Below are 57,671 nucleotides of genomic sequence, written 5' to 3'. Positions count from 1 at the left end.
ACTTCCCGGACCTCGACCGCACCGCTGTCGCCGAGGGGTGGGAGCGGGTGCGGGTCCGGCACTGCCTGTCGATGACGGTGGGCCACGAGCAGGACGCGTGGGGGCAGGTCTTCGACCGGATGAGCGGCAGCGACTTCGGCGACGAGGGCGACTGGGTGCCGAAGGTCTTCGCGACCCGGCCCACCCGTGAGCCGGGGACCGTCTTCGCCTACAACCAGGTCGCCACCTACCTGCTGTCCGTCATCGTGCGCCGGGTCGCCGGGGAGGGCGTGGCCGACTTCCTGCGCCCGCGCCTGCTCGACCCGCTGGGGCTGCCAGACATCCCGTGGCACCGCGACCCGCTGGGCCGCGAGCTCGGCTTCACTGGCTCGCACCTGACCACCGAGGGCATCGCCTCGATCGCCCAGCTCTACCTCGACGGCGGCCGGTGGCAGGGTGAGCAGCTGCTGTCGCAGGAGTGGGTGCAGGAGGCGACGCGCGCCTTCGGGCCACTCAACGAGGACCCGGGCGCCGAGGAGGACTGGCGCCGCGGCTACGGCTACTCCTTCTGGATGCAGCGCCACGGCTTCCGCGGCGACGGCGCCTTCGGCCAGTTCCTCATCGTGCTGCCCGAGCAGGACACCGTCGTGGCCGTCACCGCGGAGCAGGAGCGGATGCAGTCCACGCTCGACCTGCTCTGGGAGCACGTGCTCCCGGCCGTCGACGCTCCGGGCTCTGCCGAGGCGGACGACCGGCTCGCGGAGCGGTTCACCGCCCTCGAGCTCCCGGCCCTGTCGGGTGACGCCCTCGGACCCGAGCACGTCGAGCTGTCGAGATCGGCGGACTCCGACCTCGCCGAAGGCTTCACCGCCGTCTCCGTCACCCGAGACGGGAACGACCACGTGCTGGGTCTCGAGCGCCGGGGCGAGTGGTTGCGCATCCCGGTGGGGCGCGGGGTCTGGCGCGAGGGCGAGCTGGTCGGCGGGGGAGCGACGCTGCCCGTGGTGGCCAGCGGCGGCTGGGTCGACGAGGACCTCTTCCGTGCCGAGGTCATCGCCATCGAGTCGCCCCACCGCTTCCGGGTCGAGGCGCGACTGCGCAGCGGGGACGCCGACCTCCGCTGGCGGATGGTGCCGCTCACCGGCCCCGACCCGCTCTGGCTCGCGACGCGCTGGAGCACCGCCTGACCGCACCCCCGTCCCACAGCACCTCCCGGTCGACCCGTGACGGCTGTCGGTGGGCGGGTGGACAATCGGGGGTGCTGCGCGAGGCGGCGGAAGGGGGCCACCATGGCCGCGGAGGAGACCAGCTCCGGTGTGAGCGAGCAGACCGCAGTGACGGGTGCGGGGCAGGCAGCCCCGGCACGGCACCACGCCGGGGTGCCAGAGGGGCACAACCCGTGGCCCGCGCTGTGGGCCATGGTCATCGGCTTCTTCATGATCCTGGTCGACTCGACCATCGTGTCGGTGGCGACCCCGGCGATCCTGCGGGGCCTGCACACCGACGTCAACAGCGTCATCTGGGTCACCAGCGCCTACCTGCTCGCCTACGCCACGCCACTGCTCATCACCGGTCGTCTGGGTGACCGCTACGGTCCGAAGCGCCTCTACCTCGTCGGCCTCACGGTCTTCACGATCGCCTCGTTGTGGTGCGGCCTCACCGGCACCATCACCGGTCTCATCCTGGCCCGCGTCGTGCAGGGCCTCGGCGCCTCGATGCTGACCCCGCAGACGATGGCGGTGATCACCCGCACCTTCCCCGCCGCCTCCCGCGGCCAGGCGATGGCGCTCTGGGGTGCGACCGCCGGGGTCGCGATCCTCGTCGGTCCGGTGCTCGGCGGTCTGCTCGTCGACGGGCCCGGGTGGGAGTGGATCTTCTTCATCAACGTGCCGGTCGGGGTCGTCGCGTTCGTGCTCGCCGCGCGGCTCGTCCCCCGGCTCGAGACCCACAGCCACCGCTTCGACTGGCTCGGCGTCGCGCTCTCGGCGGTCGGGATGTTCCTGGTCGTGTTCGGCATCCAGGAGGGGGAGACCTACGACTGGGGCACCATCAGCGGCATCGTCTCGGTGCCACTGCTCATCGGCGTCGGCCTGCTCGTGCTGGGCGCCTTCGTCTGGTGGCAGGCCCACAACACCCACGAGCCGCTGCTGCCACTCGGGCTCTTCGGCGACCGCAACTTCACGCTGGCCAACATCGCCATCACGACCATCGGCTTCTCGATCACCGCCATGGCCTTCCCCTTCATGCTCTACGCGCAGGCGGTGCGGGGACTCTCGCCCACGTCCGCGGCGCTGCTCCTCGCGCCGATGGCCGTCATCTCGGGAGGGCTCGCGCCGGTGGCGGGGCGCCTGGCGGACCGGGTGCACCCGCGCGGCATCACGGCGGTCGGCATCGGTCTGACATCGGCCTCGCTGCTGTGGCTCGCCCTCGTCATGCACCCGGCCACGCAGACCTGGGTGCTGCTGCTCCCGATGGCCCTCATGGGTGTGGGCAACGCGTTCATGTGGGGCCCGCTCGGCGCCACGGCCACCCGTAACCTGCCGCTGTCGTCGGCGGGGGCCGGTTCCGGCGTCTACAACACCACCCGCCAGGTCGGGGCGGTCCTGGGCAGCGCGGCGATCGCCGCCGTCATCCAGGCCCGCCTGGCCGCCGACCTGCCGGGCATCCCCGGCGACCTCGGCGGACTGCAGGCCTCCGGTGGCTCGATGCCGGCCAGGATCGCCGACGGCTTCGCCTCGGCGATGTCGGAGTCGATGCTGCTGCCCGCCGCCGTGCTGCTCATCGGTGTCCTCGCGGTGCTCTTCTTCGAGCGTCCGGCCAGCCATCCGCGCTGACACGTCTCTCTCGGGGGCACGCCGGCGGCCGGGGAAGCGGGTCTTGGGGGATGGCCGACGGTGCGGGCTAGCGGCCGAGCGTGCCGGCGCGACCGCCGACGTGCACGACCAGGCGCTCGGCGACGACGCGGGCGTTGGCCTGCAGCACGTCCAGGGGCACGCGGGGGAGGTTGTCCTCCCAGTCGATGAGCGGCGAGCCGCGGAACTGGAGCATCCGGGCCGGCCGGCCCAGGAAGACCAGGTGCAGGTGCGCGCCGCCGTCGCCCCACTTGGCGAGCTGGACGCGCCCCACGCTGGGCACGTGCTCGACCGCGTCGGCGATGGCGACGACGAGCTGTCCCATCTCGGCCGCCAGCTCGATGGGCAGGGTGGTGAGGTCGTGGTGTTCGAGCGGCTGCAGCACCAGCATGACCGGCAGGCCGGTGTCGGAGGACAGGCCCAGCCGCCACCGCTCGTTGGACCAGACGACCTCGGGCCCGCCGACGGTGTCCGGGTCGGCCGCGCACCAGCACTCGGCCGGGTCCTCCCCGCGGCGCGGCGGCTCCTCGTCGACCGGCGGCCGGACCGCCTTGAGCCGCAGGCCCTCGATCTCGTAGGGGTAGATGTCCCAGCCGGGCATCTCCTCGACCGCCACGGGCAGCCGCCCGTCCGCTCCGGCCGCCGCCGCGATCCGCGCGTAGTAGGCCTCGACCTCCTCCGCCTCGGTCGGCGGGGCGCTCACCACGTCGGTGTGGTCCTCCGGAGCCTCGGCAGACTGGGGAGTCGGCGTGGTGGGCGGTTGGGTGGCGTCGGCACCTGGCTGGGTCATCACGTCAGTATGCCGTCGCGCACCAGCCAAAAGCCCGCGCGGGCAACCGGGGGTTCGCGGGCCACGGCATACGGCATACGCCTGCCTGCCGACCTCCTCCGGTGGGACCCTCGAGGCATGGGCACCGTCACGGACTACCTCGCCGGACTTCCCGGCGAGCAGCGCGAGGCGCTGCAGCGGGTCGTCGACGTTGCGACGCGCGTCGCGCCTGACACAGTCGAGGGCACGAGCTACGGGATGCCGGCCCTGATGCTCGACGGCCAACCGCTCCTGAGCGTGCGGGCCGCGGCGAGGCACCTGTCGCTGTTCCCCTTCAGCTCGGCCGTCGTCGAGGCGGTCTCCGACGAGCTCGACGGCTTCTCGCTCAGCAAGGGGACGATCCGCTTCCGGCCCGCGCAACCGCTGCCGACCGGTGTGGTCGAGCAGGTCGTGCGGCTGAGGCGAGCCGAGCTCGAGCGACGCACGCGGTGAGCCTTCGCCGATTTCAGGAACGGCCGCTTCTGGCGTAACCTTGACCGTTGGGTGTCGTGTGCCGCGACGCTCGAATGCCGGCCGTGCCTCCAGCGCGGCCACCAGGCACGTCACAAGGCCGGCTCAGTCCGGGTCGGCCACCAACAGTTAGACGGAGGATATGGCCAAGAAGGACGGTGTCATCGAGATCGAGGGCACGATAGTCGAGGCTCTCCCGAACGCGATGTTCCGGGTGGAGCTCTCCAACGGTCACAAGGTGCTCGCACACATCTCGGGCAAGATGCGACAGCACTACATCCGGATCCTCCCCGAGGACCGGGTCGTGGTCGAGCTCTCGCCCTATGACCTGACCCGCGGTCGGATCGTCTTCCGCTACCGCTGAGCACCAGGTCCGGCCCTGGCCACCCGCGCGAGCGGGCCCAGCAGCCGGGACGAGTGCAAGGCACGAACACCCGATTACCCACCCAAGCACCTGGTCGTCACACGCCCTCCAAGGGCGTGCGGGGAACGGGCGCGCGATCCGAAGACAGCAGGCAGATGAAGGTTCAGCCGAGCGTCAAGAAGATCTGCGACAAGTGCAAGGTGATCCGCCGCAACGGTCGGGTCATGGTGATCTGCGAGAACCTGCGCCACAAGCAGCGCCAGGGCTGAGCAGAGCCACCACCCTCGCCGTCGACAGCCTTCGACAGCACGCGAAAAAGTGAAGAAAAGCAGCACCCGGCCCCTGATGACCGACCGTCGTGTCGGCGCAGGACGTCACCCCCGGCACGGAGGCCGGGGACCGGTGGCCCGTCCTTCTGAGTGGCGGGCCGTGACCCCGGATCGGTGACTGCTCCAGACCTCCGCGAAACAGAAATCAGGAGACAACCCAACATGGCTCGTCTTGTTGGAGTCGACCTTCCGCGCGAGAAGCGCGTCGAGGTCGCACTGACCTACATCTTCGGTGTCGGTCGCACCCGTTCCAAGGAGGCGCTGGTTGCCACCGGCGTCAACCCCAACACCCGCGTCAAGGACCTCGGTGAGGCCGAGCTCGTTGCGCTTCGTGACTTCCTCGAGGGCAACTACCGCCTCGAGGGTGACCTTCGCCGTGAGGTGCAGGCCGACATCCGCCGCAAGGTCGAGATCGGCTCCTACGAGGGTCTTCGTCACCGTCGTGGTCTGCCCGTGCGCGGTCAGCGCACCAAGACCAACGCGCGCACCCGCAAGGGCCCGAAGCGCACCGTGGCCGGCAAGAAGAAGGCCCGCTGACGTTGATCGCGCTGCGATCACGTCTCACCGACATTCAGTTCTGACGTAGGAGAAAAATTGCCTCCCAAGGCTCGCGTGACGAAGGTTCGTCGCAAGGAGAAGAAGAACGTCGCCCACGGGCACGCTCACATCAAGAGCACGTTCAACAACACGATCATCTCGATCACGGACCCCACCGGCGCCGTGATCTCGTGGGCGTCTGCCGGCCAGGTCGGCTTCAAGGGCTCCCGCAAGTCCACCCCGTTCGCAGCCCAGATGGCTGCCGAGGCTGCTGCCCGCCGCGCCATGGAGCACGGCATGCGCAAGGTCGACGTCTTCGTCAAGGGCCCGGGCTCGGGCCGCGAGACGGCGATCCGCTCCCTCACGGCCACCGGCCTCGAGGTCGGCGCGATCAGCGACGTCACGCCCACGCCGCACAACGGTGTCCGCCCGCCCAAGCGCCGTCGCGTCTGATCCGGCCCTGAGCGAGAGAGAGAACTAGACACATGGCTCGTTACACCGGCCCGATCACCAAGAAGTCCCGCCGCCTCAAGATGGACCTCGTCGGCGGCGACAAGAACTTCGAGCTCCGTCCCTTCCCGCCCGGCCAGCACGGCCGTCGCCGGATCCAGGAGAAGGAGTACCTCACGCAGCTTCAGGAGAAGCAGCGTGCGCGTTTCCAGTACGGCGTCATGGAGAAGCAGTTCGTCCGCTACTACAAGGAAGCGGCGAAGCGCCCCGGCAAGACCGGTGAGAACCTCCTCCAGATCCTCGAGTCGCGCCTCGACAACGTGATCTACCGCGCGGGCCTGGCCCGCACGCGCCGTCACGCCCGTCAGCTCGTCACGCACGGCCACTTCGAGGTCAACGGCGTGCGCGTCGACGTCCCGAGCTACCGCGTCGAGCAGTACGACATCATCACGGTCCGCAAGCAGTCCGTCGAGAGCTTCCCGTTCGAGCTGGCCCGCCAGACGTTCGGCGAGCGTCCCGTGCCGGCCTGGATGCAGGTCGTCGAGGGCTCGCTGCAGATCCTCATCCACCAGCTCCCGGTGCGCGCGCAGATCGACTCGCAGCTCACCGAGCAGCTGATCGTCGAGCTCTACTCGAAGAACTGATGCAAGGCGGCGTATGCCGTCTGGTCCGCCGGACGGCATACGCCCCCCTTGTGCGTGGGGCCGCGTTCGCAGACAGAGGCGGACCGGCCCGCCCGGGTCACGACCGGGCAGTGTCACGAGGCGTCATATGGCGGTCGCCCGTGGGAAGGAAATGAACAGTGCTCATCGCACAGCGTCCCGTGCTCTCCGAAGAGGTCGTCGCGGGCAACCGCAGCCGCTTCACCATCGAGCCGCTCGAGCCCGGCTTCGGCTACACGCTCGGCAACTCCATGCGTCGCACCCTGCTCTCGAGCATCCCGGGCGCGGCAGTCACCTCCATCCGCATCGACGGCGTGCTCCACGAGTTCACGACCGTTCCGGGCGTGAAGGAGGACGTCACCGAGATGATCCTCAACATCAAGGGCCTCGTCGTCTCCTCGGAGCACGACGAGCCGGTCGTCATGTACCTGCGCAAGCAGGGTCCGGGTGCGGTCACCGCCGCCGACATCACGCCGCCGGCGGGTGTCGAGGTGCACAACCCCGACCTGCACATCGCGACGCTGAACGACAAGGGCAAGCTCGAGATGGAGCTGACCGTGGAGCGTGGCCGCGGCTACGTCTCGGCGCAGCAGAACAAGTCCGGTGACCAGGAGATCGGCCGCATCCCGGTCGACTCGATCTACAGCCCGGTGCTGACCGTGACCTACAAGGTCGAGGCCACCCGTGTCGAGCAGCGCACCGACTTCGACAAGCTCATCGTCGACGTCGAGACCAAGAACTCGATGACCCCGCGCGACGCCATGGCCTCGGCCGGCAAGACGCTGGTCGAGCTCTTCGGCCTGGCCCGCGAGCTCAACGTCGAGGCCGAGGGCATCGACATGGGCCCGTCGCCGACGGACGCCGCGCTCGCTGCGGACCTCGCCCTGCCGATCGAGGACCTGGACCTCACCGTTCGTTCCTACAACTGCCTCAAGCGCGAGGGCATCCACACCGTGGGTGAGCTCGTGGGTCGCAGCGAGGCCGACCTGCTCGACATCCGCAACTTCGGTGCGAAGTCGATCGACGAGGTCAAGGCCAAGCTCGTCGGCATGGGTCTGGCCCTCAAGGACAGCCCGCCCGGATTCGACCCGTCGGCCCTGGTCGACGGCTACGGCGACGATGACTACAGCGACGACGACGACCAGTCGTTCGTCGAGGACGAGCGTCTCTGACCAACCTTTCTTGACCGAGCCCTCGGCACACCGCTCGAGAACGGCCTGGTCGGACTTCTAGGAGAAACGAAATGCCCACCCCCACCAAGGGTCCCCGCGTCGGTGGCGGCCCCGCCCACGAGCGGCTGATCCTGGCCAACCTCGCGACGTCGCTCTTCGAGAACGACCGGATCACCACGACCGAGGCCAAGGCCAAGCGCCTGCGCCCGCTCGCCGAGCGCATGATCACCTTCGCCAAGCGCGGTGACCTGCACGCCCGCCGCCGCGTCCTCACGGTCGTGCGCGACAAGGGTGTCGTCCACCGTCTCTTCGCGGAGATCGCCCCCGACATGGCGGCGCGCGAGGGCGGCTACACCCGCATCACGAAGATCGGCGCCCGCAAGGGTGACAACGCCCCCATGGTCGTCATCGAGCTCGTCCGCGAGCCGCTCTCGGCCAAGAAGGCGACGGTCAAGGAGGCCGAGGCCGCCACGAAGCGCGCTGCCAAGCAGAGCGAGGCCAAGCCTGCCGCCGAGGAGCCCGCCGAGACCCCGGCCGAGGACGCCGCCGTCGAGCCGGCCGCCGACGAGGCTGCTGTCGAGTCGACCGAGTCCACCGAGGACGCTGCTGCGTCCGACGAGGCCGGCGCCGAGAAGACCGAGGCCTGAGCCACGCCTGGCCCAGCCGAAGAGCAGCCCGTCCCCCTGGGGGCGGGCTGCTCTTCGCTTTTCCCCGGGGCCTCGTCCGCGGCCGTCGCCCGTTAGGCTCGGGCGCCATGAGCGAGCCGAAGCCGTCCGACACGGCCCTGATCCGGGTCCGGCTCGATCTCGCCTACGACGGCACCGACTTCTCCGGCTGGGCCGCCCAGCCGACCCTCCGCACCGTCCAGGGCGAGCTCACGACAGGGCTGTCCACCGTGCTGCGCAGCCCCGAGCCCGTACGCGTGACCGTGGCCGGCCGCACCGACGCCGGGGTGCACGCTCGGGGCCAGGTCGCCCACGTCGACCTCGACGCAGCCGCGTGGGCCGCCCTGCCCGGTCGGTCGGACCGTGAGCCCGGCCGCGCCCTCGTCAGCCGTCTCGTCGGCGTGCTCCCGCACGACATCGTGGTGCGCCGGGCCGAGCTCGCGTCTCCGGGCTTCGACGCGCGCTTCTCGGCGGTCGAGCGGCGCTACCTCTACCGCCTCGCCGACGCGGATGCCGTCCGGGACCCGCTTCGGCGGCACGAAACCGTCTGGTGGCGCCGGCCGCTCGACGTGGAGGCGATGGACGAGGCGTCGCGGGCGCTGGTGGGGCTGCGCGACTTCGCCGCCTTCTGCAAGCAGCGCGAGGGGGCCACGACCGTCCGCACGCTGCTCGACTTCTCGTGGACCCGGGGGCCCGACGGGGTGCTCGAGGCCACGGTGCGCGCCGACGCGTTCTGCCACTCCATGGTGCGCTCGCTCGTCGGCTCGGTCGTCCCGGTGGGGGAGGGCCGCCGCGACCGTGACTGGCCGCGCCGGCTCCAGGAGGGGGCGCAGCGCGGTTCCGGCCTGCACGTCATGCCGCCGCACGGCCTCTCGCTGGAGGAGGTCGTCTACCCCGACGACGCCGAGCTCGCGAACCGCGCCGTGATGACCCGGGCCCGTCGCGCTCCCGTCACCACGGCGGCTCCGGCGGAGGCCGAGCGCACGGAGGCATAACCCGCGTGACGCGGGCCCACGGCATACGACAGGCTTGTCTGCCGTGGGCCACGTCGATGTCAACTCCCTCTCCTTCAGCCTGCCCGACGGCAGGCCCCTGCTGAACGACGTCTCGCTGCGGGTCGGTGAGGGGGCAAAGATCGCCCTCGTCGGGCCGAACGGCACGGGCAAGACGACGCTGACGCGGATCATCGCCGGTGACCTGGCAGCCCACGAGGGCGCGGTCACCCGCTCGGGTGGCCTCGGCGTGATGCGTCAGTTCATCGGCAAGGTGCGCGACGACACCACGGTGCGCGACCTGCTGGTCTCCGTCGCCCCGGAACGGCTGCGTGCGGCCGCCGAGGAGGTCGACCGCACCGAGCTGCTGATGATGGAGCGCGACTCCGAGGCCGACCAGATGGCGTACGCGCACGCCCTCGTCGAATGGGGCGAGGCCGGCGGCTACGAGCAGGAGACGCTCTGGGACAAGTGCACGGTCGCCGCGCTGGGCGTGCCGTACGAGAAGGCCCAGTGGCGCAAGGTCACGACCCTCTCCGGTGGCGAGCAGAAGCGCCTGGTCCTCGAGGCGCTGCTGCGCGGGCCCGAGGACGTGCTGCTCCTCGACGAGCCGGACAACTACCTCGACGTGCCGACGAAGCGCTGGCTCGAGGAGGCGCTCGTCGCCTCGCCGAAGACGGTGCTCTTCATCAGCCACGACCGCGAGCTGCTCGACCGGGTGGCCACGAGGGTCGCGACGCTCGAGCCGGGGCCGGCCGGGGCCACGCTCTGGGTGCACCCCGGCCGCTTCGGCACCTATGCGCAGGCTCGCGCCGACCGCAACGCGCGACTGGAGGAGCTGCGCCGGCGCTGGGACGAGGAGCACGTCAAGCTCAAGACGCTGGTGCAGACCCTGAAGGTCAAGGCCAAGTTCAACGACGGCATGGCCTCGCGCTACCAGGCGGCGCAGACTCGCCTCGCCAAGTTCGAGGAGGCGGGGCCGCCCGAGGAGACGCCGATGACGCAGTCGGTGCGGATGCGCCTGACCGGTGGCCGCACGGCCAAGCGGGCGGTCGTGGCCACCGGCCTCGAGCTGACCGGTCTGATGAAGCCCTTCGACCTCGAGGTCTGGTACGGCGAGCGCATGGCCATCCTCGGCAGCAACGGCTCGGGCAAGTCGCACTTCCTGCGGCTGCTCGCATCGGGCGGCACCGACCCGGAGCGCGAGCACCAGCCGGTCGGCGACGTGCGCCCGGTGCCGGTGGAGCACTCCGGCACGGTGCGCCTGGGCTCGCGCGTCCGGCCGGGCTGGTTCGCCCAGACGCACGAGCACCCGTCGCTCGTGGGCCGCACGCTCCTCGAGATCCTGCACCGCGGCGACGAGCACCGCGACGGGATGCCGAGGGAGCAGGCGGCGCGGGCGCTCGACCGCTACGAGCTGGCCCGGTCGGGGGAGCAGCGGTTCGAGTCGCTCTCAGGCGGTCAGCAGGCGCGGTTCCAGATCCTGCTGCTCGAGCTGTCGGGGGCCACGATGCTGCTGCTCGACGAGCCCACCGACAACCTCGACCTCCAGTCGGCCGAGGCGCTCGAGGAGGGGCTCGAGGCGTTCGAGGGCACCGTCGTCGCGGTCACCCACGACCGGTGGTTCGCTCGCGGCTTCGACCGCTTCCTCGTCTTCGGTGCCGACGGGCGCGTCTATGAGTCGAACGAGCCGGTGTGGGACGAGGGACGGGTCGTCCGCCCCCGCTGACCGGAGTAGCGTCGGGCCATGCTGCTGCAGTCGGTGGAGACCGGTGTCGTCGGCGCCCCGATGGCCGGGGGACCGACGACCCCCGAGCTCGTCGCCGCGGTCGGGGAGGCGGGTGGCCTGGGGATCCTCGCCGGCGGCTACCTGAGCGCCCCTCAGCTGGCCGCCGCCATCGCGGACGTCTGGGACGCCTCCTCACGGCCGTTCGGCGTCAACCTCTTCGTCCCCGCCCAGGCGAACGCGTATGCCGTGGGGCCGGGCGAGCTGGACGGGACGGAGCGGGCGCAGGCGGTGGCGGCCTACCGCGACCTCCTGGCCGACGACGCCCGCTCGCTCGGGGCCGAGCCGGGGGAGCCGCGTCCGGGCGACGACGACGACTGGGAGCGCAAGCTCGACCTCGTCGTCCGCGAGCGGGTCCCGCTGGTGTCCTTCACGTTCGGGCTGCCGAGCACCGCGGTCATCGGTGAGCTGCGACGCGCGGGGATCGAGACCGTCGCCACGGTCACCGACGTGGAGGAGGCGCGGGCGGCCCTCGACGCCGGCGTCGACGCCCTGTGCGTCCAGGGGGCGGAGGCCGGTGGCCACCGCGGCACCCTGGACCCGTTGAAGCAGCCGTGCGACCTCGACCTGGTCGACCTCGTCGTGGCCGTGCGCGCGGAGACGCAGGCGCCGGTCGTGGCCGCGGGCGGGATCGCCACTCACGAGCGTGCCGCCGAGGTGCGGGCCGCCGGGGCAAACGCCGTGCAGGTGGGCACGGCCCTGCTCCTGACGCCCGAGGCGGGAACGGGCCTGGCCTACCGCCGCGCCCTGACGGACCCGGCCCACCAGCGCACCGCGGTGACGCGGGCCTACTCCGGCCGCCTCGCCCGCGGTCTCGAGACCGACTTCGTCCGCCGCCACGACGGGCACGCACCCGCCGCCTACCCGGAGGTCCACCACGTGACCGTCCCGCTGCGCCGGGCGTCGGCCGCGGCGGACCGCTCCGACCTGCTGGCCCTGTGGGCCGGCACCGGGTGGCGTGCGGCGCGGGCTGTGCCGGCGGCCACCGTCGTGGCCGAGTTTGCGGGCTGAGCGGGGCGCGGCCCGGGGTTGGAGGGGCGGCCTGATCGGCGCCCTCGGGTGGCGGGGCGCTCCGCTGGACGGCAGCGGGCGGCATACGCTCTCGGCATGCCCAGTGCCGAAGGAAACCTGACATGGGTGGCCGCCTCGGAGCGGCCCGACCTGCTCGCGCCGCCGGTGGCGGCAGCGCTCGGACACGTGCCCGGCGCCCGCGTCGCGCCGATCGACGCATCGCTCGCCGACACGGCGGCGTTCTGCGAGGCCTACGACGTGGCGCCCGAGGCCTCGGCGAACTGCGTCGTCGTGGAGGCGCGCCGCGGAGAGACGACGACACACGCCGCCGTCATGGTGCTGGCCACCGACCGCGCGGACATCAACCGTGTCGTGCGCAAGCACCTGGGGGCGCGCAAGATCTCGTTCGCGGACCAGGCCCTGGCGCAGGAGGCCACGGGGATGCAGCAGGGAGGCATCACGCCCGTTGGGCTGCCCGCGGACTGGCCCGTCCTCGTCGACGAGGCGGTCGTGGCCGCGGGGCTCGTCGTGGTGGGGGCCGGCGTACGCGGGGCGAAGCTGCTGCTCGACGGCTCGGCCCTGGCGGGCCTGCCCACCGCCGAGGTGATCGCGCTCGCCGTCCGCTGAGCGACTCGCTCAGCCGGCGACGTCCCACAGCATCTGGGCGCGCTCGGTGGGCGTCGTGCCGCCCCAGATCCCGAAGGTCTCAGGCACCCGCAGGGCGTGGTCGAGGCACTGCTGCCGCACCGGGCAGCCGCCGCAGACCATGCGCGCCGCCTCGGTCTGCTCCCGGCGCTCGCGCTGGTCGAGGTCGTGGTCGTCGGCGAAGAACTGCTCGACGGCCTTGGTCCGGCACCGGCCCTGCTCCTGCCACTCGTAGGAGGAGTACGTGGGACGCGGAAGGCGGGTGATGGTCATTGCTTCCTCCTGGAGTGGGGCGGAGCCTGCGATGCAGCCAAGTGGCGATCTGATGCAGAACTTACGCAACACCTACGCATTGCACAAGAGCCATGCATAAGTTTATGATCGGGGTGGCCGAACGGGGTCGGGGTGGTCCATGACGGGAATCTCGGACCGCCCCGCCCGCGTCGGCCCCCACATCGGACGGTGATCAACGAATGACGCAACCCCCCGCAGCCACGCCCTCGGAGTCGGAGTTCGACCCCGAGCAGGTGCCGCGGCTGGGCTGGCCCGTGGGCGTGGTCTCCGAGCGCCTTGGCATCGCCGCTCCGACGTTGCGCTCCTGGGACCGACGCCACGGCGTCGGTCCCAGCCTGCGCACCAGCGGCAACCATCGGCGCTACATCGAGATGGACATCAGCCGCGTGCGCCTGATGGCACGGCTCACCGCCCAGGGCGTGCCGGCACAGAGCGCGGCCGACTCCGTCCTGGCCATGGACTCCGTAGCCGTGGTCGAGCAGCTTGACGCATCGCCGGCCCTCGGTGGCTCGTCCGAGACGGTAGCGGGGGGTGCGTCCGGATCGACTCTGGACGATTCCGCTGCGCTCGTGGAGGCGATCGTCGCCGCCGCGCGCGCCCTCGACCCACGCACCATGGCGCAGCTCTACCGGCAGGTGATGCGCCGGTCCGACGTGGGCCGGGCCTGGGTCGACGTCTTCGCGCCGGCGCTGCGCCGGGTGGGTGACCTCTGGCAGGAGGGGCGCCTCGGGGTGCAGTCCGAGCACCTGACCAGCGAGCTGCTGCAGTCGGAGCTGCGCGCCGTCGTGCGCGCCAACCGCCTTCGCGTGGCCGGCTCGCCGGTCGTACTGGCCGGGGCCGACGACGAGCAGCACCACCTGCCGCTGCTCGCGCTCGAGGCCGAGCTGTCCCGTAACGGCGTGGCGTGCCTCTTCCTCGGTCCGCGGGTTCCGTCCGAGGCGCTGGTGTCGACCCTGCGCGAGTCCCGACCTCGTGCGGTCTTCCTCTGGGCGTCGCTGCCCCGTCAGCGCGCGGAGGCGTTGTGGCAGCAGCTCGCGGCCGTCGACTGGCCGCTCGAGGTCGTCATCGGGGGGCCCGGCTGGCCCGAGGGCATCGAGGTGCCATCCGGTCCGGTGACGCTGACGCGGGTCGCCGACTTCTCCTCGGCGGTGCGCACCCTCGTCTCGAGCCCCGGTGGCCTGAGTCGCTGAGGGGGCGCCTCCTCGACCCCGGCCACTTCTGACGGATCGAGCAAGAACCACGCAACTTTCTGAGCCATTGTGCAAAAAGTTGCAGTGCACGTCTGGCGCGGTGTCCGATATGGGCGCTACGTTCTCCTCCGGTGGTCGAGCGTCCAGACACGGGCGGGTGCGACCGAGCCCACAAAGGAGTGCGCATGCGCCGTCGCCCGGCCCTGTCCGTCGCCAGCATCTCGGCCCTCGTCCTGGCCGGACTGGCCGTCCCGCTGGCCGGGGCACCTACCGCCCGGGCGGAGGGTCCGCGCACGGCGACCCTCGTCGGCTCGCTGCAGGACGAGCTCGGCTGCGGAGCCGACTGGCAGCCGGACTGCGCGAAGACCGACCTCGCGCTCCAGCCCGGCACGAGCACGTACGCCGCCGAGTTCCGGGTGCCCGCGGGCAGCTACGAGCTGAAGGTCGCGATCAACCACTCGTGGAGCGAGAGCTACGGCCAGGACGGCGGCAACGTCCCCCTCGTCCTCGCCGGGCCGGCCACCATCCGCTTCACCTACGACGATACGACGCATGCCGTGGGCGTGGCCCCCACCGACCTGCCGGGCGCCGCCACGGCTGCCGACGCCAAGCTCGCGACCCCGTCGCTGCGCAACCTCTCGACGAGGGAGCGCTTCTACTTCGTCATGGCCGACCGCTTCGCCAACGGTGACACCACCAACGACCGTGGCGGCCTCACCGGGGGCCCGATGACGACGGGCTTCGACCCGAGCAACGAGGGCTTCTACCACGGCGGTGACCTCAAGGGCCTGACGAGCAGGCTCGACTACATCAAGGGCCTGGGCACCACGGCGATCTGGCTGACGCCGTCCTTCAAGAACCGCCCGGTCCAGGGCGCGGGCTCTGACGCCAGCGCCGGCTACCACGGCTACTGGATCACCGACTTCACGCAGATCGACCCGCACCTGGGCACGAACTCCGACATGAAGGCGCTCATCGCGGCGGCCCACGCCAAGGGGATGAAGGTCTTCTTCGACATCATCACCAACCACACCGCCGACGTCATCTCCTACGACGGCGGCAGCTACACCTACGTGCCGAAGGCGAGCAAGCCCTACAAGGACGCGCAGGGCAACGTCTTCGACGACGCGGCCGTGGCAGGCAAGCCCGCCTGCACGGGCTCGGCCACGGTCCCCGACTGCTTCCCCGCGATGTCGGCCGCGACCTCCTTCCCCTACGTGCCGAAGGTCGCCGACGCCGACAAGGACGTCAAGGTCCCGGCCTGGCTCAACGACCCGACGCTCTACCACAACCGCGGTGACTCGACGTATGCCGGCGAGTCGGCCACCTATGGCGACTTCTCCGGCCTCGACGACCTCTTCACCGAGAACCCCAAGGTCGTCTCCGGCATGGAGGACATCTACAAGTCGTGGGTCGACTTCGGCGTCGACGGCTTCCGCATCGACACCGTCAAGCACGTGAACATGCAGTTCTGGCAGTCGTTCTCGCCGGCGATCCTCCAGCACGCGGCCGCGACGGGCAAGAAGAACTTCTTCATGTTCGGTGAGGTCTACGACGCCAACCCGAGCTACATGAGCCAGTTCACGACCCAGGGCAAGCTGCCCGCGACGCTCGACTTCGGCTTCCAGGGGGCCGCGCTCGGCTTCGCGCAGGGCAAGGCGACGACCGGCATACGCGACCTGTTCGCCGGCGACGACTACTACACCGACACGGACTCCAACGCCTACGAGCTGCCGACCTTCCTCGGCAACCACGACATGGGCCGCGTCGGCGCGATGCTCCTCGCCGGCGGCGCCAAGGGCGCCGACCTGCTCGCGCGCGACGAGCTGGCCAACTCGCTGATGTTCCTCACGCGTGGCCAGCCGGTCGTCTACTACGGCGACGAGCAGGGCTTCACCGGCCCGACGAGCGACTTCGGCGACAAGCGCGCGCGCCAGGACATGTTCGGCACGAAGACGCCGATCTACCAGGACGACGTCATCGTCGGCAGCGACAAGCCGGAAGGCACCGGCGACCACTACGACACCACCGCGCCGCTCTACCGCCGGATCAAGCAGCTCTCGGCGCTGCGAGCCGCCAACCCGGCGCTCGCCGACGGCGCCCAGGTGCACCGCTACGCCTCCGACGCAGCCGGCATCTACGCCATCAGCCGCATCGACAAGGCGGCCAAGCGCGAGTACGTCGTCGTGGCCAACAACGCCACCACCGCCAAGACGGCGACCTTCTCCACCTACTCGGCCCGCTCGAAGCTCGTGCCGCTCCTCGGCGCCACCTCGGACCTGCGGGTCGCCGCCGACGGCCGGGTCACGGTGACCGTGCCCCCGCTGTCCGTGGCCGTCTACAAGGCCAACGACACCATGGCCCAGCCGAAGTCGGCGCCCGCGATCTACCCCACCTCGCCCAGTGCGGGTGGCGTGGTCGGTGGCCGGGCCGAGATCGGTGCGGCCCTGCCCGGCAGCAGCTTCGCCGAGGTGACCTTCCTCCAGCGGCCGGTCGGAACCTCCACCTGGACGCCGATCGGCACCGATGACAACGCCCCCTACCGCGTCTTCCACGACGTGTCCGGCCTCGCCAAGGGCACGCTCGTCGAGTACCGCATGGTGGCCAAGGACATCGCCGGGCACGTCTCCGCCACCTCTACCTACGGCATCGTCGGCCAGCCGACGAGCTCCGGCAGCGGCAGCAGCACGGGCGGTGTCGGTCCCGTCACGCAGCCCGACAACGTCAGCGTCCCGGGCAGCCACAACTCCGAGATGGGCTGCCCCGGCGACTGGCAGCCGGACTGCACCCAGGCGCAGCTGGCCCTCGACCCGAAGGACGAGGTCTGGAAGGGCTCCTACGACTCGATCCCGGCCGGTGACTACGAGTACAAGGCCGCGATCAACAAGTCGTGGGACGAGAACTACGGCGCCGGCGCGGTCAAGGGCGGCGGCAACATCGCCTACACCGTCCCGGCGGGCAAGCCCGTCACCTTCTACTACGACCACCGAACGCACTGGGCGACGAGCGATGCGCAGGGGCCGATCATCACGGCGCCCGGCAGCTTCCAGAGCAAGCTCGGCTGCCCGGGCGACTGGGACCCGTCGTGCATGCGGTCGTGGTTGGAGGACCCGGACGGCGACGGCACCTACACCTTCACGACCGACCAGATCCCCGCTGGGAACTACGAGTTCAAGGTCGCGCACGGTCTCGGTTGGGACGAGAACTACGGGGTCGGCGGTGCGCCCGGTGGCGCGAACGTCGCGTTCAGCGTCCCTGCCGACGGTGTGCTGACGACCATCAGCTACGTCCTGTCGACGCACGCGATCTCGGTCAAGACCAGCCGCGCGGGTGCGGCGCCCGACCTGACGAAGTCCAAGGCCTACGTCGTGGGCCCCGACCTCGTCGCCTGGCCGGCGGCCTCGCTCCCGTCGGGCACCGACCCGGCGACCCTCTCCTGGCGCCTGCACTGGTCGGCCACCGGTGGCCTCGGCCTCGACGCCGAGGCCGTGACCGGCGGGTCCGTGGCGACACTGACCCGCGACCCCGCCGGCCTGCCGGCCTCGCTCGTGGCCTCCCACCCCGAGCTCAAGGGCTACGTCGCCCTGCGCACCGACAAGGCCACGGCCCGTCAGATGCCGCAGATCCTCAGGGGCCAGGTGGCCGTCGCGATGTACGACTCCACAGGCTCGCTGCTCGACGCCACCGGCGCCCAGACGGCCATCGCCCTCGACGCGCTCTACGCGCCGTCGGCCGCTCGCGGCGACTACGGCGTCAGCGTCTCCGGAGGCCGCGTGGGCTTCCGGCTGTGGGCGCCGACGGCACAGGAGGTCACCCTCCTGACCTGGCCGGCCGGCTCCGCCGACCAGCCGGTGACGAGGGCCCGGCGCACCCCGATGAAGCGGGGCGACGACGGCTCGTAGTCGGCCTCCCTCGGCAAGGAGGGACGCAATGCGCGCTACCTCTACGAGGTGAAGGTCTGGGCTCCCAGCACCCAGAAGGTGGAGACCAACGCCGTCACCGACCCCAGCTCGGTGGCGCTCACGGTCGACTCCACCCGCTCGGTGGCCGTCGACCTGCACGACCCGGCCCTCATGCCCTCGACGTGGCGCACCACGCCGTCACCCAAGCTCGCCCAGGACGTCGACTCGACGATCTACGAGCTGCACGTGCGCGACTACTCGATGAGCGACCCGAAGGTCCCGGCCGCCCTGCGCGGCACGTACCTCGCCTTCGCCGAGAACGGCGACGGCCGCGCCCACCTCAAGGCGCTCGCCAAGGCGGGCCTCAACACCGTGCACCTGCTGCCCACCTTCGACATCGCCTCGATCGAGGAGGACAAGGCCAAGCAGCAGACACCCCAGTGCGACCTCGCCTCCTACGCGCCCGACAGCGACCAGCAGCAGAACTGCGTCACCGCGGTGGCCGGCAAGGACGCATTCAACTGGGGCTACGACCCCTACCACTGGAGCGTGCCCGACGGGTCGTACGCGTCGTCGACGCAGGCGGCCGACGGCGGTGCCCGCGTGGCCGAGTTCCGCACGATGGTCGGCGCGCTGCACCAGGACGGGCTGCGGGTCGTGCTCGACCAGGTCTTCAACCACACCGCAGCCTCGGGGCAGGACGACAAGTCGGTGCTCGACAAGGTCGTGCCGGGCTACTACCAGCGTCTTGATGCCAAGGGTGCCGTGGAGACCTCGACCTGCTGCCAGAACGTCGCCACCGAGCACGCGATGGCCGAGAAGCTCATGGTCGACTCGGTCGTCTCGTGGGCCCGCAACTACCACGTCGACGGCTTCCGCTTCGACCTGATGGGACACGCCAGCCGCGCGAACATGCTCGCCGTGCGCAAGGCCCTCGACGCGCTGACCCTGCAGAAGGACGGCGTCGACGGAAAGTCGATGTACCTCTACGGCGAGGGCTGGAACTTCGGTGAGGTCGCCGACAACAAGCTGTTCGTCCAAGCCACCCAGGGCCAGCTCGGCGGCACCGGCATCGGCACCTTCTCCGACCGGCTGCGTGACGCCGTGCGCGGTGGTGGCCCGTTCGACGATGACCCGCGCCGCCAGGGCTTCGGGTCCGGCGAGGCGACCGACCCCAACGGCGCGGCGATCAACGCCGACGCTACGAGCCGCCTCGCCAGCGACACCGACCTGGTCGAGCTGGGCCTGGCCGGCAACCTCAAGTCGTTCACCTTCCGCAGCCAGAAGAGCGGGACCGTGGTCAACGGCACCCAGGTGGACTACAACGGCGCGCCCGCCGGCTACGCCGACCAGCCCGACGAGGTCGTCAGCTACGTCGACGCGCACGACAACGAGACGCTCTTCGACTCGCTGACGTACAAGCTGCCGCTCGCGACCTCGATGCAGGACCGAGTGCGCATGAACACCCTGTCGCTCGCCACGACCGCGCTCGCCCAGACGCCGTCGTTCTGGCACGCCGGCGCCGACCTGCTGCGCAGCAAGTCGCTCAACCGCGACTCCTACGACAGCGGAGACTGGTTCAACCGGCTCGACTGGACGGGCGCCGACAACGGCTTCGGCCACGGCCTGCCGCCCGAGGCGCAGAACTCGGCGAAGTGGCCCTACATGAAGCCGCTGCTCGCCAACCCTGCGCTCAAGCCCACGCCCGCCGACGTGCGCAGCGCCGACGCGATGGCGCAGGACCTGCTGCGACTCCGCTTCAGCACCAAGCTGTTCCGCCTCGGCAACGCCGATGCCATCAACGCCAAGGTGACCTTCCCGGTGTCCGGCACCGCCGACGCCAAGCAGGGCGTCATCGTGATGCGCATCGACGACACAAAGGGCGCCGACGCCGACCCGGCCCTGCGCGGGGCGGTCGTCGTCTTCAACGCGACGCCCGACACCGTCCAGCAGAAGGTCCCCGGGATCACCGGCACGGTGCAGCTGAGCCCGGTGCAGGCGAACGGCGCGGACAGCGTCGTCAAGCACGCGGCATACGACAGCGGGACCGGCACGTTCTCGGTGCCGGCGCGCACGGTCGCGGTGTTCGTCCAGCCCAACTGACCGGATCCGCTCTGACGGCCGGTTCCCACCCTCGGTGGGGACCGGCCGTTCGCGCGCGGAGCACCCGGCCTGTCGCACGCCAGGGCGGCGACATACGTTGGGCGGGTGACGACGACTCCAGACATGACCTACCGGCAGCTCGGCGACAGCGGCCTGACCGTCTCCACCGTCGGGCTCGGCTGCAACAACTTCGGCCGGCGCCTCGACCAGCAGGGCACGAACGCCGTGGTGCGCCAGGCGCTGGACAGCGGCATCACGCTCTTCGACACCGCCGACATCTACGGGCACGGCGCGAGCGAGGAGATGCTCGGCCTCGCCCTGGGCTCGGAGCGCGAGAACGTCGTCGTGGCAACGAAGTTCGGCATGGACATGCAGGGCGCCAACGGCCCCGACTGGGGAGTGCGGGGCTCGCGCCGCTACATCCGCAAGGCCGTCGAGGCGAGCCTGCGCCGCCTCGGCACCGACTGGATCGACCTCTACCAGCTGCACCGCCCCGACCCGCAGACCCCCATCGAGGAGACGCTGGCCGCGCTCGACGAGCTCGTCCGCGAGGGCAAGGTGCGCTACCTCGGCAGCAGCAACTTCACCGGCTGGCAGGTCGTCGACGCCGACTGGACCGCGCGTGCTGCGGGGACCGCAAGGTTCATCTCCGCCCAGAACGAGTACTCCCTGCTCGAGCGGGACGTCGAGGACGAGCTCGTGCCGGCCTGCGAGCACGTCGGGGTCGGGCTGCTGCCCTTCTTCCCGCTCGCGTCCGGGCTGCTCACGGGAAAGTACCGACGCGGCGAGTCGGCGCCCGAAGGCACCCGCCTCGCCGGGATGGCCGAGCGGCTCGACTCCGCCGACTGGGACACCATCGAGCGCCTCGAGGCGTATGCCGCCCAGCGCGGCCTGCGTCCCATCGACGTCGCGATCGGTGGGCTCGCGGCCCAGCCGGCCGTGGCCTCCGTCATCGCCGGGGCGACCCGTCCCGAGCAGATCATCGACAACGTGCAGGCCGGCCTGTGGGAGCCGAGTGCCGAGGACCTGGCTGAGCTCGACGAGGTCACCACGCCTGCCGCCTGAGGCCAGTCGATGTGACGGGGCGCGCTCTCGACTGTGACGGGCCGCGCTCTCGAGTGTGACGGGCCGCGCTCTCGACTGTGACGAACCGCGCTCTCGACTGTGACGGGCCGCGCTCTCGACTGTGACGAAGCGCGCTCTCGAGTAGGAGGGCGGACGTACCCTCCCCTCGAGAGCGCAGTCAGCACCACTCGAGTGCGCAGTCGGCCCCACGGCGGGTGGGGTCGGGCGCTCAGTCGACGACGACGGGGGATGCCGTCGAGACGTCTGCCGCCGCGGGGGCGCCCTGCTTCTCGGCACGCCGGCTGTGACGGTAGAACCACGCGCCGAGGATGCTGAACGCGCCGGCGGAGACCATCGCCAGCTGCGTCGACGTGTGGTCGGCCAGCAGGCCGAGCAGGGGAGCGGCGACCCCGAAGGCCATCGAGGCGATCATCGAGTTCATCGACAGCACGGTCGCGCGGTTGCGGGCCTGCGCCTCCCGGTGCAGCAGGGCGGAGTGCATCGGACCCGCGGAGCCGTGCAGCAGGTAGGTGACGCCGTAGGCCGCGATGAGCGCGGCCGGTCCGGCGACCAGCCCCATGGCGACGGCGCCCAGCCCGTTGAGGATGCGAGCCACGATCGCGGTGCGCGCGACGCCGATGCGCCGGCTCGTCCACCCCGAGAGGGCGGCCCCGAGGGCGAAGACCGCCCAGCCGCCGGCCGCCACCGGACCCATGAGGGCGCCGGCGCGCTCCTCGCCACCGACGAGCTCGGCGAGGCGGATCGGCTGGAAGGTCTCGAAGACGATCATGGCGACCGACCAGAAGAGCTCGACCGTGATGATGCCGCGCAGCACGACGTTGTCGCGGAGCATCCCGAGGCCCTCGCGCACCACGGCGGGCGACTCCTTGGCCGAGGCCATCGCGCGCCGTGCGCCGGAGCCGTCGAGGTGCTCCGCGGACCGGGGCTCGCGCAGCAGTGCCAGCACCGCGACGAGGTGCACGACGTTGAGCGCGACGAAGCAGGCGACCGGCAGCACCAGCGCGGAGGCGCCGGTGAACGGGTGCCACCACACGAGGCCACCGGAGAGCAGGGCGCCGACGGCGATGCCGCCACCGACGGCCGTGCCCTGGGCGGCGAGCGCGCCGTCGACGTCGGCTCCCGGGGTCGTGGCGTGCACCGTGTCGACGAACCAGGCCTCGAGCGGCCCTGAGTCGAGCGCCCGGAAGACGCCGGTGAGCACCGAGGCAACGAGGAATGCCCAGAACGAGTGCGCCACGAGCAGGATCCCGCTCGCCACGACGTTGACCACGGCGGAGACGACGAAGACCGGGCGGCGGCCGAAGGCGTCGGCGAACCCGCTCGTCGGCAGCTCGAGCACGAAGATCGTCAGGCCGGCGGCCGACGACACGGTCATCGCCTGCGCCACGGTGAGGCCGTGCTCGAGCTGCCAGAGGGTGAGCAGCCCGACGACGAGACCGACCGGGAACCAGCGGGTCAGCGTCAGCGTGAGGAAGACGCGGCGGGCAGCGGTGGGGGACAGGACGGCATACGTGGTCTGCGGGGTCATCGCGCACCTCCGCTCGTGCCGTCGGCCGGTGGACGGTCGAGGTCGAGGGGGTAGGCGAAGGTGTAGACGGCGACCCGACGCGCGCGCGGGTTTCCCTGTCCCACACGGCGATAGCGCTCAATGAGGTCCCACATCTCCTCGCGCATCGCCTCGAGGGCCTCGGGGGTCACCAGCACCGAGGCGTCGCTCGAGCCGCATGCGTCCTGCCAGGCGGTCGGCCACGTGGTGGAGACGTCGAGCCACTTGTCGTACTGCTCGCTGAAGTGGCGGGCGTAGTCACGCGTGAGCCAGTTGAGGGCGGTCTCGGAGTCCTCGTCGCCCTCGAAGTCGCTGGGGTGCCAGGAGTGGTACTCCGAGCTCGCACGCCACAGGCGCCGCTTGCCCTCACCCTCCTCGGTGTCCTGCACGAGCCCGACGGACTCGAGCTTGCGCAGGTGGTAGCTCGTCGCGCCGGAGTTGGTGCCGAGCAGGGTCGCCAGGTCGGTGGCGGTCGACGGGCCGTGCCGGCGCAGGGCGCCGAGCAGGCGGGAGCGCAGCGGGTGGGCGAGCACGCGCAGGCTCTGCGGAGTCAGCCAGACGCCGTCGTCGGAGGGCGGGCTCAGGGGGTCGGGTGCAGGCATAGTGTGCACAATACCTGTGCACAGTTTGTTTGCACAAGAGTTCTGCACGATTGGCGACGAACACTGTTTGCGCAGGTCAGAAGCCGTTTTGGGGGAGGGGTGCAGCGATTTGGGCGCTCGGCGACGACCCCGTAACATGGATGAAGTTGTGCACCGGGCCGTCAGGCGAACCCAGCTCACCCTTCAACCGGCCGAGCGGGCGACGCGGACCGAGCCCAGCGGCATTCACACTGCTCCACCATTTCAAGCGAAGGCAGACTCCATTGCGCACGTACACCCCGAAGCCCGGCGAGGTCACTCGCACGTGGCACGTCATCGACGCGACCGACGTCGTGCTCGGCCGTCTCGCGAGCCAGGCCGCTGTCCTGCTCCGGGGCAAGCACAAGCCGCAGTTCGCGCCGCACGTCGACACCGGTGACTTCGTCATCATCGTCAACGCCGACAAGGTCGCCCTCACCGGCGCCAAGCTCGAGCAGAAGAAGGCCTACCGCCACTCCGGCTTTCCGGGTGGTCTGCGGTCGACCTCCTACACCGAGCTGCTCGCCAAGAGCCCCGAGAAGGCCGTCGAGAAGGCCATCCGCGGCATGCTCCCGAAGAACTCGCTGGCCCGCCAGCAGCTCTCCAAGCTCAAGGTCTACCGCGGTGCCGAGCACCCGCACGCGGCCCAGCAGCCCGTCCCCTTCGAGATCACCCAGGTTGCGCAGTAAGCCCCCGGCTGCTGCGTAGAAAGCGACAAGACACGTGACTGACATCGTGAACGAGGACGTCCTCGACACCGACGAGCCCGAGCTGACCGAGTACACCAGCGAGTCCTCGTCCGACTCCGCCCTCGGCGAGCCCCGCCGCGCCCGCCAGGTCTCGACCCCCGGCGCTGCCACCGGCCGTCGCAAGCAGGCCATCGCCCGCGTGCGCATCGTCCCCGGCACCGGCGAGTGGAAGATCAACGGCCGCACGCTCGACGCGTACTTCCCCAACAAGGTGCACCAGCAGATCGTCAAGGAGCCGCTGACGCTCCTCGAGCTCGACGGCTCGTACGACGTGCTGGTCCGCGTGCACGGCGGTGGCCCCTCCGGCCAGGCCGGTGCCGTCCGCCTCGGCGTGGCCCGCTCGCTCAACGGCGTCGACGAGGAGCTGAACCGTCCCGCCCTCAAGAAGGCCGGCTTCCTCACGCGCGACCCGCGCGTGCCCGAGCGCAAGAAGGCCGGTCTCAAGAAGGCCCGCAAGGCCCCCCAGTACTCCAAGCGCTGATGCTTCGGCTGGCGCCGAGCACCACCGCTTGGCTCCAGTCGCGCTGATCCGCGCTTCGCCCGCGCGGCGGCATACGGCTTGCGTATGCCGCCCGCCGGGCACACGAAGGCCCCCGAGCACCCGCTCGGGGGCCTTCGTCGTCCCTGGTGGCGTATGCCGTGTGCCCGGGTCGGGGGCTCAGCCCACCGTCGCGTGCGACAGGGCGCACGTGTTCGTGTCGTTGGACCAGGTGGCCTGCATCGGGTAGCTGCCGTTGCCCATGGCCACGTTGCCCGCGCCGCCGGCGGACCCCGGTGCGATCCAGGCGCACTCGTCACCGTTCTCCTGGCCGGAGTTGGTGCGCGAGGTCAGGTTGGTCCAGCCGCCGGCCGGGTTCTGGTCGGTGATCGTCTCGGCGTACTCGTGGCCCTCGACGATCGTGTAGCCGTCGTCGGTGCCCGCGGACCCGGCGTTGACGAAGTTCTGGCCGCAGCTGGTGCCCATGTCCATGACGTAGGGCATGTTCGTGAAGGCCACGTCACCGACGCTCGAAGCCACCCCCACGTCACCGTTCCAGTCGTGCCAGGCGCAGAAGTTGCCGCTCGCCGTGTTGAAGCCATCGGGGTGCGTACCGGTGGGCGACAGGATGACGTACTGCGCGCTGCGGTTGCTCGACGCCGTCGTGTTGCCGAAGTGGGAGGCAGCCTTGACGGCCTCCTGCCCCAGCTGGGCCTGGGTGGCGCTCGACGGGGAGGCGACCGAGTTGTCGTACCAGACACCGGCGTACGCGCCGCCCGTCGGGTAGCCGACGTGCGTCGCGCCGGTGGCGCACTTCGTCGCGCCCCGGGCCATGCCGGCCCCGTCGCAGTACTGCGTCATGACGCCCGACCACGCCTCGCCGCCGGTGCCGAGGCCCTTCATGAGCTTCTGCACCACGGGGGCTCCCGACTTCGGGTCGCCGGAGAAGGTCAGGTTGCCCTGCGCGTCCGTGCCCTGGCTGCCCCACTGGCTGCCATAGAAGACGAGGTAGACCTTGGGTGCCCCGTCCGTCACGCCGATGCCGTCGACGCCTCCGCCGTAGGAGAGGGTCTTCGCCGAGGTCGACCCCGACCGCTGCTGGGCCGCCCAGCGGTGCATCTGCGTGTTGAGCTCACGAGTCGGCACGGCCCCGTGGCGGTAGCTGTGGCCGTACGCGGGGGAGTACGGGTTCGAGACAGGCGACGAGCCGGCGGCCGGGGTCGCCGGGGCGGCGACGGCTGTGACCGTCCCTGCTGCACCGAGAGCGGCGGCGGCGATCCCGGCTGCAACAGCAAGGGGCAGTCGACGCGAGGTCGGAGTCTTCATCCAGATTCCTTTCGATGGGCCGCCGGGCGATGGCCCGGATCTCGACCACTGGGGTGGGGTGGTGCCGGATGCGTGTGGCCATCGTGTGGGCTGTGGGGGAGCTGTAACCTTCGGAAAGACTGGGAGATACCTGCCAATTCGCCTGAACTTATGGACCTGGTAAAAGAACGACAGATCCACCTGTCCAAAGGGTCGAATGGGCGTCAGGACCGCCGTGCCGTATCGTCGAGCGACACGACATGCACAGGACGGCCGACCGGTCGGCCGATTCGGGAAGGCAGAACGAGTGGGGCGACTCTTCGGCACGGACGGCGTCCGTGGTGTGGCGAATCAGGACATCACCGCAGAGCTGGCGCTCGACCTCTCCGTCGCCGCGGCGCACGTGCTCGCGGAGGTAGGCGCGTTCCGGGGACACCGGCCCGTCGCCGTCGTCGGTCGGGACCCGCGGGCGTCCGGTGAGTTCCTGTCCGCCGCCACGGTCGCGGGCCTGGCCTCCTCGGGGGTCGACGTGCGCGACGCGGGGGTGCTGCCGACCCCGGCCATCGCCTACCTCGTGTCCGAGCAGGACGCCGACCTGGGCGCCATGCTCTCGGCGTCGCACAACCCGATGCCCGACAACGGCATCAAGTTCTTCGCCCGTGGTGGCCACAAGCTCGCAGACGAGCTCGAGGACCGGATCGAGGCGCGTCTGCGTGGCGACTGGGACCGGCCAACCGGCGGGGACGTGGGTCGCATCGTGCCCCTCGCCGACGGCGCCGACCGCTACGTCGCGCACCTGCTCTCGGTGCTGCCGCACCGCCTCGACGGGCTGCATGTCGTGATCGACGCCGCCCACGGAGCAGCGTTCGAGGTGGCCCCCCGGGCCTTCCGCGAGGCCGGCGCCCGGGTGACCGTCATAGGCGGCGAGCCCGACGGCCTCAACATCAACGACGGCTACGGCTCGACCCACGTCGAGCACCTCAAGGAGGCGGTGGTGGCCGAGGGCGCGGACTTCGGCATCGCGCTCGACGGCGACGCCGACCGCTGCCTGGCCGTCGACGCTGCCGGCCACGAGGTCGACGGCGACCAGATCATGGCGATCCTGGCCCTGGCGATGAAGGAGCAGGGTGTCCTGCGCGGCGACACCCTGGTCGCCACCGTGATGTCCAACCTCGGCATGACGCAAGCACTCGCGGCCGCGGGCATCAAGGTCGTCCACACGGCCGTGGGCGACCGCTACGTCCTCGAGGAGATGAAGTCGGGCGGCTACTCCCTCGGCGGCGAGCAGTCGGGACACGTCGTCATGCTCGACCACGGCACCACGGGTGACGGCACCCTGACGGGCCTCATGCTCGCCTCGCGCGTCGCCGCGACCGGCCGCACCCTCGCCGACCTCGCCGGCGTCATGACCCACTTCCCGCAGGTCCTCGTCAACGTCAAGGACGTCGACAAGTCGGCGCTGGAGGCCAGCGCGGCCGTAGCCGACGCGGTGCGCCAGGTGGAGGGCGAGCTCGGCGACAACGGGCGCGTCCTGCTGCGCAAGTCCGGCACCGAGCCCGTGGTGCGCGTCATGGTCGAGGCCTCCGACGGCGACCAGGCCCGCAGCCTCGCCGACCGCCTCGTCGGCGTCGTCAGGGCCGAACTCTCGCTCTGAGCCATGTGCCGCCCGGCCCGTCCGGCGGCATACGGCCGCGGTGAGTGGCCGCCGGGCGTCGCACAGTGCCCATTCGACGTCGGAAAGTGCCCACTCGACGTGGGACGTCGAGTGGGCACTGTGCGAGGGGTCAGTCGACGGGGCGCAGCAGTCCCGAGTCGACGTCGTAGATGAAGCCGCCGACGAGCGTGCCCTCGGCGATGAGCGGGTGCGTGCGCACCTTGGCGAGGTCCTCGCGCAGGGCGCGCTCCTGGTCCTCGATGGCGTGGAACGTCATCCACGACGCGTCCTTGCCGGCGCTGGCGCCCACGCGCTCACGCAGCTCGACCTCGCTGTTGGAGGCCATAGCGCAACGGGTGTGCGGGACGACGAGGATGCGCTCGACGCCGAGCAGGTGCGTGGCCAGCACCAGCGCCTCGAGCGCCGAGGAGCCCACGCGGCCACCGGGATTGCGGAAGATCTTGGCGTCGCCGGGCTTGAGCCCCAGCAGCCCGAGCGGGTCGATGCGGGAGTCCATGCACGTGACGATCGCGACGCCCGCGCGGGCGATACCGTCGAAGCCGGCCATACCGAAGGAGTCGGCGTAGGCGCGGTTCGCTGCCAGCAGATCGTCGAATCCGTTGACGGCGGAGGCGTTCTCACTCATCTGTGTCCTCTCGTTGGTTACTGGAGACCTGGTCGCTTCGAGATCGTGAAGGCCATCGGCTTGCTCACCTCGGCGAAGAAGTCGTTGCCCTTGTCGTCGACGACGATGAAGGCGGGGAAGTCCTCGACCTCGATCTTCCACACCGCCTCCATGCCCAGCTCGGGGTACTCGAGCACCTCGACGTGCTTGATGCAGTCCTGTGCGAGGCGGGCCGCCGGGCCACCGATCGAGCCGAGGTAGAAGCCGCCGTGCGTGTGGCACGCGTCGGTGACCTGCTTGCTGCGGTTGCCCTTGGCGAGCATGACCTTCGAGCCGCCGGCGGCCTGGAACTGGTCGACGTAGGAGTCCATGCGGCCCGCGGTCGTCGGCCCGAACGAGCCGGACGGCATGCCCTCCGGCGTCTTGGCAGGGCCGGCGTAGTAGACGGGATGGTCCTTGAGGTACTGCGGCATCGGCTCGCCGGCGTCGAGGCGCTCCTTGATCTTGGCGTGGGCGATGTCGCGGGCGACGACGAGCGGGCCGGTGAGCGACAATCGCGTCTTGACCGGGTGCTTCGCGAGCTCGGCGAGGATGTCGTCCATCGGCTGGGTCAGGTCGACCTTCACGACGACGTTGCGGCTCGTCGAGCTCACGCCGACGGCGTCGTCCTCGTGCTCGCCGAGGTCGACGGCGCCGGCGTCGTCCTCGTGCTCGCCGAGGTCGACGGCGCCGGCGTCGGGCAGGAAGCGCGCGGGGTCGGTCTCGAGCTGCTCGATGAACACACCCTCGGGAGTGATCTTGCCGAGCACCTGGCGGTCCGCGGAGCACGACACGGCAATCGCGACAGGGAGGCTCGCGCCGTGGCGGGGGAGGCGCACGACCCGGACGTCGTGGCAGAAGTACTTGCCGCCGAATTGGGCGCCGATGCCGAACTGGCGGGTCAGCTCGAGCACGCGCTCCTCGAGCTCGGTGTCGCGGAAGCCGTGGGCGGTGACGGGGTCGCCCTGCTTCGGGAGGGTGTCGAGGTACTTCGCCGACGCGTACTTGGCTGTCTTCAGGGCGAACTCGGCGCTCGTGCCGCCGATGACGATGGCGAGGTGGTACGGCGGGCAGGCCGCGGTGCCGAGGGAGCGCAGCTTCTCGTCGAGGAAGCGCATCATCGCGTCCTCGTTGAGGATCGCCTTGGTCTCCTGGTAGAGGTAGCTCTTGTTGGCCGAGCCGCCCCCCTTGGCCATGAAGAGGAACTTGTATGCCGTCTCGTGGCCGGGCGCCGTGTCGGCGTAGACCTCGACCTGCGCGGGGAGGTTCGAGCCGGTGTTCTTCTCTTCCCACGTCGTGACGGGTGCCATCTGCGAGTAGCGCAGGTTGAGGCGGGTGTACGCGTCGTAGACGCCCCGGCTGATCGCCCGCTCGTCGGTGCCCTCCGTCAGGACGTGCTGGCCGCGCTTGCCCATGACGATCGCGGTGCCGGTGTCCTGGCACATCGGCAGCACGCCGCCGGCCGCGATGTTGGCGTTCTTGAGCAGGTCGAGGGCCACGAACTTGTCGTTGTTGCTCGCCTCGGGGTCCTCGAGGATGTTGCGCAGCTGCTGGAGGTGGCCCGGCCGCAGGTAGTGCGCGATGTCGTGCATGGCGGTCTCGGTGAGCAGCCGCAGCGCCTCGGGAGCCACCTCGAGGAAGGTGCGTCCCCCCGGTCCGTCGACGGCGCGTACGCCCTCGGTCGTCAGCAGCCGGTAGGGCGTCTCGTCGGCGCCGATGGGCAGCAGGTCCTCGTAGGCGAACTCGGCCATCTCAGGTGTCCTCGGTGTCGTTCCTCGGGGCGCCACGCGGTGTCCGCCCCTGCGCCGCGGTCGCACGACGCCGCCTGCGAGCCTAATCGGTCGCCACCGCGAGCCGACAGGTGGCTCGGTTCGGGCAGCTCGGCCCGGTTTTGCCCGAATCGGTCTCTGGCAGAGCGCGGCCGACGCCTCAGATCACGATTCGGGTAGTAACAAGTTGGCAAAACCCCGCAGAGGTGTGGCGGGCGTCACTGTTGTGGTGTTCAGTGTGATCTACATCAACTACATGAACTGCAGATGAAGAGGTGGGCGCCGAACCGCCCCCACACCTGTTTGGAACCGGCACGAGCCGTGACCGGTCAGCTTTGGGGCCAGTGCAGCCCCCAAACCTCCAAGGAGGAGCAGGCATGATCAATCGCAGGTCAACCGTGACAGCGTTGGTGGGGATCGGTGTCGCCGGTCTGGCCGCGGGATGTCTGTCGTCCAACTCTGGTGGCAGCGGCTCCAACGGGTCGACGGCCAGCGGTCCGGGCAAGACCACCATCGAGGTGATGTACGGCCTCGGCCCCGACACCGAGCCCGGCTTCAAGGCCGACGTCTCGAAGTGGGCCAAGGACAACAACATCACCGTCAAGTTCACCAAGTCCGCCTCGTGGGACACCGAGATCCGCACCCGCGTCCAAGGCGGCAACCCGCCCGACGTCGGGCTCTTCCCGCAGCCCGGCCTGATGTGCGACCTCGCCAGGCAGAAGAAGCTGGTCCCGTACGACGACGCGACCGTGGCCACCGACAAGGAGACGCTCGTCCCCGGCTTCGTCCAGGCGGGCACGTGCGCCGACGGCAAGGTCTACGGCCTTCCCAACGAGGTGAGCGTCAAGAGCATCATCTGGACCGACGCCCCGGCGTTCAAGGCGCTCGGCGTGCAGGCGCCCGCCACGCTCGACGACCTGCTGACGCTGACGCAGAAGATCAAGTCCGAGGGCAAGACGCCGTGGTGCATCGCGGCGGAGTCGGGCCAGGCGACCGGCTGGCCCATCACGGACTGGATCGAGGACCTCGTCCTGCGCATCGCAGGTCCTGACAACTACGACAAGTGGGTCAAGGGCGAGCTGAAGTTCAACAGCCCCGAGATCAAGCCCGCGTGGGAGTACTTCCAGAAGATCGCCTTCGGTGACGGCTACGTCCGCGGCGGCACCAAGTCCATCCCGGCGACCAACTTCCAGACCGGTGGCAACGCCCTCTTCACCCAGCCCCCCGGCTGCTACATGTTCAAGCAGGCGACGTTCGTGGCCAACAAGGGTGGCTTCCCCGACTCGGTGATCGCCAAGCTCGACACCGAGACGAACCCGATCCCCTTCCCGGCCAAGACGGCGGGAAACAACTCGGTCCTCGTGGCCGGTGACATCGCGGCTGCCTTCAACAACGACGCCAACGTGCTCAAGCTGCGCAACTTCATCGCCAGCAAGGAGAACGGCACCGAGCAGGCCAAGAACGGGGCCTTCTCGCCGCACAAGACGGCCGACGTGTCGCTGCTGCCGAACAAGACGCTGCAGAAGATCGCGACCGACGTGCTCTACAAGGCGACGGCAGCCCGCTTCGACGGTTCCGACGCCATGCCCGCCAAGGTCGGTGCAGGCACCTTCTGGACCGAGCCGGTCAAGTGGCTCTCCGGCCAGCAGGACCTCGACACGACGCTCAACAACATCGACGCCAGCTTCCCCAAGTCCGGCAGCTGACGCCCCCGGACTGCGAGGGCGACCACGTGGTCGCCCTCGCAGTCGACAGCGCATTCTCTAAAGCGAGAGAGGAAGTGCCATGGCCATCAAGATCGCCAACGCGGTGATCGCGATCATCGGGGGCATCGGCGGCGCCATCATCATCTTCTGGATCCTCAACAAGCTCGCCGAGTCCCTCAAGGGCCGGTGGGAGGACCGGGTCAAGCCGTGGATGTTCGCGGGACCGGCGATCCTCGCGATCGCCGTCTACCTCATCTACCCGGCCATCGTGACGATCCAATACAGCTTCGCCAACGAGGACTCGACGGCGTACGTCGGGTTCCAGAACTACAAGGACGTCCTGACCGACAGCACGTTCCTGCAGGTGATCTTCAACAACGTGCTGTGGATCATCATCGTCCCGGCCCTGACGGTGGTCCTCGGCCTGGGCGTGGCCGTGCTCGCGGACCGGCTCCGGGCGCGCGGTGAGAAGACGACCAAGACGTTCATCTTCCTGCCGATGGCCATCAGCATGGTCGGCGCCGCGACGATCTGGCGCACGGTCTACGACTACCAGCCCGCCGGCGCGCCGCAGACCGGCATCCTCAACGCCATCCTGGGCTTCTTCGGCAAGGAGCCGGTCTTCTGGTACGGCACGAGCACCCTGCACCTGAACAGCCTGCTGCTCATGATCATCCTGATCTGGACGCAGGTCGGCTACTCGATGGTGCTGCTGTCGGCCGCGATCAAGGGCGTTCCGGAGGACACGGTCGAGGCGGGCCGCATCGACGGCGCCGGTGAGCGGAGGATCTTCTTCAGCATCATCGTCCCGCAGATCTGGCCGACCGTGATCACGGTGTTCATCACCGTGCTCATCGGCGTCATGAAGGTCTTCGACGTCGTCTACGTCACGACCAACGGCGCCTACAACACCGACGTCATCGCGCGGCGCTTCTACGACGAGCTCTACACGCAGGGCAACAACGGCATCGCGTCCGCGATCGTGGTGATCCTGCTCATCGCCGTCATCCCGATCCTGATCTACCAGGTCCGCCACTTCAGGGCCGAGGAGGCAGCACGATGACCACCACGTTGCAGCCGGGCACCGGCGCTCCCGCCGACGAGCCGCAGATCATCCGTCAGAGCAAGGAGGGCACGGGCAGCGGGTCCGCCAACTGGCCGGTCCGCATCGGGCTGATCGTCCTCTGCATCGCGTGGATGATCCCGGCGCTCGGCATGCTGGTCAACTCCTTCCGCCCGCGCGACGACCAGTTCGCCTCCGGGTGGTGGACGGCCTTCTTCAACCCCTTCGGCTCGTCGTGGACGCTCTCGAACTACACGACGGTCCTGACGTCCGATGCCGCCGGCATCCCGATGGCCCAGGCGTTCCTCAACAGCCTGATCGTGGCGCTGCCGGCGACGGTGATCCCGATCCTCATCGCGGCGTTCGCGGCCTACGCCTTCACCTTCATGCAGTGGAAGGGCCGCGACGTCGTCTTCGTCATCATCGTCGGCCTGCTGGTCGTCCCCAACCAGGTCGCCTTCGTGCCCCTGGTCAAGCTCTACTCGGGCCTCGGCCTCAACGGCACCTTCATCGCGGTGTGGCTGGCCCACATCGGCTTCGGCATGCCGCTGGCCATCTACATCCTGCGCAGCTACATGTCGGGGCTGCCCACGGCCGTCATCGAGTCGGCGAAGATCGACGGGGCCAGCCACTTCACGACGTTCTGGCGCCTCATCATGCCCATGTCGATGCCGGCGCTGGCGTCGTTCGCCATCTTCCAGTTCCTCTGGGTCTGGAACGACCTGCTCGTCGCGCTGATCTTCCTCGGCCGTGGCGACAACACCGTCGCCACGGTGGCCCTGCAAGGCCTGCAGGGCCAGACCGGCGCCGGTCGGGAGCTGATCCCGGCCGCGGGCTACATCACGATCATCGTCCCGATCATCGTGTTCCTGGCGCTGCAGCGGTACTTCATCCGCGGCATGACCTCAGGCGCCGTCAAGGGCTGACGCAGCCGAACGCAGCAGCGTGCAACGAAGGGCCGTGGCCTCCTAGCGAGGTCGCGGTCCTTCGTCGTGGCGCCGGGCGTCGGTGGCGCGGTCGTGCCCGTGGTCGCCTGCCACGAGCGCATGGGCCCGCTGCGTCTGGCCGTTGGTCGGGGCGGCCTCCCGGGCGCTTCGCCAGAGCAGGCCACCCACGACGCCGGCGGCCAGCAGCAGGACGACGAGGACGCCCAGGATGATGCGGCTGCGCAGCCGCGCAGCGCGCCGGGCCTGCTCGGCCTCCCGGGCCTCGCGCCGGGCGCGGTCCTCGATCAGGCTCTTCTCGTACGGGCCGATGCGACGTTCCGGACGGGGTGGTGGAGGGGTGGGGTCGGGCACGAGGTGTTCCTCACAGGAGGACGCCCCGGCGCCGGGGCGTCAGCCGGACCTGCGGCCGTTTCTCACCAGCAGGTCGCCCAGCATGGTGCAACAGGCCGCGACGTCTTGTCGAATGCCCGGAGCGGGCTCAGCGCAGGTCGACCCGCGTGGGGGCGTGGGCTCCGGCACGCCCGACGGTGAGCGCGCCGGTGCGCAGCGCGCGCTCGACGGCTGGGAGGACGTCGTCCAGGGCCGCCGCGTGCAGTCGCTCCCGTGCTTGCGGGCCGCCGAGCAGCCCGCTGTCGATGAGCCCGGACACCAGGCCCGACATGAACGAGTCGCCGGCCCCGACGGTGTCCACGACATCGACTGCCGGCGCGGGCAGGGCCCGCTGCTCACCAGTGCGGGTGACATGGACGACGGCGCCGTCGCCGCCACGCGTGACCACGACGAGAGCCGGGCCGAGCCCGCCCCACGCACGCACGACGTCGTCGATCGACTCGCCGGGGCACAGCCAGGCGATGTCCTCGTCGCTCACCTTGACCACGTCGGAGAGCGCGATGTTGCTCTCGACCGTGCGCCGCGCCCGCTCGGGCCGGCCCATCAGGGAGGGACGCGCGTTCGGGTCGTACGACACGGTCGCGCCGACCGCGTGCGCCTCGGCGAGGATCTCGCGCACCTGGGCGGCCCCGGGCTCGAGCACCGCGCCGATGCTGCCGGTGTGGACGTGGCCGTATGCCGTCAGGCCGGGGACGGACGCCACCTGCCACTCGAGGTCGAAGACGTACGTCGCCGCCCCGCCGGCGTCGAGCGTCGCGTGGGCGACGGACGTGAACGCCGCCCCCAGCGACCCAGGCGTCAGGGCGACGCCGCGCTGACGGCATACCTCCTCGATGCGTCGGCCACGCTCGTCGGTGGCGATCCACGTGGCGAGGTCGACGGGGTGGTCCAGGGCGGCGAAGCCGAAGGCGACGTTGGCGGGGCTGCCGCCCACGTGCTCGAGCGTGGTGCCGCCCGGGGTGGTCACGGCGTCGACGAGCGCCTCGCCCACGACGAGGGTGCGGACCGCGGCAGCGGAGTCGGTCACCGGGTGGCTCCTCAGGGCTCGACCAGCTCGGCGCTGCCGAACCAGCCCGGCCGGTCGAAGCGGTGCTCGCTCTCGAGGGTTCGGATGGTGCCGCTGCGCGAGCGCATGACGAGCGAGTTGGTGCGGGCCGACTTCGCGGCGTAGCGCACGCCCCGGAGCAGCTCACCGTCGGTGATGCCAGTGGCGACGAAGAAGCACTCACCGGTGACGAGGTCGTCGGTGGACAGGACGCGGTCGAGGTCGTGGCCGGCGTCGATGGCCTTCTGGCGCTCGTCGTCGTCCTTGGGCCAGAGCCGGCCCTGGATGACTCCACCGGTGCACTTGATCGCGCAGGCCGCGATGATCCCCTCGGGGGTGCCGCCGATGCCGAGGAGCAGGTCGACGCCGGTGTTCGGGCGGGCCGCCATGACGGCGCCGGCCACGTCGCCGTCGAGGATGTAGCGGATGCGCGCGCCGGTGGCGCGGATCTCCTCGGCGAGCGGCTCGTGGCGGGGGCGGTCGAGCATCACGACGGTGACGTCGGCCGGCGTCTCTTTCTTGGCCTTGGCGATGCGGCGGATGTTCTCGGCGACCGGGAGGCGGATGTCGACGACGTCCGCTGCCTCGGGGCCGGTCGCGATCTTGTCCATGTAGAAGACGGCGGACGGGTCGTACATCGCGCCGCGGTTGGCGACGGCCATGACGGCCACGGCGTTGTTCATCCCCTTGGCGGTCAGCGTGGTGCCGTCGATCGGGTCGACGGCGACGTCGACCTCGGGACCGGTGCCGTCACCGACCTGCTCGCCGTTGAAGAGCATCGGCGCGTTGTCCTTCTCGCCCTCGCCGATGACCACGACACCGCGCATGCTGACGGTCGAGATCATCGCGCGCATCGCCTCGACGGCAGCCCCGTCGGCCTTGTTCTTCTCGCCGCGACCGACCCAGCGGCCTCCGGCCATGGCTGCCGCCTCCGTCACCCTGACCAGCTCGAGAGCGAGGTTGCGATCCGGCTGGCTGTGCTTCATCAGGTGGTCCTCCGTCGGCGCAGAACGAGTCGGCGCCAGCCTATCGGTGGCCGGGGCCCGGTTTGGACCGCGCCGGGCGGTCGGGGACGATGAGAGGCATGAGCACCCCGTCGACGCCGTCGACACCCTCGTCCGAGAGCGCGGCCCCAGAGAGTGTCGCTCCCGAGAACGTCGCACCGTCGTCCGGCGGGGATTCGTCCGCGGGGCAGCAGGACCCGGAGAGCCAGCCGGCGCCGGTGGGTCAGCCGGCCCCCGCGGCACCGCCCAGCCGCTACTCCCTGGGAACCTTCCCGAACATGATCCGCTCGATGGTCGTCATCGGGCTCTTCGTGCTGGCCCTCGTCGCGATCGTCCCCCGCATCACCTCGGTGGAGCGGCCGGCGGTCGACGCTGCCGGCAAGGCGGCGCAGGTCGCCGCCCAGACGTCCCTGACGGTGCTCGTGCCGCAGGGGCTCGGCAAGGGCTGGGTGCCCACCGTCGCGACGTACATGCCGGGCAGCGACCAGGTGCCCACCTTCACCACCGTGTGGACGACGCCGAGCGGTGCCGACATCGCCCTCAAGCAGGCGGCCGGCGCCACCCCGGGATGGGTGAACCGCTCCGTCAACGACGGTGTGGCCGCGGGCACCGTCACGGTCTCCGGCCGCAGCTTCGAGAAGTTCGTCGCGAGCAGCGTCAACCAGATCGCCTACGTGGCCAAGGGCTCCGGGCCCAAGGGCGTCACCGTGGTGGCGAGCGGCACCGCCCCCGAGGACGAGCTCAAGGCGTTCGTCGCCGCGCTCGCGCCGGTGAAGCCGGCAGCCGGCGTGACGCCGGTGCCCTCGAAGACCACGGGCTGAGTCGGAGACCCGTCAGGAGTCGTCCTCGTCGAAGATCTCGTCGTCGGCGTGGATCTCACCGGCGCCCGAAGCGGGGCGCGTGGAGCGCTCGATCTCGGCCTGGGCGCCGTCGAGCCAGGTTGCGCAGTGCGCGGCCAGGGCCTCGCCACGACGCCACAGCTGCATGGAGTCCTCGAGGGGCGCCTGGCCGGCCTCGAGCTTGGCCACGATGGCGATGAGCTCCTCGCGGGCGTCCTCGTAGCGCAGCCCGGCGATGTCGGGGAACGTGCTGTCGGTCGTGCTCGCGTCAGCCATGGGCGACACCCTATGACCCCGACCCGTCAGTGGCCGCTGCCGCGGATCCGCCGGCCGCGCGGGGCTTGCGGGGTGGGGAGGCCTTGCCCGACGCCTTGCCCGATGCCTTGCTCGCCGTTGTGCCCGATGCCTTGCTCGACGTGGACGACGTGGCTGCCGAGGTCTTCGGAGACCGGCCCGACCGACCCGACGACGGGACCGGCGCGTCGTCGGTGCCGGCGCTGACGGGCCGCACCCCGAAGTCGCCGCGTGCGACCCGGACGCGGAGGAGCTCGCCGACGCCGACGTCGTCCTGGTCCATGACGATGCGCCCGTCGCGGTGCTGCACGACGGCATACCCCCGCTCGAGCGTCGACTGCGGGGAGAGGGCCACGACCTGGCGCCGCAGGTGCTCCACCTGGTCGCCGGCGCGGTGCAGGCGCGCCTCCATCCGGGTGGTCGCGCGCGACCGCAGCGTCGCGACCTCCTGCCGGCGCGCCCGCACGAGTGCAACGGGATCTGCCATGACCGGCCGGGAGACGAGGGACCGCAGGCCGGAGCGCTCGGACTCGACCCGGCGGACCAGCGCACGACGGATGCGGTCGCGGGCCGTGTCGACCAGGGCACGCTCGTGCGCGGCGTCGGGGACCACCTTCTTGCCCGCGTCGGTCGGTGTGGAGGCGCGCCAGTCGGCGACGAGGTCGAGCAGCGGCTGGTCGACGTCGTGACCGATCGCGCTGATGACCGGCGTGCGGGCCTGGGCGACCGCGCGGATCATCGCCTCGTTCGAGAAGGGCAGCAGCTCCTCGAGGGCCCCGCCGCCACGCGCGATGACGATGACGTCGACGGCCGGGATCGCGTCGAGCTCGCGCAGCGCCTCGACGACCTCGGTGACCGCCGAGGTGCCCTGGACCGCGACCTCGCGGATCTCGAAGGCCACCGCCGGCCAGCGACGACGCGCGTTCTCGACGACGTCCTTCTCGGCCGCGGAGTTGCGGCCCGTGATGAGGCCGACGCGGTGCGGCAGGAAGGGGATCGGCCGCTTGCGCTTGGCATCGAAGACGCCCTCGGCCGCGAGGGTCCGCTTGAGGATCTCGACCCGGGCGAGCAGGTCGCCGATGCCCACGGGCCGGATCTGGCGCGCCTCGAGCTGCAGGGTGCCGCGCTTGGTCCAGAAGGTCGGCTTGGCCTGCAGCACCACGCGGGCGCCCTGAGCGAGCGGGATCGGCATCGCGTTGACGGCGTTCATCGGCACCGACACCGAGAGCGACATGTCGACATCGGGGTCGCGCAGGGTGAGGAAGGCGGTGCCCCCGCGCGGGTTGAACTGCACGACCTGCCCCTCGACCCAGAGCTGGCTCATGCGGTCGACGTAGTCGGAGATCTTGAGGCTGAGCACTCGCACCGGCCACGGCTGCTCGGCCGTGGTGTCGGCGGCCTTGTCGGGCAGCGGGCTCGTCATGCTCACCCGCGTCACCCTACGGGGCGGTGCCCACGGCCGGACGAAGCCGGCACCACCCAGAACGGCATGTCCTCGGGAGGTCGTCCCACGGTCGCTGCCGGCCGTGCGGCAGGCGGCGAATCGGGCACACGGTGCGGGTCCCCGTACGATGGCAGCATGAGCCAGCCCGCCGAGCAGACGTCCGCCAAGAAGGTCCTCCTCGCGGCACCACGCGGCTACTGCGCCGGCGTCGACCGGGCCGTGGTCACCGTAGAGAAGGCGCTGGAGCTCTACGGCCCTCCCGTCTACGTCCGCAAGCAGATCGTCCACAACAAGCACGTCGTGAGCACGCTCGAGAAGCGCGGCGCGATCTTCGTGGACGAGACCGACGAGGTCCCCGAGGGCGCCACCGTCATCTTCTCGGCCCACGGCGTGGCCCCGGTCGTGCACGACGAGGCGCGAGCCCGCAGCCTCAAGACGATCGACGCGACGTGTCCGCTCGTGACCAAGGTGCACCGCGAGGCCGTGCGCTTCGCCGACGACGACTTCGACATCCTGCTCATCGGTCACGAGGGGCACGAGGAGGTCGTCGGCACCTCCGGTGAGGCGCCCGAGCACATCACCATCGTCGACGGGCCGGACGACGTCGAGAACGTCACGGTGCGTGACCCTGAGAAGGTCGTCTGGCTCTCGCAGACCACGCTCTCGGTCGACGAGACGATGGAGACGGTCGCGCGCCTGAAGGAGAAGTTCCCGGCGCTGCAGAGCCCTCCCTCCGACGACATCTGCTACGCCACGCAGAACCGTCAGCTGGCCGTCAAGCAGATGGCGAAGGACACCGACCTGATGATCGTCGTCGGCTCGCGCAACTCGTCCAACTCGGTGCGCCTGGTCGAGGTGGCGCTGGAGCACGGCGCCCGGGCCGGCCACCTGGTCGACTTCGCCGACGAGATCCAGCCCGAGTGGCTCGAGGGCGTCTCCACGGTCGGCGTCACCTCAGGCGCCAGCGTGCCGGAGGTGCTGGTCCGCGACGTGCTGTCGTGGCTGGCCGAGCGTGGCTACGGCGAGGTGGAGCCGGTGGTTGCCGCAGAGGAGTCGCTGCTCTTCTCGCTGCCGCGCGAGCTGCGCCGCGACCTCAAGGCGCACGACGGCGCTGACGTCGGCACGGTGCGGCACGACGCCGCCTTCGAGGAGTCCGGCTCGCTGCACTGATCTCACCCGCCGAACGGCGCCGTGGCGCACCTCTCGCGGCGGGGTGGATGCTGAGCGCGGCTGGAATTGTGCCGTGCCGCACTTCCGCGCCAGGGGTGTCGCGGGCTGGCGTGCGCGTCGAGGGGCTGGCGCGCCAGGGCCTGGGTCAGGCCGTGGCCTGACCGTCCTGTCGGCCGAGGCGCGACGACTCCTGCTCGAGGTAGGCGTCGTCGCGGGCCTCGCGGCCGAGGTCGTCGGTGAGCTCGGCCGCGCTCAGCGACCGCGGCGCCACCTCGAGGGGCACGAGCGCCGCCGGCTGCTCGCTCGTCAGGTGCAGCTCGTGCATGCGGCGGGCGGTGACGAGCACCCGCGACTCGAGGGTGCCGACGAACTTGTTGTACTGCTCGACCGAGCGCGACAGGGACTGGCCCATCGTGGCGACGTGGCCACCGAGGGTGGTCAGCCGGGCGTAGAGCTCCTGGCCGATGGCGAGCAGCTCGCGGGCGTTCTGCTCGAGGGCGTCCTGCTGCCAGATGGCGCCGATGGTGCGCAGCACCGCGAAGAGAGTGCCGGGCGAGGCGAGGACGACCTTGCGCCCCAGCGCGTGCTCGTAGAGGCCGGGGTCGTCGGACAGTGCCGTGGCGAGGATCGCCTCGCCGGGCACGAAGCAGATGACGACCTCGGGGGAGCGGGTGAACGCGGTCCAGTACGCCTTGGCGGCCAGCCCCTCGACGTGACGTCGCAGCGCAGTCGCGTGCGCAGCCAGCAGCTCCGCCCGCTCGGCCTCGGAGACGGTGTCGCCGTGGGCCTGGAGGAAGTGCGACATCGGGGCCTTGGAGTCCACGACGACGTGGCGCCCGCCGGGCAGGTTGACGACGGCGTCGGGGCGGACCGTCGCGCCGTGGCCGCTGACTCGGGTCACCTGCTCGTCGAAGTCGCAGCGGGCGAGCAGCCCGGAGAGCTCGAGCACCCGTCGGAGCTGGACCTCGCCCCAGGCGCCGCGCACCGTCGAGGCGTTGAGCGCGCTGGCGAGGGTCGCGGTCTCGGACCGCAGCGACTCGGTGGACCGGCTCACCTCGGTCAGGCGCTCACCCAGCTGGCCGAACTGCAGCGAGCGGTCGCGCTCGAGCGCCCCGACCTGACGCTCCACCCGGCCGATGGTGTCGCGCAGGGGAGCGAGCAGGCTGGCCGTGGCGTCGTCGACCTCGCGGGCCGCCTCCAGGTCGGCGACGCGCTCGCGCAGCACGTCGCGCTCGGCCTCCGCGCCCGCCGAGCGCGCCAGCAGCGTGGAACGGGCCGAGAGCCAGGCAAAGAGCGCGCCCAGCACGGCCCCGATGACGAGCCCGGCGAGCAGGGCGGTGAGGTCCATGCGAGCACCGTCCCAGAGACCGCCGACATCGCCTCGCACCGACACCCTGCCCACCCCGAGGCCGGCGACACCCGTTGGGGCCGGGGGCACCTCGTAGGCCGTGGAGCCAGCTCCCCAAGGTGTGCGGCTGAGCCGGGGAGGTGGCACACGGCATACGCGTCGGTCGGGTCGGTCGCTGACGGGGTCTGTTACACCTTGTCCGTGAGCGAGTACGACGACGCGACCCGGCTCGAGGCCGGCGAGGACCCGACGCAGCGGCATGGCAGCTTCTCCGAGGAGTGGATGATCGGCAACGCCGTCAACGGCGGGCTCGTGATGGCCACGGCGCTGCGGGCGCTCGGTGAGCACCTGGCGTCCGACCCGACCGAGACGACCGAGCACGTCGACCCGGTGGTGCTGTCGGCGTACTTCATGACCGCGTCGCAGCCCGGCCCCTTCACGGTCACGACCGAGGTCATGCGGTGCGGGCGCAAACTCTCGACCGGGCAGATGACGATCCACCAGACCGGCGACGACGGGCGCCCGGTCGAGCGGATGCGGGCGATCGGCTCCTTCGGCAACCTCACCGACCTCGACGTCCAGCGCCAGGCGAGCCCGCCCGACATGCCGCCGCCGGAGCAGTGTCTCTCGGCCGACCAGGCGCCTCCCGGCTTCCTCTCCAACGCCAAGTTCCTCGACCGGATCGACCTGCGCCTCGACCCCGACACGGCCGGCTGGGCGCTCGGCAAGCCGTCGATGCGCGGCGTCATGCGTGGCTGGGTGCGGCTGCGCGACGGGCGCGAGCCCGACACGACCCTGCTCATGCTGGCGCTCGACGCCCTGCCGCCCGTCGCGTTCGACCTCGGCCTCTTCGGGTGGACGCCGACGCTCGAGTTCACGGGCCACGTGCGCCGCCGGCCCGCGCCGGGCTGGCTGCAGGTCGTGCTGTCCAGCGCCACCCTCGGCGGCGGCATGATGGAGGAGGACGCGATGATCTGGGACTCCGCCGGCAACCTCGTCGCCCAGTCGCGTCAGCTCTGCGGCGTGCGCACACCGCGCTGAGGGCACTCGTGAGCCTGCAGCTCGTCTACGAGACGCACTCGGTCACCGAGGACAACGAGGCCGGCATCGCCACCGGCTGGTCGCCGGGACGGCTCTCCGCACGGGGCCGTGCCCTCGCTGTCGAGCTGGGCCGGCGACGCCCGGCGGACGGGTTCGCCGCCGTCTACTCCTCGGACCTGTCACGCGCCGTCGAGACGGCCGAGCTGGCGTATGCCGGCAGTGACGTCCCGCTGCACGTCGACACCCGCCTGCGCGAGTGCGACTACGGCGCGCTCACCGGCTGCCCGGTGGCAGACCTCGCCCGGGTGCGCCTCGACCACGTCGACGCGCCGTTCCCGGGCGGCGGCCAGAGCTACCGCGACGTCGTCGCAGCCACCGCCGACTTCCTCGAGGACCTCCGTCGCCGTGACCACGACGGCCAGCGGATCCTCGTCATCGCCCACTCGGCCAACCGGTGGGCCCTGCAGCACCTGCTCGACGGCACTCCCCTCGAGGACCTCGTGGTCGCGCCGTTCGAGTGGCAGCCCGGCTGGGAGTGGACGCTCGCGTGAGACGGGCGGCACGGCATACGCCCTCGTGGTCGGGACTTCGCCCGAACGTCACTAGACTCTTGTCCCCGTGGCACTCACCATCGGAATCGTCGGTCTCCCCAACGTCGGCAAGTCGACGCTCTTCAACGCGCTGACCAAGAACAACGTGCTCGCCGCGAACTACCCGTTCGCGACGATCGAGCCGAACGTCGGCGTCGTCCCGCTGCCCGACCCGCGACTGAAGGTGCTCGCCGAGATCTTCAGCTCGGAGAAGATCCTCCCGGCCACCGTGAGCTTCGTCGACATCGCCGGCATCGTGCGCGGCGCGAGCGAGGGGGAGGGGCTCGGCAACAAGTTCCTCGCCAACATCCGCGAGGCCGACGCCATCTGCCAGGTCGTGCGCGCCTTCGAGGACGGCGACGTCGTGCACGTCGACGGCAAGGTCAGCCCGGCCAGCGACATCGAGACGATCCACACCGAGCTGATCCTCGCCGACCTGCAGACTCTCGAGAAGGCCGTGCCGCGCCTCGAGAAGGAGTCGCGGGTCAACAAGGACAAGAAGCCCGCGCTCGACCTCGCGCTCTCCGCGCAGAAGGTCCTCGAGGAGGGCCACACGCTGTATGCCGCGGGGCCGGCCGCCGGGATCGACCTGGCCGAGGCCAAGCAGCTGGGGCTGCTGACGACGAAGCCCTTTATCTACGTCTTCAACCTGGACGAGGACCAGCTCGCCGACACCGAGCTGCAGGCCTCGCTGCGCGAGCTCGCGGCGCCTGCCGATGCGGTCTTCCTCAACGCCAAGCTCGAGATGGACCTCATGGAGATGGAGCCGGAGGAGGCCCTCGAGCTGCTCCAGAGCTTCGGGGCCGAGGAGTCCGGGCTCGACCAGCTGGCCCGCACCGGCTTTCACACCCTGGGCCTCCAGACCTACCTGACGGCCGGGCCCAAGGAGTCGCGGGCCTGGACCATCGGCAAGGGGTGGACCGCGCCGATGGCCGCCGGGGTCATCCACACCGACTTCCAGCGCGGCTTCATCAAGGCCGAGGTCGTGTCGTTCGACGACCTGGTCGCGGCCGGCAACATGAACGCCGCCAAGGCGGCCGGCAAGGTGCGCATCGAGGGCAAGGACTACGTCATGGCCGACGGCGACGTCGTCGAGTTCCGCTTCAACGTCTGACGCGCCGGAAGGCCACGCCCGTCCGGGCGGCGTGGCCCGCGGGCGTGGCCCTGCGCCGGGCGACGTAGGCCGAACGATGTATCCGCGGGCGCGGGGACAGGGCGACGCTGGGTGTGGCCTCGGGCCGGCCGGGGCCCACTCGTTCCAAGGGGGTAGTCGTGAGACGACTCGTATCCACTCTCGCCGCACTCGCTCTGGTCGCCGCCGCACCGGTGGCCGCCGCCGCGAGCGCCTCAGCTCACGACAGCGGCCACGACAGCGGCCACGACGGCGACCATGCGCGATCCACGACCGTCTGGGTCCGGGGAGACGGTTCCCACGTGCGGCTGAGTCGCTGGCACGTCGACGAAGGCACCGTGGTCTTCCACGAATCCACCTCGAACACCGGCCCGGGCGGGAGCCAGATCAGCCTGTTCCGCCTCCTCGGGAAGGCGACGCTCAACACGTTCAAGGCGGACCTCGCTCACGAGTTCTCGTCGAACCCGAAGATCGCTGCCATGGGCACGAGGGAGCTCAACCGCGACGTCCGGGCGACCGGGCTGGCCGATGTCCAGAAGGGCTACCCGGCATCGGTCCGGGTGAACCTGCGTCCCGGCACGTACTACCTGATGGACCTCGGCAGCTTCTTCGGGCCCATGGGGCCGTCGGGGGCGCCCAACCCGGCATTCACCAAGCTGGTCGTCCGCGACGGCGACGACGACGGCTGGTCGTGGTCGGATGGTTCGGCCTGGGACGGCTCCGGGTGGCACCCGACCATCTGGCTCACCGCCGCGGACCGCTTCGTCGGCCCGAGGCGCCTGCCGGCCAAGGGCAGCGTCACGTTCCGCAACATCGGTGACTCGATCCACGTGGCGCAGTTCTCACCTGTGAAGAAGGGGACGACGGACAAGCAGATCCAGGCGTACTACGACTCCGGCTCGATGGCTCCGCCGCCGTTCGCGCTCAACGGGCCGACGTTCGGCCTGGACGTCCTGTCCGCGGGTCGCAGCGCGACCCTGAGCTATGACATGCCGCCGGGCACCTACGTGCTGCAGTGCTTCGTGGCCGACGCCGTCACCGGTATGCCGCACGCGATCATGGGCATGCACAAGGTCGTCGTCCTGAAGTGACCTGAAGAGCGCGACCGACACACTTCCCGACCACCCGCGGCGACGTCGCCGGGTGGTCGGGTCATGCCCGCGCGCTGGTAGAACCGACCGCATCGAGCAGTCGGCACGTCCGGTTCGCGTGCACGTCTGGTTCGTCTCGCCGAACGGCGTCACGCCGTCGTCGCGGCCGGCTCGGCATGGCGTCGGGGGAGCAGAGCGGCCGCCACGAGCCCGAGCACGCCGACGGCCGCGAGCACGACGAGGGCGGCCGCCTCGGCGTGCTCGGTCAGCCCGGCGACGAGGATCGTGCCGGCGATCGCGGTGCCGAGGGAGGACCCCAGGTTCGACACGCTCCGCGACAACCCCGAGATCTCGCCCTGGAGCTCGTCGCCGAAGCTAGACTGCACGACGTTGACCGAGGGCGTCAGCATGCCGCCGAGGCCGAACCCGATGAGGAACAGACCCGGTGCGAACGCCCACGGGCTGGACGATCCGCCGACCATGGCGATCAGGACTCCCACGCCGGCGATCGTGACGACGAAACCGAGCATGATGAGGGTCCGCTGGGCCCGCCGCTTGGCGAAGCGCTCGGCACCGAGCGACGACAGGAGCAGCCCCACCGTGGCAGCCGTGAAGATGACGCCGGTCTGGATGGCGTCGTAGCCACGGACCGCCTGCAGGTAGGCCGCCACGGTGAACGAGACGCCCAGGAGCATCAGCCACTGGATGTTCTGGGTCACGAGGCCGAGGTTGGATGTGCGGTTGTGGAAGAGGCGGATGGACAGCAGCGCCTCCTTGCCCGCCCGTTCCCTGGCGCGGATCCACAGGAAGAACCACACCAGGACGAGGCCGCCGGCGACGAGTAGCCCCACCATCAGCCAGGCGTTGTTGTCGGCGGCGAGGATCCCGAGGACCACGAGCACGAGCCCGACCGCCGACAGGGTCGCGCCCACCGTGTCGAACGGCTTCTCCGGGTTCGCGGGGAGCGGGTCGGTGATGTTCCGGCTCAGCAGCACGATGACCGCGATCACGAGAGCCTGGAACACGAACGCGGCCCGCCAGCTGATCGCGGAGGTGATGAGACCGCCGATGAGCGGCCCGGCGGCGGCGCCGACGCCGCCCATGGCGCTGATCGCCCCGAAGGCCCGGGCCCGGGACGTGACCTCGGTGAACAGCAGCGTCGTGAGGATGTAGACCGGCGGGATCAACAGGGCCGTGCCGACGCCCTCGAGGATCGAGTTGCCGAGGATCAGGGTGCCGAGGCCGGGGGAGACCGCGCTGAGCAGGGCACCGACGCCGTAGACGGTCAGGCCGACGACGAAGCACCGCTTGCGGCCGTAGCGCTCGGTGAGCTTCCCGCCGGGGATCATCAGCGCGGCCATGACGAGCAGGAAGAGCGTGATCGCGACCTGCACGCCCTGGACCGTCGTGTCCAGGTCCGTGCTGATGTCGTTGATCATGACGTTCATGTTCGAGCCGGCGAAGCTGCAGATGAATTGCGCGAGTGCGAGCGGGAGCAGGACCCTCCGCAGGGCGGTCGACGGTCGCCCGGACACGTCGCTCCTGGCCATGGTCCACCAGCCTTCCTCGAGCAAGCACGTCGGCTGTCGCAGGGTTCCTCGACCGTGCCAGTCACCCGCGCTGCGGCACATCACCTTCGCAAGGTGATGGCCGGGGTTCGGCTGTCTGCGAGCGTGCGGGGAAGGGCGCGACTCGACCGAGGTGATGCCGGTGTTGCACGCAGTGCCGGGATGGCGGCTGATCCGGGGCTACCGGCGGGAGTGGCTCGGCAAGGACGTCCTCGCCGGCGTGGTCCTGACGACCCTGCTGGTGCCCCAGGGGATGGCGTACGCCGAGCTGGCGGGGCTGCCACCGATCACCGGCCTCTACACGACCATCATGTGCCTGCTGGGCTATGCGGCCATGGGCCCGTCGCGGATCCTCGTGCTGGGACCGGACTCCTCCCTCGGGCCGATGATCGCCGCGACGGTGCTGCCGCTGCTGGGTGCGGGCGGAGACCCGGCCAGGGCCGTGGCGCTCGCGTCCGTGCTCGCGATCCTCGTGGCCGTGATCATGACCGTGGCGGCCGTCGCCAAGCTCGGCTTCATCGCGGACCTGCTCTCCAAGCCCACGATGCTCGGCTACATGAACGGGCTGGCGCTGACGATCCTCGTGGGTCAGCTGCCGAAGCTGTTCGGCTTCAGCACCGATGCCGACGGGCTGGTCGCGGAGATCGGTGCCTTCGCGCAGGGGGTGTCGCAGGGCGAGACGGTGGCTGCAGCGGCCGCTGTCGGTGTCGTCGGGATCGCCCTCGTCCTGGCGCTCCAGCGCTGGCTGCCCAAGGTGCCGGCCATCATGGTCATGGTCGTGCTCGCCATCCTCGCGACGTCGGTGTTCGACCTCGCCGCGCGCGGCGTCAGCCTGGTCGGCGTCCTCCCGAAGGGCTTCCCGCCGCTCACGATCCCCCAGATCGAGCGAGGTGACATCCCGCTGCTCGTCGGTGGCGCGATCGGCATCGCGACGATCTCGCTGGCCGACACGATCTCCACCGCGTCGGCCTTCGCCGCACGGGCGGGGGAGGAGGTGCACGGCAACCAGGAGATGGTCGGGATCGGCGTGGCGAACTTCGCCGCGGGCCTCTTCCAGGGCTTCCCGGTGAGCACCAGCGGCTCACGCACCGCCGTCGCCGAGCGTTCCGGGGCCCGGACCCAGCTGACCGGGGTCGTCGGGGCGCTCCTGATCATCATGATGATCGTGTTCCTGCCCGGTCTGCTGCGCAACCTGCCGCAGCCTGCGCTGGCCGCGGTCGTCATCACCGCATCGCTGTCCTTGGCCGACATCCCCGGCACGACTCGCTTGTGGAGGCAGCGCAAGGTCGAGTTCGGGCTGTCGATGGCGGCCTTCCTCGGCGTGGCCCTGCTCGGTGTGCTGCCGGGGATCGCCATCGCGATCGCGCTGTCGATCCTCAACGTCTTCCGCCGCGCGTGGCTGCCCTACGAGACCGTCCTGGGCAAGGTCGAGGGCGTGGAGGGATACCACGACGTGCGCTCCTACCCCGACGCCCTGCGGCTTCCCGGCCTGGCGATCTACCGGTTCGACGCGCCGCTGTTCTTCGCCAACGCCAAGACCTTCCGCGACGAGGTCCGCAGCCTCGCGCGGACCGAGCCGCACCCGCGATGGGTCGTCGTGGCGGCCGAGCCGATCACCGATGTCGACACGACGGCCGCGGACGTCCTGCTCGACCTCGACCAGGAGCTGGACGAGGCCGGCATCTGCCTGGTCTTCGCCGAGCTCAAGGACCCCGTGCGGCGCAAGGTCGACCGTTACGGCCTGACGCGACAGATCGAGCCACGGCACTTCTTCCCGACCATCGGGGCGGCAGTGGCCGCCTTCCAGGCCGAGACTGGAGAGGAGTGGTCGCGCAGCACCGTGGGCGACGTCGCGCCCGGTGCCCGCTGACCGGATGTTCATTTGACTCATTCCAGATTAGAGACCATTCTGCTCGCATGACCACGGACTTCAGCTCCGTGTTGCGCGAGGCCTCGTTGCGCGTGACGCGTCCACGGCTCGCGGTGCTGGCCGCGGTGCACGAGCGCCCGCACGTCGACACCGAGGCGGTCATCGACCGCGTACGCGCCGACCTGGGGGCCGTGTCCCACCAGGCGGTCTACGACGTGCTCCGTGCGCTCACCGGTGCCGGGCTGCTGCGCCGCATCCAGCCCGCCGGCGGCCCCGCGCTCTACGAGGCGCGGGTCGACGACAACCACCACCACATCGTGTGCCGAGGGTGTGGCGCCGTCGCCGACGTCGACTGCGTGACCGGCCACGCCCCCTGCCTCGTGGCACCCGACGACCACGGCTTCTCGATCGACGAGGCTGAGGTCACCTACTGGGGCACCTGCCCGGCGTGCTCCAGCGCCCCCACCGCCTCGACCGACCCCGCCTGACCCCACCGACCACACCACCCGACAGCCACACCGAAGTGACACCGACGTCCGGAAGGAAGCCCTCATGACCGAGAGCCACGACAGCACCACGCCGCAGAGCCCACAGGGAGTCGACCGCAAGGCCGAAGGCGGGTGCCCGGTCATGCACGACTCGGCCGCCGCGAGCGGCAGCGAGAGCGAGAACCCGGCGATCCCCTCGCCGACCCCCAAGACCGGCGGCCGGCCGCACGGCATCAAGGACTGGTGGCCCAACCACCTGGACCTCTCTGTGCTCCACGCCCACTCGCCGAAGGGCAACCCGCTCGGCGAGGACTTCGACTACGCCAAGGAGTTCGCGAAGCTCGACCTCGACGCCCTCAAGCAGGACATCGTCGAGGTCCTCCACAGCTCGCAGGACTGGTGGCCGGCGGACTTCGGCCACTACGGCGGCCTGATGATCCGCATGAGCTGGCACTCAGCCGGCACCTACCGCATCTACGACGGCCGGGGCGGTGCCGGTGACGGCTCCCAGCGGTTCGCGCCGCTCAACAGCTGGCCCGACAACGCCAACCTCGACAAGGCCCGCCGCCTGCTCTGGCCGGTCAAGCAGAAGTACGGCCAGAAGATCTCGTGGGCCGACCTGCTCGTCCTCGCCGGCAACGTCGCCCTCGAGGACATGGGCTTCGAGACCTTCGGCTTCGGCTTCGGCCGCGAGGACGTGTGGGAGCCGGAGGAGATCTTCTGGGGTCCCGAGGACACCTGGCTCGGCGACGAGCGCTACTCCGGCGAGCGCGAGCTCGAGGAGGTCCTCGGCGCGGTCCAGATGGGCCTGATCTACGTCAACCCGGAGGGTCCCAACGGCAACCCCGACCCGGTCGCCTCCGCGAAGGACATCCGCGTCACCTTCGCCCGCATGGCGATGGACGACGAGGAGACCGTCGCCCTCATCGCCGGTGGCCACACCTTCGGCAAGACCCACGGCGCCGGCGACCCCGACCTGGTGGGCCCCGAGCCCGAGGGCGCCCCGCTCGAGGAGCAGGGCCTGGGCTGGAAGAGCCAGTACGCCTCGGGCAAGGGCAAGGACGCGATCACCTCCGGCCTCGAGGTCACGTGGACCTACCACCCGACCCGGTGGGACAACGAGTTTTTCGAGATCCTCTTCGGCTACGAGTGGGAGCTGGAGAAGTCCCCGGCCGGTGCGAACCAGTGGGTTGCCAAGGACGCCGAGGCGATCGTGCCCGGCCCGAGCCCGGACGCGCCGAAGCGCCGCCCGACGATGCTGACCTCCGACCTGGCGCTGCGCTTCGACCCGGAGTACGAGAAGATCTCGCGCCGCTTCCTCGAGAACCCCGAGGAGTTCCGCCTCGCCTTCGCCAAGGCCTGGTACAAGCTGCTGCACCGTGACATGGGTCCCGTGTCGCGCTACCTCGGCCCCTGGGTGCCCGAGCCGCAGCTGTGGCAGGACCCCGTGCCCGCCGTCGAGGGCGACCTGATCGGCGACGCCGACATCGCCGCCCTCAAGGCTGCGGTGCTCGACTCGGGCCTGTCCGTGTCCGAGCTGGTCTCGACCGCCTGGGCGTCGGCCGCGAGCTTCCGGCACACCGACAAGCGCGGCGGGGCCAACGGTGCCCGCATCCGGCTCGAGCCGCAGCGCAGCTGGGCCGCCAACCAGCCCGAGCAGCTCGCCAAGGTGCTCGAGAAGCTCGAGGCCATCCAGGCCGAGTTCAACGGCCGCGGCGGTGCCCAGGTGTCGCTGGCCGACCTCATCGTCCTGGCCGGCTCGGCCGCGGTCGAGAAGGCGGCCAAGGACGCCGGCGTCGAGGTCACCGTGCCGTTCCACCCGGGTCGCACCGACGCCTCGCAGGAGCAGACCGACGTCGACTCCTTCCGGGTGCTCGAGCCGCGCGCCGACGGTTTCCGCAACTACCTGCGCGCCGGTGAGAAGCAGCAGCCGGAGGTCCTGCTCGTCGAGCGGGCCTACATGCTGAACCTCACCGCGCCGGAGATGACGGTCCTCGTCGGCGGCCTGCGCGCCCTCGGCAACAACCACGGCGGCGTGACGCACGGTGTGCTCACCGACCGGCCCGGCGTGCTGACCAACGACTTCTTCGCCAACCTGCTCGCCCCCGGCACGCAGTGGAAGGTCTCGACCGACCAGGAGAACGTCTACGAGATCCGCGACTACGCCACCGGCGAGCTGAAGTGGACCGCGACCGCGGTCGACCTGGTCTTCGGCTCCAACTCGCAGCTGCGGGCCCTCGGCGAGGTCTACGCCAGCGAGGACGCGCGTGAGAAGTTCGTGCGCGACTTCGTCGCCGCCTGGACCAAGGTGATGGAGCTCGACCGCTTCGACCTGGCCTGAGTCACCTGCGGGCGCATCGCCCGTGAACGACGAAGCGGGGTCCCCTCCGGCTGGGAGGGGGCCCCGCTTCGCGCACGTCGGGCGTACGCGTACCGCTGGGTGCACGCGTACGCCCGGGCCGTACGCGTACCGCTCAGCCCAGCGTCACCGCCGTGTCGTCGACGACGAACGACGTTGCGAGTGAGGAGTCCTCGGTGCCGGTGAAGCCGATCGTGACGGTCTGGCCCGCGAACGACGACAGGTCGAAGCTCTTCTGCACGTAGCCGCTCGAGGCGTTGGCGTTGGACAGCGTCGTGAGCGTCGTCGACCCGGCCTTGACGGCCAGCTTGTCGTAGGCGGTGCTGCCGCTCTCGGCCGTGTCGATGTGCACGTAGAACGTCAGGGTCGCCTTGCAGCCGGCCGGGATCGACACCGACTGCGAGAGGGTGTCGGTGTGGGTGGTGCCGTAGCCGTCGAGCCAGGCCTTCCAGCTGCCCGAGTGCGCCGGCTCACTGGTGGAGCTGTCGACGACCCCGGTGCTCGTCGACCACGGCGTCGCCGTGCCGGTCTCGAAACCGGGGTTGCCGAGCAGCTGGCCGCTGCACGAGGTCCCCGAGGCGCCGATGGTCCACGTGAAGGTCGTCGAGCCACTGGCGTTGGTGGTGTCCTTCGCCGAGACGGTAACGCTGAAGGTGCCTGCGGCAGAGGGTGTTCCGCTGACCAGGCCGGTGGAGCTGTTGATCGACAGGCCGGTCGGCAGGCTGGACGCCGAATAGGTCAGGCTCTGGCCGGAGGCAGAGTCGGTGGCCTGGATCTGCAGGCTCTTGGCCGTGCCGACGGTGCCGCTCTGGTTGCCGGGGTTGGTCACGGTCACGGTGTTGGACGACGTGCCGCCGACGACCGGGTGCGAGAGGTCGCAGCCGTTCGTGTCGTTGGACCACGTGGCCTGCATCGGGTAGCTGCCGTTGCCCATGGCCACGTTCCCGGCACCGCCCGCGGAGCCGGGGGAGATCCAGGCGCACTCGTCGGCGTTCTCCTGGCCGTTGTAGGTCGCGTCCCCGGTGTGGTTCGTCCAGCCGCCGGCCGGGTTCTGGTCGGTGACGGTCTCGGCGTACTCGTGGCCCTCCACCATCGTGTAGCCGTCCGTCGTGCCTGCCGACCCGGCGTTGACGAAGCTCTGGCCGCAGCTGGTGCCCTGGTCCATGACGTAGGGCATGTTGGTGAACGCCACGTCACCGACCGAGGAGGCCACCGACACGTCGCCGTTCCAGTCGTGCCATGCGCAGAACCCGCCGGTCTTGTAGCTGTCCGGGTTGAGGCCCTTGGCCGACAGGACGACGTACTGCGCGTAGCGGTTGGAGGCAGCCGTCGTGTTGCCGAAGTGGCTCGCCGCCCTGACGGCCTCGGTGCCGAGCTGGGTGCCGGTGGCTGCGCTCGGCTCGGAGGCGCTGTTGTCGTACCAGACGCCGGCGAGGGCGCCCCCGGTCGGGTAGCCGACGTGGGCCGTCCCCGACCCGCACGAGGTCGCGCCGGTGGCCACGCCCGGCCCGTCGCAGTACTGCGTCATGACGCCGGACCACAGCTCGTTGCCCGTGCCGAGGCCCTTGAACATCTGCTGGAGCTTCGGCGCACCGCCAGCGGTGTCGCTCGAGAAGGTCAGGTTGCCGTTGGCGTCGGTGCCCTGGGTCCCCCACTGGGTGCCCCAAAAGACGAGGTAGACCCTCGGCTTGCCGCTCGTGACCCCGATCCCGTCGACCGCCCCGCCGTAGGAGAGGGTTTGGGTGCCGGTGGCCGTCGTGGCCTGGGTCTGCGCCCACCGCTTCATCCGGGCGTTCGTCTCCTGGGTGGGGACGACGCCATGGCGGTAGTGGTGTCCGGACTGCGGGGAGTAGGGGTTCGGCGCCGGGCGGTGACCGCTTGCCGCGGCCCCTGCGGTGCTCGGTGCACCTGCGGCTCCGGCGCTCGTTGACGCGGCGAGCGCGACCGCGCCCACCAGGGCCATGGCCGAGACGGCCACCCTGGCGGCTCGTGGGGCGCGGGCATGGAAGGACAGCATGGGGATCCTCTCGATTGCTGTGACGAAGGACCCGGGCAACGAGGAGGCATGGTGTGCCGGCGCGACCCAGGGAACTGCCTGTGGCCGGCGCGCCACGCGTCTGGAACTGTATGGGAGCGAAAGCCCTTGAGCGCAAAGGGATCTCCAAGATCGCGTCTGGCCGGTGCCACGATTCGGCAGGATCGTGTTGCCTGAGCGCCGGGTGTGAGCCCGCCGGGAGCAGGGGGCCTTCTACGGCTCTCGCTACGGCTGCGGCTTCTCCTGGCTCTCGAAGTCACCGTGGTGCGGCTTCGGTGTCTGGAAGTCGACGGCGGGACCACCCGGACCGGGGACCTACCAGCGGCTCCTGTTCTCGCCCAAGGCCTGGGGCAGCTGTGCGGGGATGACCTGCCAGCGGATGTGCGGTGACTCCGGGCGGGGCTGCTTCAACCCGCGAATGGTCACGCGCACCAGGGACGGCGTGTGGATCCTCGCCTTCAACGCGCCGCGGCGCGTGCTCAGGCCCCGCTCGGTTCCTTCACCCGGATGGGCCTGGTCCGCAGCGGTCCGACGTGCGGAGGCCAGCCCCGGACGTCGTTCACGTCCGGGGTCGGCGTCTACGAGTGGATCGACCAGTGGCTGAACGGTGCCCGCAACGAGACACACGCCAATATCGCCGCCACCATGTCGTCCGACCTGAAGACGCTCCAGCTCACCTGTCCGTAGCGGTTCAGGCCGGCGGCTCCTGCGCGGCGTCCAGCGACCCCGACGGCGACGTCGAGGAGCCCAACGCGGCAGGGTCGCTCGCGCCCGGACCGTCGGCGTTCTCGGGGAAGTGGCAGGCGACGCGGTGGCGCGGGGCGAGCTCCACGAGAGGCGGCGCCTCCGTGCGGCAGATCTCCTGCGCCTTCCAGCACCGGGTGTGGAAGCGGCAGGCCGGAGGCGGGTTCACCGGGCTCGGGACGTCGCCCTGGAGGCGGATCCGCTCGCGCTTGGTGCGACGCTGGGTGTCGGGGATGGGCACGGCGGACAGCAGCGCCGTGGTGTAGGGGTGCATCGGTCGGGTGTACAGCTCGTCGCGGTCGGCCAGCTCGACGAGGTTGCCGAGGTACATGACGGCGACGCGGTCGGACATGTGTCGCACGACCGAGAGGTCGTGGGCGATGACGACGTAGGTCAGGCCGAGCTCGTCCTGGAGGTCCTCGAGGAGGTTGATGACCTGGGCCTGGATGGACACGTCGAGGGCCGACACGGGCTCGTCCGCGACGATGAGCTTGGGCTTGAGCGCCAGCGAGCGGGCGATCCCGATGCGCTGGCGCTGGCCGCCCGAGAACTCGTGCGGGTAGCGGTTGTAGTGCTCCGGGCTCAGCCCGACGAGCTCGAGCAGGCCCTGCACCTCGCGCTTGACGCCGTTCTCGGTCTTGATGTTCTGCAGGCGGTAGGGCGCGCCCACGATGGTGCCGATGGTGTGGCGGGGGTTCAGGGAGCCGTAGGGGTCCTGGAAGATCATCTGCACGTCGCGACGCAGCGGACGCAGCTTGCCGGTCGACCAGTGCGTGATGTCCTCGCCCTCGAGCAGGATGGTGCCGGCGGTCGGCTCGATGAGACGGGTCAGCATGCGGCCGGTCGTCGTCTTGCCGCAGCCGGACTCGCCGACGAGGGAGAGGGTCTCGCCCCGCGCGACGTCGAAGGTCAAGCCGTCGACCGCCTGCACGGCGCCGACCTGCCGCTGCAGCAGCCCGCGGCGGATCGGGAAGTGCTTGGTCAGGTCGGTGACCTGCAGCAGCGCCTCGCCCGCCTGCTTCGAGGCGGTGGGCTTGACGGAGGTGGTGGTCACGATCGTGCTCCTGTGGTGAAGAGTGCCGGCATCACAGCGTCGGCCTGATGTCGGACTCCCAGATCGCCGTCTTCTCCTCGGGCGTGAGGTGGCACGCGGAGAAGTGGCCCGGGAATGTCTCGGCGAACGGCGGCCGGACGGTCTGGCTGAGGCCGTGGGTGCGGTCGGCGTAGGCGCACCGCGGGTGGAAGGGGCAGCCCGAGGGCACGTTGATCAGGCTTGGGGGAGCGCCCGCGATGGGCCGCAGCCGCTCGGTGCGCACCCGGTCGAGGCGGGGCATGGACCCGAGCAGGCCCCAGGTGTAGGGGTGCTGCGGGCGTGTGAAGACGTCGTCCGCGGAGGAGTACTCGACGCCGCGACCGGCATACATCACCATGATGTCGTCGGAGAGCTCGGCGACGACCCCGAGGTCGTGGGTGATGATGATGACCGCCGAGTTGAACTCGGACTGCAGGTCGCGGATGAGGTCGAGGATCTGCGCCTGCACCGTCACGTCGAGCGCGGTGGTGGGCTCGTCGGCGATGAGCAGCTCGGGGTCGCACGAGAGGGCCATGGCGATCATGGCGCGCTGGCGCATGCCGCCGGAGAACTGGTGCGGGTAGTCGTCGACGCGGCTCTTCGGCTCGGGGATGCCGACCCTGCCGAGCATGTCGATCGCGTGCTTCTTGGCGACGGACGTGCTGACCTTGTTGTGGATCTTGTAGGCCTCGATGATCTGGTGACCCACCGTGTAGAACGGGTGCATCGCCGAGAGCGGGTCCTGGAAGATCATCGCCATCCGCTTGCCGCGGAGGGCACGCACCTGCTCCGGCTTGGCGCCGACCAGCTCGGTGCCGTCGAGCCTGATCGAGCCGGTCATGCGGACCGTCTCGGGCTTGTGCAGGCCCATGATCGACATGCTCGTGACGCTCTTGCCCGACCCGGACTCGCCGACGATGCCCAGGGTCTTGCCGCGCGCCAGGTCGAACGACAGCCCGTCGACCGACTTGACGAGGCCGTCGTCGGTGGGGAAGTGCACGCGAAGGTCACGCACCGACAGGAACGCGTCCGGCTTCGGGGCACCGAGCCCGCCGATGCCGTCGAGCGTGTTGACCGACGCCGCTTTCGCCCCACGGCGCGACCGCCTGGCGCTGTCGGTGGCGGTGTCGGTGTCGGTGGCTTCGTTGGTGGACTGGCTCATGAGGTACGCACCCTGGGGTCGACGACGGCGTAGAGGAGATCGACGATGAGGCTGAAGACGATGACGAACACAGCGGCGACGAGCGTCACGCCGAGCACCTTCGGCAGGTCGTTGTTGTTGATGGCCTGGACGGCGTAGTAGCCGATGCCCTGCAGCGAGAAGGTCGTCTCGGTCAGCACGGCGCCACCGAGGAGCAGGCCGAGGTCGAGGCCGAAGATCGTGAGGATCGGCGTCAGCGCCGAGCGCAGCCCGTGCTTGACGACGACGTCGCGCTCGGCGAGCCCCTTGGCCCGAGCCGTGCGGATGTAGTCCTCGTTCATCGTCTCGAGCATGCCGGCCCGGGTGAGTCGGGCGTACGACGCGGCGTACAGGAACGCGAGGGTGATCCAGGGGAGCAGCATGCGGTGGACGAGGTCGAGCGGACTCGTGGCGTCCATGGGACTCGCGCCGCCGGCATACGTCCACTTCAGGCCGTAGCTGAAGATCGACAGGGCCAGCAGGCCGGTGAAGAAGATCGGGAGGGACACGCCCGCCAGGGCGATGCCCATGAAGCTGCGGTCCAGGACGGTGCCGCGCCGCAGCGCGGAGATCACGCCCGTGCCGACGCCGCCGACGAGCCAGAGGACGGCGGCCCCCGCGGCGAGGATCAACGTGACGGGCAGCCGGTCGAGGATGTCGGGCAGGACGGGGTTCTGGGTGATGTAGGAGTAGCCGAGGCACGGCGCGGGGCAGTGGTCGATGCCGGCGCCGGTGTTGTAGTCGGCGCCCGCGACGATGCCCTTGACGAAGCGCCCGTACTGCACCCAGATCGGGTCCGTGAAGCCGAGCCGCACCGCGGTCTCGTGGATCTGCGCCTGACCGGCGCTCTTGCCGACGTAGCGCGACGCGAGGTCGTCGACGGTGGCGCCCCCGATGCGGGGAACGAGGAAGAAGATGGCGAAGACGACCGCGCTCACGATGGCGAGCAGCAGGACGGCGGCAAGGAGCCGGCGGATGAGGTACGTCAGCACGGGAGGGCGGCCGGCGCGGCAGGGGTGTGCAGGGCACCCGAGCGCTGTGCCTTCACCTACTTTCAGGGGATGGGTGGGGCTGCGGCCCCGGTGCCAGGCGGTCGACCGCCTGCAGCTCGTAGAAGCACTGCTCGGTGACCTGGGCGGCGATCTCGGACGCCATGCCGAGGAAGCTG

At 70.6% G+C, this 57,671-nt stretch carries 50 protein-coding genes and 1 pseudogene (1 of these 51 running past the window's edge); 33 read left to right on the top strand and 18 right to left on the bottom strand.

Annotation, left to right across the window (positions count from 1 at the left end):
- Positions 1-1,166: the 3' portion of a serine hydrolase domain-containing protein gene (locus AB0316_RS19855; RefSeq protein ID WP_366274902.1), read on the top strand. The gene continues 268 nt to the left of window position 1, outside the view; the window shows 1,166 of its 1,434 coding nt (coding positions 269-1,434); its start codon lies beyond the left edge, outside the window; the stop codon is at positions 1,164-1,166.
- Between the two features lie 231 nt (positions 1,167-1,397).
- Complete coding sequence (locus AB0316_RS19850) at positions 1,398-2,813, top strand: DHA2 family efflux MFS transporter permease subunit (protein ID WP_366274936.1); 1,416 nt, start codon at positions 1,398-1,400, stop codon at positions 2,811-2,813.
- A 67-nt stretch (positions 2,814-2,880) separates the two neighbouring features.
- Here the strand turns inward: AB0316_RS19850 and AB0316_RS19845 are convergent, their stop codons facing one another.
- Positions 2,881-3,621 (bottom strand): hypothetical protein, encoded by a 741-nt coding sequence (locus AB0316_RS19845; protein ID WP_366274900.1) that lies wholly within the window; start codon positions 3,619-3,621, stop codon positions 2,881-2,883.
- A gap of 117 nt (positions 3,622-3,738) precedes the next feature.
- On the opposite strand from AB0316_RS19845, the gene AB0316_RS19840 reads away from it, so the two are divergent.
- The 12 genes from AB0316_RS19840 (at position 3,739) to AB0316_RS19785 (ending at position 12,705) form a co-directional block, all read left to right on the top strand.
- Complete coding sequence (locus AB0316_RS19840) at positions 3,739-4,092, top strand: DUF1801 domain-containing protein (protein WP_366274898.1); 354 nt, start codon at positions 3,739-3,741, stop codon at positions 4,090-4,092.
- A 160-nt stretch (positions 4,093-4,252) separates the two neighbouring features.
- Positions 4,253-4,474: a translation initiation factor IF-1 gene (infA, locus tag AB0316_RS19835; RefSeq protein ID WP_013493543.1), complete on the top strand. Its 222-nt coding sequence runs from the start codon at positions 4,253-4,255 to the stop codon at positions 4,472-4,474.
- Positions 4,475-4,629: 155 nt separating this feature from the next.
- A complete protein-coding gene (gene rpmJ / locus AB0316_RS19830; RefSeq protein WP_006592630.1) occupies positions 4,630-4,743 on the top strand; it encodes a 50S ribosomal protein L36 in 114 nt (37 codons plus the stop codon).
- Positions 4,744-4,965: 222 nt separating this feature from the next.
- Positions 4,966-5,340, top strand: coding sequence for a 30S ribosomal protein S13 (gene rpsM / locus AB0316_RS19825; RefSeq protein ID WP_142181434.1), 375 nt, complete (start codon positions 4,966-4,968; stop codon positions 5,338-5,340).
- Positions 5,341-5,397: 57 nt separating this feature from the next.
- Positions 5,398-5,793, top strand: coding sequence for a 30S ribosomal protein S11 (rpsK, locus tag AB0316_RS19820; protein WP_034801606.1), 396 nt, complete (start codon positions 5,398-5,400; stop codon positions 5,791-5,793).
- Between the two features lie 32 nt (positions 5,794-5,825).
- Positions 5,826-6,434 (top strand): 30S ribosomal protein S4, encoded by a 609-nt coding sequence (gene rpsD / locus AB0316_RS19815; protein ID WP_366274895.1) that lies wholly within the window; start codon positions 5,826-5,828, stop codon positions 6,432-6,434.
- Positions 6,435-6,592: 158 nt separating this feature from the next.
- Positions 6,593-7,624, top strand: coding sequence for a DNA-directed RNA polymerase subunit alpha (locus AB0316_RS19810; RefSeq protein WP_142204319.1), 1,032 nt, complete (start codon positions 6,593-6,595; stop codon positions 7,622-7,624).
- 71 nt (positions 7,625-7,695) lie between these two features.
- Complete coding sequence (gene rplQ / locus AB0316_RS19805; protein WP_366274893.1) at positions 7,696-8,271, top strand: 50S ribosomal protein L17; 576 nt, start codon at positions 7,696-7,698, stop codon at positions 8,269-8,271.
- A gap of 107 nt (positions 8,272-8,378) precedes the next feature.
- On the top strand, positions 8,379-9,284 hold the full coding sequence (gene truA / locus AB0316_RS19800; protein ID WP_366274891.1) for a tRNA pseudouridine(38-40) synthase TruA: 906 nt from the start codon (positions 8,379-8,381) through the stop codon (positions 9,282-9,284).
- Positions 9,285-9,327: 43 nt separating this feature from the next.
- Entirely contained in the window at positions 9,328-11,010 is a 1,683-nt protein-coding gene (locus AB0316_RS19795; RefSeq protein WP_366274889.1) for an ATP-binding cassette domain-containing protein, read from the top strand.
- Between the two features lie 18 nt (positions 11,011-11,028).
- Entirely contained in the window at positions 11,029-12,078 is a 1,050-nt protein-coding gene (locus AB0316_RS19790) for a nitronate monooxygenase (protein WP_366274887.1), read from the top strand.
- Positions 12,079-12,174: 96 nt separating this feature from the next.
- Positions 12,175-12,705 carry a YbaK/EbsC family protein gene (locus AB0316_RS19785; protein WP_366274885.1) on the top strand — a complete coding sequence of 177 codons (531 nt, stop codon included), beginning with the start codon at positions 12,175-12,177 and terminating at the stop codon, positions 12,703-12,705.
- Between the two features lie 9 nt (positions 12,706-12,714).
- Here AB0316_RS19785 and AB0316_RS19780 read toward each other — a convergent pair whose 3' ends face one another.
- Entirely contained in the window at positions 12,715-12,996 is a 282-nt protein-coding gene (locus tag AB0316_RS19780; protein WP_366274884.1) for a WhiB family transcriptional regulator, read from the bottom strand.
- A gap of 200 nt (positions 12,997-13,196) precedes the next feature.
- Between AB0316_RS19780 and AB0316_RS19775 the strand changes: the two genes are divergently transcribed.
- From AB0316_RS19775 to AB0316_RS19760, 4 genes and pseudogenes are all read left to right on the top strand, one after another.
- Positions 13,197-14,207 (top strand): B12-binding domain-containing protein, encoded by a 1,011-nt coding sequence (locus AB0316_RS19775; RefSeq protein ID WP_366274882.1) that lies wholly within the window; start codon positions 13,197-13,199, stop codon positions 14,205-14,207.
- A 185-nt stretch (positions 14,208-14,392) separates the two neighbouring features.
- Positions 14,393-18,109: an alpha-amylase family glycosyl hydrolase gene (locus AB0316_RS19770; RefSeq protein ID WP_366274881.1), complete on the top strand. Its 3,717-nt coding sequence runs from the start codon at positions 14,393-14,395 to the stop codon at positions 18,107-18,109.
- A gap of 36 nt (positions 18,110-18,145) precedes the next feature.
- Positions 18,146-20,212: pseudogene (pulA, locus tag AB0316_RS19765) on the top strand (pullulanase-type alpha-1,6-glucosidase); the annotation flags it as partial.
- 123 nt (positions 20,213-20,335) lie between these two features.
- Positions 20,336-21,277 carry an aldo/keto reductase gene (locus tag AB0316_RS19760; RefSeq protein ID WP_366274935.1) on the top strand — a complete coding sequence of 314 codons (942 nt, stop codon included), beginning with the start codon at positions 20,336-20,338 and terminating at the stop codon, positions 21,275-21,277.
- A gap of 229 nt (positions 21,278-21,506) precedes the next feature.
- Here AB0316_RS19760 and AB0316_RS19755 read toward each other — a convergent pair whose 3' ends face one another.
- Positions 21,507-22,826: an MFS transporter gene (locus AB0316_RS19755; RefSeq protein ID WP_366274880.1), complete on the bottom strand. Its 1,320-nt coding sequence runs from the start codon at positions 22,824-22,826 to the stop codon at positions 21,507-21,509.
- Positions 22,823-23,446, bottom strand: a complete 624-nt coding sequence (locus AB0316_RS19750) for a helix-turn-helix domain-containing protein (RefSeq protein ID WP_366274879.1) — start codon at positions 23,444-23,446, stop codon at positions 22,823-22,825. The genes AB0316_RS19755 and AB0316_RS19750 overlap by 4 nt, the downstream gene beginning before the upstream one ends.
- A gap of 263 nt (positions 23,447-23,709) precedes the next feature.
- Here AB0316_RS19750 and rplM point away from each other — a divergent pair, with 263 nt between their 5' ends.
- Together rplM and rpsI are read left to right on the top strand one after the other, a co-directional pair.
- Positions 23,710-24,153 (top strand): 50S ribosomal protein L13, encoded by a 444-nt coding sequence (rplM, locus tag AB0316_RS19745; protein ID WP_142181460.1) that lies wholly within the window; start codon positions 23,710-23,712, stop codon positions 24,151-24,153.
- A gap of 34 nt (positions 24,154-24,187) precedes the next feature.
- Positions 24,188-24,694 (top strand): 30S ribosomal protein S9, encoded by a 507-nt coding sequence (rpsI, locus tag AB0316_RS19740; RefSeq protein WP_142204330.1) that lies wholly within the window; start codon positions 24,188-24,190, stop codon positions 24,692-24,694.
- A 177-nt stretch (positions 24,695-24,871) separates the two neighbouring features.
- On the opposite strand, the gene AB0316_RS19735 is transcribed toward rpsI, so the two are convergent.
- Positions 24,872-26,017: a hypothetical protein gene (locus AB0316_RS19735; RefSeq protein ID WP_366274877.1), complete on the bottom strand. Its 1,146-nt coding sequence runs from the start codon at positions 26,015-26,017 to the stop codon at positions 24,872-24,874.
- Between the two features lie 286 nt (positions 26,018-26,303).
- Here AB0316_RS19735 and glmM point away from each other — a divergent pair, with 286 nt between their 5' ends.
- On the top strand, positions 26,304-27,650 hold the full coding sequence (gene glmM, locus AB0316_RS19730; protein ID WP_366274876.1) for a phosphoglucosamine mutase: 1,347 nt from the start codon (positions 26,304-26,306) through the stop codon (positions 27,648-27,650).
- Positions 27,651-27,780: 130 nt separating this feature from the next.
- On the opposite strand, the gene AB0316_RS19725 is transcribed toward glmM, so the two are convergent.
- On the bottom strand, positions 27,781-28,296 hold the full coding sequence (locus tag AB0316_RS19725; protein ID WP_366274875.1) for a carbonic anhydrase: 516 nt from the start codon (positions 28,294-28,296) through the stop codon (positions 27,781-27,783).
- A gap of 17 nt (positions 28,297-28,313) precedes the next feature.
- Positions 28,314-30,065, bottom strand: coding sequence for a fumarate hydratase (locus AB0316_RS19720; protein ID WP_366274874.1), 1,752 nt, complete (start codon positions 30,063-30,065; stop codon positions 28,314-28,316).
- A 395-nt stretch (positions 30,066-30,460) separates the two neighbouring features.
- Between AB0316_RS19720 and AB0316_RS19715 the strand changes: the two genes are divergently transcribed.
- The 3 genes from AB0316_RS19715 (at position 30,461) to AB0316_RS19705 (ending at position 33,778) form a co-directional block, all read left to right on the top strand.
- Positions 30,461-31,789, top strand: coding sequence for an extracellular solute-binding protein (locus AB0316_RS19715; protein WP_366274872.1), 1,329 nt, complete (start codon positions 30,461-30,463; stop codon positions 31,787-31,789).
- Positions 31,790-31,868: 79 nt separating this feature from the next.
- Entirely contained in the window at positions 31,869-32,852 is a 984-nt protein-coding gene (locus AB0316_RS19710; RefSeq protein WP_366274871.1) for a sugar ABC transporter permease, read from the top strand.
- Positions 32,849-33,778, top strand: coding sequence for a carbohydrate ABC transporter permease (locus tag AB0316_RS19705; protein ID WP_366274869.1), 930 nt, complete (start codon positions 32,849-32,851; stop codon positions 33,776-33,778). Before AB0316_RS19710 ends, AB0316_RS19705 begins: the two co-directional genes overlap by 4 nt.
- 42 nt (positions 33,779-33,820) lie before the next feature.
- Here AB0316_RS19705 and AB0316_RS19700 read toward each other — a convergent pair whose 3' ends face one another.
- From AB0316_RS19700 to glpX, 3 genes are all read right to left on the bottom strand, one after another.
- Positions 33,821-34,150, bottom strand: coding sequence for a hypothetical protein (locus AB0316_RS19700; protein WP_366274867.1), 330 nt, complete (start codon positions 34,148-34,150; stop codon positions 33,821-33,823).
- Positions 34,151-34,277: 127 nt separating this feature from the next.
- Entirely contained in the window at positions 34,278-35,216 is a 939-nt protein-coding gene (locus tag AB0316_RS19695; protein WP_366274866.1) for a carbohydrate kinase, read from the bottom strand.
- Positions 35,217-35,227: 11 nt separating this feature from the next.
- A complete protein-coding gene (gene glpX / locus AB0316_RS19690) occupies positions 35,228-36,220 on the bottom strand; it encodes a class II fructose-bisphosphatase (protein WP_366274865.1) in 993 nt (330 codons plus the stop codon).
- A gap of 98 nt (positions 36,221-36,318) precedes the next feature.
- Between glpX and AB0316_RS19685 the strand changes: the two genes are divergently transcribed.
- Positions 36,319-37,059, top strand: coding sequence for a DUF4245 domain-containing protein (locus AB0316_RS19685; RefSeq protein ID WP_366274864.1), 741 nt, complete (start codon positions 36,319-36,321; stop codon positions 37,057-37,059).
- A gap of 12 nt (positions 37,060-37,071) precedes the next feature.
- On the opposite strand, the gene AB0316_RS19680 is transcribed toward AB0316_RS19685, so the two are convergent.
- Together AB0316_RS19680 and xseA are read right to left on the bottom strand one after the other, a co-directional pair.
- Complete coding sequence (locus tag AB0316_RS19680; protein WP_366274862.1) at positions 37,072-37,353, bottom strand: exodeoxyribonuclease VII small subunit; 282 nt, start codon at positions 37,351-37,353, stop codon at positions 37,072-37,074.
- A gap of 10 nt (positions 37,354-37,363) precedes the next feature.
- Positions 37,364-38,794, bottom strand: coding sequence for an exodeoxyribonuclease VII large subunit (xseA, locus tag AB0316_RS19675; RefSeq protein ID WP_366274933.1), 1,431 nt, complete (start codon positions 38,792-38,794; stop codon positions 37,364-37,366).
- 156 nt (positions 38,795-38,950) lie between these two features.
- On the opposite strand from xseA, the gene AB0316_RS19670 reads away from it, so the two are divergent.
- Entirely contained in the window at positions 38,951-39,985 is a 1,035-nt protein-coding gene (locus tag AB0316_RS19670; RefSeq protein ID WP_366274860.1) for a 4-hydroxy-3-methylbut-2-enyl diphosphate reductase, read from the top strand.
- Positions 39,986-40,130: 145 nt separating this feature from the next.
- On the opposite strand, the gene AB0316_RS19665 is transcribed toward AB0316_RS19670, so the two are convergent.
- The gene (locus tag AB0316_RS19665) at positions 40,131-41,333 is read right to left on the bottom strand and encodes a DNA recombination protein RmuC (RefSeq protein WP_366274859.1); all 1,203 of its coding nucleotides are present in this window, start codon (positions 41,331-41,333) and stop codon (positions 40,131-40,133) included.
- Positions 41,334-41,534: 201 nt separating this feature from the next.
- Here AB0316_RS19665 and AB0316_RS19660 point away from each other — a divergent pair, with 201 nt between their 5' ends.
- The 4 genes from AB0316_RS19660 (at position 41,535) to AB0316_RS19645 (ending at position 45,187) form a co-directional block, all read left to right on the top strand.
- Entirely contained in the window at positions 41,535-42,374 is an 840-nt protein-coding gene (locus AB0316_RS19660; RefSeq protein ID WP_366274858.1) for a thioesterase family protein, read from the top strand.
- An 8-nt stretch (positions 42,375-42,382) separates the two neighbouring features.
- Positions 42,383-42,925 (top strand): histidine phosphatase family protein, encoded by a 543-nt coding sequence (locus tag AB0316_RS19655; protein WP_366274857.1) that lies wholly within the window; start codon positions 42,383-42,385, stop codon positions 42,923-42,925.
- Positions 42,926-42,992: 67 nt separating this feature from the next.
- The gene (gene ychF / locus AB0316_RS19650) at positions 42,993-44,078 is read left to right on the top strand and encodes a redox-regulated ATPase YchF (protein WP_366274856.1); all 1,086 of its coding nucleotides are present in this window, start codon (positions 42,993-42,995) and stop codon (positions 44,076-44,078) included.
- Between the two features lie 158 nt (positions 44,079-44,236).
- Positions 44,237-45,187, top strand: a complete 951-nt coding sequence (locus tag AB0316_RS19645) for a hypothetical protein (protein WP_366274854.1) — start codon at positions 44,237-44,239, stop codon at positions 45,185-45,187.
- A 149-nt stretch (positions 45,188-45,336) separates the two neighbouring features.
- Here AB0316_RS19645 and AB0316_RS19640 read toward each other — a convergent pair whose 3' ends face one another.
- Positions 45,337-46,737 carry an MFS transporter gene (locus AB0316_RS19640; protein WP_366274853.1) on the bottom strand — a complete coding sequence of 467 codons (1,401 nt, stop codon included), beginning with the start codon at positions 46,735-46,737 and terminating at the stop codon, positions 45,337-45,339.
- A gap of 160 nt (positions 46,738-46,897) precedes the next feature.
- Here AB0316_RS19640 and sulP point away from each other — a divergent pair, with 160 nt between their 5' ends.
- The 3 genes from sulP (at position 46,898) to katG (ending at position 51,454) form a co-directional block, all read left to right on the top strand.
- Positions 46,898-48,625 carry a sulfate permease gene (gene sulP, locus AB0316_RS19635; RefSeq protein WP_366274851.1) on the top strand — a complete coding sequence of 576 codons (1,728 nt, stop codon included), beginning with the start codon at positions 46,898-46,900 and terminating at the stop codon, positions 48,623-48,625.
- Positions 48,626-48,672: 47 nt separating this feature from the next.
- On the top strand, positions 48,673-49,113 hold the full coding sequence (locus tag AB0316_RS19630; protein ID WP_366274850.1) for a Fur family transcriptional regulator: 441 nt from the start codon (positions 48,673-48,675) through the stop codon (positions 49,111-49,113).
- Positions 49,114-49,177: 64 nt separating this feature from the next.
- On the top strand, positions 49,178-51,454 hold the full coding sequence (gene katG / locus AB0316_RS19625; RefSeq protein ID WP_366274849.1) for a catalase/peroxidase HPI: 2,277 nt from the start codon (positions 49,178-49,180) through the stop codon (positions 51,452-51,454).
- Between the two features lie 133 nt (positions 51,455-51,587).
- Here katG and AB0316_RS19620 read toward each other — a convergent pair whose 3' ends face one another.
- The 4 genes from AB0316_RS19620 to AB0316_RS19605 all read right to left on the bottom strand — a co-directional run bounded on the left by AB0316_RS19620 (position 51,588) and on the right by AB0316_RS19605 (position 57,495).
- A complete protein-coding gene (locus tag AB0316_RS19620) occupies positions 51,588-53,489 on the bottom strand; it encodes a putative Ig domain-containing protein (protein WP_366274848.1) in 1,902 nt (633 codons plus the stop codon).
- Between the two features lie 709 nt (positions 53,490-54,198).
- On the bottom strand, positions 54,199-55,305 hold the full coding sequence (locus AB0316_RS19615; RefSeq protein WP_366274847.1) for a dipeptide ABC transporter ATP-binding protein: 1,107 nt from the start codon (positions 55,303-55,305) through the stop codon (positions 54,199-54,201).
- A gap of 31 nt (positions 55,306-55,336) precedes the next feature.
- Positions 55,337-56,485: an ABC transporter ATP-binding protein gene (locus AB0316_RS19610; protein WP_366274845.1), complete on the bottom strand. Its 1,149-nt coding sequence runs from the start codon at positions 56,483-56,485 to the stop codon at positions 55,337-55,339.
- Positions 56,482-57,495 (bottom strand): ABC transporter permease, encoded by a 1,014-nt coding sequence (locus tag AB0316_RS19605; RefSeq protein ID WP_366274844.1) that lies wholly within the window; start codon positions 57,493-57,495, stop codon positions 56,482-56,484. The genes AB0316_RS19610 and AB0316_RS19605 overlap by 4 nt, the downstream gene beginning before the upstream one ends.
- Positions 57,496-57,671: the final 176 nt, after the last annotated feature.

The organism is Terrabacter sp. NPDC080008 (assembly GCF_040702505.1).
Classification (GTDB): Bacteria; Actinomycetota; Actinomycetes; order Actinomycetales; family Dermatophilaceae; genus Terrabacter.
This window is presented reverse-complemented; position numbering and strand designations above follow the sequence as displayed.

Coding starts and splice junctions, on each gene's coding strand:
- AB0316_RS19850 (WP_366274936.1), top strand. CDS start 1,398: ATGGTCATCGGCTTCTTCATGATCCTGGTCGACTCGACCATCGTGTCG.
- AB0316_RS19845 (WP_366274900.1), bottom strand. CDS start 3,621: ATGACCCAGCCAGGTGCCGACGCCACCCAACCGCCCACCACGCCGACT.
- AB0316_RS19840 (WP_366274898.1), top strand. CDS start 3,739: ATGGGCACCGTCACGGACTACCTCGCCGGACTTCCCGGCGAGCAGCGC.
- infA (WP_013493543.1), top strand. CDS start 4,253: ATGGCCAAGAAGGACGGTGTCATCGAGATCGAGGGCACGATAGTCGAG.
- rpmJ (WP_006592630.1), top strand. CDS start 4,630: ATGAAGGTTCAGCCGAGCGTCAAGAAGATCTGCGACAAGTGCAAGGTG.
- rpsM (WP_142181434.1), top strand. CDS start 4,966: ATGGCTCGTCTTGTTGGAGTCGACCTTCCGCGCGAGAAGCGCGTCGAG.
- rpsD (WP_366274895.1), top strand. CDS start 5,826: ATGGCTCGTTACACCGGCCCGATCACCAAGAAGTCCCGCCGCCTCAAG.
- rplQ (WP_366274893.1), top strand. CDS start 7,696: ATGCCCACCCCCACCAAGGGTCCCCGCGTCGGTGGCGGCCCCGCCCAC.
- truA (WP_366274891.1), top strand. CDS start 8,379: ATGAGCGAGCCGAAGCCGTCCGACACGGCCCTGATCCGGGTCCGGCTC.
- AB0316_RS19790 (WP_366274887.1), top strand. CDS start 11,029: ATGCTGCTGCAGTCGGTGGAGACCGGTGTCGTCGGCGCCCCGATGGCC.
- AB0316_RS19785 (WP_366274885.1), top strand. CDS start 12,175: ATGCCCAGTGCCGAAGGAAACCTGACATGGGTGGCCGCCTCGGAGCGG.
- AB0316_RS19780 (WP_366274884.1), bottom strand. CDS start 12,996: ATGACCATCACCCGCCTTCCGCGTCCCACGTACTCCTCCTACGAGTGG.
- AB0316_RS19775 (WP_366274882.1), top strand. CDS start 13,197: ATGACGCAACCCCCCGCAGCCACGCCCTCGGAGTCGGAGTTCGACCCC.
- AB0316_RS19770 (WP_366274881.1), top strand. CDS start 14,393: ATGCGCCGTCGCCCGGCCCTGTCCGTCGCCAGCATCTCGGCCCTCGTC.
- AB0316_RS19760 (WP_366274935.1), top strand. CDS start 20,336: ATGACCTACCGGCAGCTCGGCGACAGCGGCCTGACCGTCTCCACCGTC.
- AB0316_RS19755 (WP_366274880.1), bottom strand. CDS start 22,826: ATGACCCCGCAGACCACGTATGCCGTCCTGTCCCCCACCGCTGCCCGC.
- AB0316_RS19750 (WP_366274879.1), bottom strand. CDS start 23,446: ATGCCTGCACCCGACCCCCTGAGCCCGCCCTCCGACGACGGCGTCTGG.
- AB0316_RS19735 (WP_366274877.1), bottom strand. CDS start 26,017: ATGAAGACTCCGACCTCGCGTCGACTGCCCCTTGCTGTTGCAGCCGGG.
- AB0316_RS19725 (WP_366274875.1), bottom strand. CDS start 28,296: ATGAGTGAGAACGCCTCCGCCGTCAACGGATTCGACGATCTGCTGGCA.
- AB0316_RS19720 (WP_366274874.1), bottom strand. CDS start 30,065: ATGGCCGAGTTCGCCTACGAGGACCTGCTGCCCATCGGCGCCGACGAG.
- AB0316_RS19715 (WP_366274872.1), top strand. CDS start 30,461: ATGATCAATCGCAGGTCAACCGTGACAGCGTTGGTGGGGATCGGTGTC.
- AB0316_RS19710 (WP_366274871.1), top strand. CDS start 31,869: ATGGCCATCAAGATCGCCAACGCGGTGATCGCGATCATCGGGGGCATC.
- AB0316_RS19705 (WP_366274869.1), top strand. CDS start 32,849: ATGACCACCACGTTGCAGCCGGGCACCGGCGCTCCCGCCGACGAGCCG.
- glpX (WP_366274865.1), bottom strand. CDS start 36,220: ATGAAGCACAGCCAGCCGGATCGCAACCTCGCTCTCGAGCTGGTCAGG.
- AB0316_RS19685 (WP_366274864.1), top strand. CDS start 36,319: ATGAGCACCCCGTCGACGCCGTCGACACCCTCGTCCGAGAGCGCGGCC.
- AB0316_RS19680 (WP_366274862.1), bottom strand. CDS start 37,353: ATGGCTGACGCGAGCACGACCGACAGCACGTTCCCCGACATCGCCGGG.
- xseA (WP_366274933.1), bottom strand. CDS start 38,794: ATGACGAGCCCGCTGCCCGACAAGGCCGCCGACACCACGGCCGAGCAG.
- AB0316_RS19670 (WP_366274860.1), top strand. CDS start 38,951: ATGAGCCAGCCCGCCGAGCAGACGTCCGCCAAGAAGGTCCTCCTCGCG.
- AB0316_RS19665 (WP_366274859.1), bottom strand. CDS start 41,333: ATGGACCTCACCGCCCTGCTCGCCGGGCTCGTCATCGGGGCCGTGCTG.
- AB0316_RS19640 (WP_366274853.1), bottom strand. CDS start 46,737: ATGGCCAGGAGCGACGTGTCCGGGCGACCGTCGACCGCCCTGCGGAGG.
- AB0316_RS19630 (WP_366274850.1), top strand. CDS start 48,673: ATGACCACGGACTTCAGCTCCGTGTTGCGCGAGGCCTCGTTGCGCGTG.
- katG (WP_366274849.1), top strand. CDS start 49,178: ATGACCGAGAGCCACGACAGCACCACGCCGCAGAGCCCACAGGGAGTC.
- AB0316_RS19620 (WP_366274848.1), bottom strand. CDS start 53,489: ATGCTGTCCTTCCATGCCCGCGCCCCACGAGCCGCCAGGGTGGCCGTC.
- AB0316_RS19610 (WP_366274845.1), bottom strand. CDS start 56,485: ATGAGCCAGTCCACCAACGAAGCCACCGACACCGACACCGCCACCGAC.